We start from the raw sequence: 57,671 nt of genomic DNA on the forward strand, positions 1-57,671 counted from the left end.
CTGATTGATTCACTGTTAAATATACGAAAAATAAGTCTTAAAAACAAGAGTAAATAACTGTAAGTCAAAATGTTAAATCATTAACTTAATGACATTGGGCTAAAGCCCGTTCCTGTTGATGAAAAATGATTGTTGCCCGATAAATCACTGGATTCCTCTAGCAACCAGGATTACTATTTTGTAAATTTAATCAATCACAAAAACTAATATGGAAATCCAACTTTTACTCCTTCCAAAGTGGTTTCTGTTCCAACACATGTTGATAAACAGGACAGCTCTCAGCGTGGGCACCCTTCAGGTATCCGGTACTCATTAAAAACTCATTAACAATTTCCCCGCCTGTAAACTTAAATGTTTTTTTGAACAGCTTCATCCATTCCTGAAGGCTTTTCGGATGATGATGTTCCAGCCATTTTTCAAATGATCCGAATTCTTTTTGTAATTCTACGACGGTTTTAGCATTTTCAATGGCAGCATTCACTTTCAGCCGGTTCCGGATTATTCCGGGGTCATTCAGCAATCTTTCACGGTCTTCTTCGGTATAGGCAGCGATAGCCTGAATATCAAAATTGTTGTAAGCTTTTCTAAAGCTCTCTTCTTTCTTTAAAACGGTCTCCCAGCTCAGTCCTGCCTGATTGATCTCCAGGATCAGTCTTCCGAAAAGTTCGTTGTCATCATGGATCGGGAATCCATAATAATGGTCGTGGTAATTTTTATGCAGTTCTTTTCTGCTTTTGGGCTGCATTCCTTCTATGGCTAAACAATAACTCATTTAAATAAATTTTCTGTCTTGGTTAAAAATTGCTCTAAAGCTACTTTGATATCAATTCCCGTACGATCTGCCAACACGATCAGCCACCAGATATTTTCCCCTAATTTATGTTCCAGCTCTGCAGCAGAATCTTTTTTCAACCATCTTTTCTGATGAGACATAATATCTCTTCCTACCAATCCGGCGTCAGTAAGGTAAGCAAGCGCATCTTCTTCTAAGGTCCATTCTGTACCGTGGTGCTGACGTTCCAGCTCATGATACTTCTCCCTGATAGCCAAAGAACGTTTGATGATTTCGTCAAGATTATTTTGATCCATTGTTTTGTTTTCTTGAAATTGATGATTCTGAACAATTCAGGCAATAAAGATAAGGCAGGTTTGTGACAACTGTTTGTCAGTGGCATTTTAATTTTGAAATTAATGATATAAAATTTTCAATAAACATCATAAATTAGAGACTCCAAAAACAATCTATGAAATATCTTCTATCTCTGCTTTTTACCCTGCTTTTCATTTCCTTTAATGCCCAGAAAATCTATTCCAAGGCTTACGGCAATTCAAAAAACACACCCATTATTTTTATCCATGGCGGACCGAGTGGAAATGCCACTTTATTTGAAGGAACTACAGCTCAAAAGCTGGCAGAGAAAGGTTTTTATGTTATCGTATACGACAGACGCGGAGAAGGCAGATCTAAAGACGAGAATGCCTCTATGACTTTTAAAGAAAGTTTTGAAGATCTTAGTCAGATTTATAAAACCTATGGAATTAAAAAAGCAAACATCCTCGCCCACAGCTTCGGAGGAATCGTTGGAACACTCTTTACAAAACAGTTTCCTGAAAAGGTAAGCTCATTGACGTTAATCGGAGCTTTATTTTCCCAGCAGGAAACCTACGATCATATTTTAAAACAGGCTAAGGAAAAATTTAAAAACGATCCTTCTAAACTGAAAGAGATCTCTGAGATTGAACATTTGAGTAAAAACTCTGCAGATTACAGGAAAAGATGCTACAATCTAGCAAGTGATATGAATTTCTTCACCATGCTTTTCCCTACATCTGAAAGTCAGCAATTAAGGAAAGAGTATGAATCCGGTGAGTTTTATACCGTCAATTTCAGAAACCCGGAATCGCCTTTGAAGTTTTATAAAAATGAAGTTCAGAACAATCTCGACAATACTGCCGTTTTGAAAAAAATAAAAAAACAGGGAATCCCAATTTTCGCTATTTATGGAAAAGATGATGGCATATTTTCGGAGAAGCAGCTCAGCGATATAAAAGCGATTGCAGGAAAAAATCATTTTAAGGCTATCGACAACTGTTCGCATTACTTATTTGTAGACCAACAGAATGAATTCCTGCAATTCATAGGCTTACATCTAAAATAAAGTGTAGTTTTGTGAAAATGCCCATACCAGGAACCCATATGAAAAATCACAAAGCACTCATCATGATGCTTATTTTGGTGTTTTCATTATCACCGTGTTCCGTAAAAAGAGATTTTCTCGGTATTTTTGATATCCAGCATATCAGCGGCTTAAATAAAGTAAAGATAACAGCCGGTACTGTATCCATATGTGGCCTTTCTGCCGATACTTCATCTGTGCGGACCATCCTTTCAAAAGCTGATACAAAATTTAAAAGTAAACGTTTTCTTTTCAGTTTAAATGCAGCTTACAGTTTCGGAGAGGAAAAAATCGACTTCAACCAATATTCCGGACAGACTTCCGGAAACAGTCCCCCAAAATATATTCTATTTAAAAGACTGAAATTAGATCTGGCTTAGATTTTTAACCGGATCAATTTTTAATAAACAGTTTTTTAATACAATAAATTTCAATGAAACATACCTCATACAGCCGGTCTTATGACCTGGCCGGACTCTACACATTATCACTCCGTCTTGTTATCGGATGGACCTATTTTTCAGCTTTCTGGCGCAGACTTGTTCTCGAAAACAAACTCATTCCGGACGAAGCCGGATATATCGGGGAAAAATTCAATCATTTCCTTCCCAATGCTTTAGGAATAAAACCTCTTATAGAATATCTGGTCACCCATCCGGATGCCCTGCACATCTCCATGGTTACTTTTACCATCGTTGAAGCTGTTGTAGGACTATTTATTATTTTAGGATTATTTACAAGATTAATGAGCATCGGGATTTTTGGCCTTGCAATGGGAATTCTATTAGGTTCCGGCTGGATCGGAACAACCTGTCTTGATGAATGGCAGATCGGAGTTTTGGGAATTGCAGGCGGATTTGTTTTATTCCTTACCGGAAGCGGCTCTTTTTCCCTGGATCATTACTTCATCACGAACAATAAGAAATTTACCCACAAAAAATGGTTTCCCTGGCTGGGATCAGGTGTCCTTCCTTTATCAAAACCGAAAACACTTGTGCTCGCAGGTTCAGCATTCATTTTTGGGCTTACGCTGTATACCAACCAGTATTTTCATGGCGGGGTCTGGGGAACACTGCACAATAAATCTGTAAAACCTAAGATTGAAATTTCAAATATTTCTTTAGTCAACAGAAATCTATCATTTGAGATTTACAGAACAGAAGGTGTGGATGTTTACGGCTCTTTCCTGATTGGTATTCATATTCTGGATAAAAACGGGAATATTGTGAAAGCTTTAAACCATGCAGAACTTTCAAAATTCCCAAAAGAAAACATCAGGAATCATTATGTAACTAAAGTAAAGCCGGGAAAGCACAGCCTGGTCATTCCTCTTGGCTCAAAGGCTGATATTACCCTGAATCTCAATGGTATTTTAGTAAAAAAAGAAGAGCTCCATACGATAAAGCTGATCGATATTAGTGGTATAGAATGGACGGCAAGAGTTAATAATCTTTAAACCATTAAGTACTTTTAAGTTTTTAAGAATATTAAGTAAGATGCTTCGTGAACTACGTTCAGCATGACAATGTTAAAAAAGATCGTCAGAAACAGTTCGTATCAGAAATGTCGTGCTGAGCATAAACTGAAAGTTTACGAACGTAGTTCACGAAGCATCCTTAGCAAGAAGATTTATATTATTTTCACAAAAAACCTCCGGAAATTTCCAGAGGTTTTGTATTGAATTCAATTTAGTGCATGGCTTCACTTAAATCTATTTTTTCTTTGCTTTTTCTTTCTTTAATGAAAAGAATGAATGGTATACATACTAGGAAAATAACTCCTAAATAGAGGAAAACATCCATATATGAAAGTACCGTAGCCTGTTTTGTGACTGACATATCCAGCATTTTATAGGCTGCATTCATCGCTGCGTCGGGAGTCATTCCTTTTGCGACAAAACTGGCTTTTAACGCGTTCAGGCGTTGCTGTACATCAAAGCTGTTTTCATCCAGATGGGAAATCAGATTGAGCCTGTACTTCTGTCCTGCATTGGCAATAAACGTGGTAATCGCTGCAATCCCAAATGAACCTCCGAGCTGCCTCATCATTCCTGTAAATGCTGCTCCCTGACCAATCTCCTGTCCTTTCAGTGTACTCAACGACAGTGAAGTGATCGGGATAAACAGAAGTCCCAAGCCGGCTCCCCTTACGATCAGCATCCAGAAAAATGCATCTTTACTGGTGTCCGGTGTCAGTATTTTATACCCCCAGAAACTATAGACAAAGAAGATGAACAGTCCCAAAGAAACCAAAATCTGCTGTTTTGCCCCTTTTGAAAGGAGCCTTCCGATAATTGGCATCATAAAGGCTGTTGTCAGGGCCGCCGGAATCATCAACGCTCCCGACTGTAAAGCCGTCCATCCTAAAATACTCTGCGTATACAGCGGTACAATAAATGTAGAACCATACAATCCGAATCCCAAAACGAACGACATCACTGTTCCGATTCTTAAATTACCGTTTTTCAGTACCCTGAGCTCCACGATGGGATATTTGAAGGTAAGTTCCCTCCATAAGAAAAGGATGAACCCTAAGACGGCCGATATGGTAAATGTTACGATCATTCCGCTTTCAAACCAGTCTTCTTCATGTCCTCTTTCCAAAATAAACTGTAAAGACCCTACGGTAACTGCCAATAAGGCAATTCCGATCCAGTCTACATCTGAAACCTTTCGCTTTTCAGCATATTTAGGGCTTTTTACAAACTGTAAGGTCATCAGTGTCGCCGCAATCCCAATCGGAATATTGATATAAAAAATGTACGGCCAGCTGAAATTATCTACAATATATCCTCCCAATGGCGGACCTAAAGTTGGACCGATAATTACCCCCAGACCATAGATCGCCTGTGCCATACTCCTTTTTTCTATAGGATACGATTCCGTAATGATTGTTTGTGAAGTCACCAGAAGTGCTCCCCCGCCTATTCCCTGCATCAGCCTGAAAAATACTAATTCCCAGATATTGGTGGCATTTCCGCATAAAAACGAAAATATGGTGAAAATAATGATGGAGGCTGCAAAGTAATTTCTACGTCCGAACTGCTGTGACAGCCAGCTCGTCATCGGCACGATGATTACGTTACCAATTGCATAAGCTGTAATCACCCAGCCTACTTCAGAAAGTGTGGCTCCAAGGTTACCCTTCATCTCATTCAGGGCAACGTTCACAATCGTGGAATCCACAATTTCAAGCAGAGCACAAAGGATTGCTGTGATCGTGATGATCACTCTCCGGGCTCCATATTCTACTAATGAATCTTGCATAGTTTTTTACGATGTAAAAAGGTGAATTGTCAATGGTTAATCAACTTCGTTGTCAATTTTCAGCTTCATATTATCTTCATTCATTGACTTGCACCAGCAAAATTGACAATTCACTTATTTCACAGTTTTAATATTATTTAAGCGATACTTCTGCTTTCACATTCATTCCTGTTCTCAGTCTTTTTGCAATATTCTTATCAAGATTTACAAAATCGATCTTTACAGGAAGCCTCTGCACCACTTTCACGAAGTTACCGCTGGCATTATCCGGAGGCAGGATTGAAAAAGTAGCTCCTGTTGCAGGAGAGAATGAACTTACAACTCCATCAAATTCCTGATCGGGGAAAGCATCAATCTCTATTTTAACTTTCTGTCCTTCTACCATTTTATCTACCTGTGTTTCTTTAAAATTCGCTACAACCCATTTCTGATCGTTTTTAACCAAAGCAAAAAGCTGTGCTCCCGCCTGCAGATACTGACCTGCCTGAGTGGAAACCTTTCCTACATACCCGTCTTCCGGAGCCAGGATCACGGTGTATGATAAGTTTAATTTAGCATTTTCGACATCCACTTCTCTTTGCTTTGCTATTGAACCGGCAACACTGATCTGCTGGGAACTTGCTGCAGTCTGAGAAGACGCAATAGTAGTCTGTTGAGCTATTTGGTTTCTCTGATCCACCAAAACCTGAAGCTGTCTGTCCGCAGACTGTTTAGCCGCTAAAACCTGTTCGTATTGTTGTTCTGTAATAGAATGGTCTTTTACAAGATTGGCATATCTTTTCAGATCCTGTGATGTTTTCCAAACGTTTACTTTTGCTGCTTCTATCTGTGCATTGGCCGTAGTTACTGCTGCCTGGGAAGAACTAATATTTTTTGAAGTAGCCGTAGTCGTAGCTTCTGCATTTGAAATATTACTTCTGGCTGTTGACAGAGCGGCCTGAGCCTGCTCAAGAGCCATTTTCTGATCTCTGTTATCAAGAATAACCAAAGTATCTCCTTTTTTTACAAACTCATTATCTTTCACTTTTACTTCGGCTACATATCCGGAAATTTTAGAAATTACCGGTGCCATATTGGATGTAATTTGTGCATCGTCCGTTTCTTCGTGATACTGCCCGTAAGTAAAGGCTCTGTATCCGTAGATCCCTCCACCGATTACAACAGCGGCTAAAATGATAGGAAAAACGAAACTTTTTTTCTTTTTAGGTTCAAGTTCAACGGTTGGTTTATTATTATTTTCCATTTTGATTTCAGTCTGATTATTTAATTGTTAAAGTTCCTGTTGTCTGTAATAGTTTTCTGTACGCTAAAGCGGCATCTGCTTTTGCATTGATCACGCCTACGTTCGCGGATATCTGGGCAGCGTCCGCATCCAGAAGTTCTGTCATGGTTGCAAGGCCGTTGTCATATTTGTTTTTGGTAATCCTGTAGTTTTCATTGGCCTGTTCAGCAGCCTTCTCATAAACTGTGATTCTCTTTTTAGAATAATCTGTATTCTGATATTCTCTGTTAACATCCAGCTTAATGTTATCATTCAGCAATTCATCGTTTGCTGCCAACTGCTTTTCTCTTGCCTGAGACTGTCTTAGTGAAGAATTTTCTTTCCAGATATTGGATAAATTGTAAGAAATTCCAATTCCAACGTTTACAGCATTGTATATGGTAAGGAATTTTGGGATATCTGCTGCTACATATCCTCCGGTAAATGCTATGGAAGGAAGGTTTTCAGCTTTTGCGGATTTTGTCCCAAGTTCTGCAGCTTTTCTTTGCTGAGCCAAAGCCTGTAAGTCTTTACGGTTTTCTTTAGCTTCATTTACATAGTAATCAACTGTTTTTACTTCAGAACCTTCATCAATATAATTCTGGTCTACTTCAATTTCTGTAGTTTCCGGAATACCCAGCAGCAGATCCATATTGATGTTGGCAATATTGTAGTTGTTTTTAGCTTCCAATAGCCGCAGCTCAATATTTGAGGTCTGAAGATTTGCTTTTAAACGGTCATTTCTAGCAATAACCCCATTATTTTCAAGTTTAAGAAAGGTCTCATCCCTTTTTTGAGAAGCTGTAAGATTTTCTTCTAAAACTTTGATGGACTGGTTGGCTTTAAATAAATTATTATAAGCCTGGGCAACATTATAAGCAATCGCTATTTTATCATTTTCGGTGCTTAGTTTTGATGCTTCCACCAAATATTTCGCAGACTGGATACCGTATTTGATTCTTCCGCCACTGTAAACCGGAACGCTAAGGTTAACCGATCCATAAGCAACCTGATGCACTTCCGGACCTCCTGCTCCTGCTCCCGAAGCACTGGAAAGCTTTAGATCAACAGTGGGCTTAGTGGGTAGGTACATATAGCTCCCCGAAACTTTCAGCTCCGGAAGCTGTCTGTTTTTGGCTTCCAAAAGATCTGCTGTAGCTTCTTCGATCTTGGCGGCATCGATCTTAAGATTTTTACTGTTCTGGATTCCCAGCTGCACGGCTTCATCGAGGGTGAGCTGTTTTTTCTCCTGGGCACTTATGGCTGTAACTCCCATAAAAAGGGATAATGCCAACACCGAGTTATTTATTCTCTTCATAACCTAAAAGGTCTTTTAGTAAATATTTTATATGTTTATTAAGTTCTGTGTAATACTTTTCATCAAAAACTTCGTCGTCTTCCGTATCGTTCAGGAATTCTTTGTACATCTCTTTGGCATTGGATGCATAAAACAAAGTTCCGCTCACTGTGGCATGAAGCAGATAGATAGGAGGGTTTTTAGTGAAAATTCCTTTTTTCAGTCCGCTTTCAAGGACCTGCGAGTACATGGAGATAAAGCCCATCTTAGTCTGCTTCAGAAATTCCACGATCTGCGGGTTTTCCGTATGAAGCTGCTCACGTTGCATAATTCTGTAAAAACATTTATGATGTCGTACTCTTCCGGAAAACTGGTCTACGATCTTTTCTATTTTCTGCCATTCATTGATATCTGTTCTTTCGAGGATGTCTCTGGCAAAGAACTGACCTTCATTCATTCTGTATTCCACTAATTTTTCATATAGTTTTTCCTTAGATCCGAAATAATAAGAAATCATAGAGATATTTACATTAGCCGCCTTGGAAATCTCCCTTGTGGAGGTCCCTTCAAAGCCTTTTTCTGCAAAAAGCTTCTCCGCAGCAAATAATATATTTTCTTCTTTTGAAACCATAGCAATTCTATTTTTCAGGGCGCAAATTTACATAAGATTTTAAATAAATCAAACGATTGATTGATTTATTTAATTTATATTTAATATTTACCACTGTAAACAGCTGAAAATTAATTGCATTAAAAAAGAAAATTTAAAGAAATCCCAAGAACCGCCAGAATTCCTCACAATATGAAAAGTCCGGAACAAATCCGGACCATAATATGATCATAAATTTCAGCTGTATAAACTGACTGAACTATGAGTTTTTATGGATATAACGGGATAGTTTTATGCCAAGGTCTGTCCAGACTATTTTAGGATTCCCGTTTCTAGTCAGGTGTAGATCCGCAGTGCTGATCTCTTCCAGAATACTTTCAATGTTGGCACCGCTTATGAATTTTGAAAATCCGGTCCAGTTGAAACCATCTGCATCAATCTTTTTGTATATCAGATTCTCAGACTGGTAGTTCTGAAGCAAGGCAAGCCTAAAGATCTCAGAGCAGTAGTTCAGGAAGTTTTTCTGTTTTTCCCTGTTCCAGCCCGCAATTTCTCTCGCCCATAGGATAATATTTTTAAGGAACTGCGGTTTCTTTTTTACCATGAATGCATCCCTTACCCATTGGATAAAAAGTTTTTCAAATTCATCACTTTTATGTCCGGAATTTAAAATTTTCAGAGCTTCATTAAGATCTCCCTGTGCTTCGTGGGCAATCTCCCTAACCTTTTCTTCTGAGATTTGGAAATTTTTCTTAAAATAGTTTTCAAGATCTTCGTCACTGATCCTTGGAACTTCTACAATTTGTGTTCTTGAAAGAATAGTCGGAAGGATATCATTGGCAGTTTCAGCAGTAAGAAGAATGAGCGTTTTTGCCGGTGGCTCTTCTAAAAATTTCAGGAACTTATTCGCAGCAGCTATATTCATTTTATCAGCTCTCCATACGATCAGGATTTTAGTTCCCCCTTCAAAGCTTTTTAATGCGAACTTCTGGTTCTGGTCATCAATTTCATCTGCAGAGATAAAGAGCTGTTTATTTTCAGATTCAAGAAAAGCGGTCCAATCGTCATAGCTTGCATAGGGAGAAGCCATGATCATTTCCCTGAAATCTTCAAATTTATTTTTGCTTAAAGAATTCTTGTTATCGGTAAAAACAGGGAAACTAAAATGCAGATCAAGATGATTCAGATGTTCCACTTTCGAAGCAGCATGCTCATTTTCCCTGCTAAAGATCTCTTTGGCATAAGCCAGAACCATAGGAAATGTACCATATCCTTCTTTTCCTAAAAAAAGCTGGGCATGGCTTACCCTATTTTCAGCAATGCTTTCACGAAGAAGTTTTTTCAGATTTTCCTGTCCGGCGATGTTCTCCCAATTCATGGCTCAAAGATAAAGAATTTTTAGAATGGATGATTTCTGAAATGTGAATTTTGCTTCGCGAGTAAATGGCGAATTTTAGTATTATAATTCATATATAGAGCATAAAAATCATGAGTAAAGCATATTTACAATTTTACAATTCATCATAATTATGGCTATTCATCCCCCTTAACAAACTTTAACCACATATAATTTTTACAATTCATTAATATTTAAGATATTTGCGCATTGTTTTAAAAATAAAGAATGAAAAAAATCTTTGCCGTATCATTCATATCAGTTGGATATTTCCTAAATGCACAGAGTATAAGTAACTCTCCGTATGCAACTTATGGAATTGGAGATGTAAAATATGATAATACGATTGAAACTGCCTCTATGGGTGGTATATCTACTGCTTATATCAGTGATTTCACGAGCAGCTTCAATTTCGCAAACCCTGCGAATAACTCTAATTTCGAGCTTACAAGTATCAGACTGGAGGCTACCAACGAAAACAATTACTTCAAAACAAATTATAACGATACGAAGTCTACCAAACATTCTACGTATCTTTCTAATATTGCATTGGCATTTCCATTGTCTCCAAAGGTAAAGATGGGACTTTCTTATCAGCCTTACAGTTCTAAGAGCTATGACATTGTAAATACTACTAAAATCTACGAAACGGTAGATAATGTTCAAACATTAAGCGGATATTATACGAACCGTTTTAAAGGAAGCGGAACCTTGAATACAGCGCAGGCTGCTATTTCTTATAAAATAGACCAGAACTTTGCGGTAGGTTTGAGGGCTAACTTTTACTTTGGAAATCTTTATGATCTGAATGAACTTAGGTCTTATGACAAAGACGGATTTTCCAATGCTGAATTCGTTAACGGTTATGAAACCAAAAACAGTATCAAAAACTTTAATTTCACTCTTGGTGGTAGCTACCAGAGCCTGAATACCCGTACTGACAAAAAATTAACCATCGGGGCTACGGCTACATTTGGCAATACCAGTAATATGACTACTGATTACATCAACAGTACTTATGTGTATGCTGATGCTGCACAAACCGTTAAAGCTTTGGAAACCATTATAGATCAGAAAAGCACAAGTTCTAAAAATCTTCTTCCGCTACAGGCATCTTTAGGAGTTGGATACGGAAGTGAGAATGAATGGTTTGTTTCGGGACAGCTTGATTATAAAAAAGGAGAAGACATTTCTTATTTCGGAAGAACTTTTGATTTCCAGGATTCTTACAGAATTTCTGCCGGAGGATGGTATCTGCCGAATTATAACAACTTCAGAAACTATTTCTCAAGAGTAACCTACAGATACGGGGCTTTCTATGAAAGAGGAAATCTTAAGATAAACGGTACCAGCATCAATAAATTTGGGATCTCCGCAGGAGTATTGCTCCCATTCAAAACCAGCAGTATTACAAGAATGAGCGGTCTGGAACTTGGTCTGGAACTTGGAAAGAGAGGAACTCTTAATAATAACCTGATCAACCAGAATTTCATTAACTTAAAAGTCGGGTTTAACTTTGCTGACAGATGGTTCAGAAAGACTCTGTACAACTAAAATGAATTTTTCAAAAAAAATATCATATAAAAATATAGCATGCCTTTTTAGTTGTGCTATATTTTTTATATTGACGTCCTGTGAGGAAGATCTTACCAAAGCCAATGGAAACAAAAGCAAGAACTTCCCGTCAGAAATCATTAATAATGCCAATATTATACAACGGGACTCGGGGTTTATATCTTTAAAAGCCAAAGCACCGATAATTGAAAAGTATCAATTGATCGACAGTCCTTATATTGTGGCTAAAAGAGGTATTAACATTGAGTTTTTCGATAAAAAAAAACCTAAAGTACCTGGTAAGATCACCGCTAAATATGCCCGTATTTTTGAATATAAAAGATTTTACGAAGCCAAGGGTGATGTAAGGATTACCACCAATGAAGGACAGCGTTTCGCGATGCAGAGTATTTATTGGGATCAGAAAAAGAAAAGGATTTACACAAAAGATACCGTATATGTCACTATGGAAGACGGCTCTACCCTCGTTGGCGCCAATGGTATGACAGCCAAGGACGATTTCTCCGAATATACTTTCTTCAATAATTCAGGGGATTTCAGTACAAAAAGACTTGAAGAAAAAAAAACACCGCAGTAATATGAAAGTTCAGGCTATTGGACTCATGTCCGGAACCAGCCTGGATGGTCTGGATATCTGTTTTGCCGCTTTTGAAAAAAAAGAGAGCTGGAATTTTCAGATCTTAAAGGCTGAAACCCTTCCCTATTCTCAAAACTGGGAGAAAAAACTCAGAAGCTCTATTCATTTATCTTCGGAAGAGTTGCTGGAACTGCATTCGGAATATGGTTTTTATCTCGGCCGGAAGGTCAGAGAATTTATTGACCATAATCATCTTGAAAATATCGATCTGATCGCCTCTCATGGCCATACAGTTTTTCACCAGCCTAAAAAGAAATTTACTCTTCAGATTGGAGATGGCAGAGCTATCAAAATAGAGACTGGACTTCCAGTTATCTACGACTTTAGAAGCCAGGATGTATTGATGGGAGGAAACGGAGCCCCTTTAGTTCCTATTGGGGATGAACTGCTTTTTTCTGCGTATGATGCATGCCTGAATCTGGGAGGGTTTTCCAATATTTCTTTAAAACAGGATCAAAAAAGAATAGCATTTGATATTGTTCCTGTCAATATTGTCCTGAACAGACTTGCTAACAAATTCAATAAAAATTTTGACGAAAACGGAGATTTAGCCCGAAAAGGCAGTATTGATCAAGATCTGCTAAAGAGGCTTAATTCTCTGGACTTTTATTATCAGCCACATCCTAAATCTTTAGGAATCGAATGGTGCAATGAAACTATCTTCCCCCTTTTGGAAGGCATTAAAACAGAAGATGCCATAGCTACTTTCACTGAGCATGTAGCGCAGCAAATCTCAAATATTGTTAACTTATACTGTTTAAGAAATATCCTGTGCACGGGCGGGGGCAGCTATAATACCTGCCTTATTGAAAAAATCAGAGAAAAAACAGAATTTACGGTTATCATTCCGGAAAGGCAGATCATTGACTATAAGGAAGCACTTATTTTTGCATTTATGGGCGTTTTAAGGATAAAAAATGAGATCAATGTCCTTTCTTCTGCAACAGGCAGTACCGGAGATCACAGCTCAGGGATACTGGCATAAAAAAACCTCCATTGCTGAAGGTTTTTCTTATTATTATTTGTAAGCTTCGATCTTATCTGTCAGTGTATTGATAAAGTTCTGAAGCGGTTTTTCTACCATCATTTTGATAAAAGGATTGAATTTCCCTTCAAAAAGCATCTGAACTTCAGTTTGGCTTTCATTAATAGAGTTTAAAGCCGCTGTTAAAGTAAAATCCAGACTTGAACTTGCAGATTTCAAAACTGCTTTCTCCTCACTCACTTCATCTATCTTCAAAGCAATTTCAGGCATTCCCTGAAGACCGAATTTGAACCCGTTATCTCTGGTTTCAAATTTCTGAAGACCGTCCGGCATAAAATCTTTATAGTTTTCAGGCGATTTCAATATTTCAGACAAGTCTTTAGATGATTTATTGACAATAATCTTTCGTCCTTCTAAATTCATTTTTTATTTTTGTATTTAAATTCTTAATTCTTACAAATATATGTATAAAGTTTTTGTGAACGAAAAAAAATTATTAGTGTCTAAGCAACCCGAGCATCTTGAAAAAGAACTTAGGTACGAAAGTTTCACAACTTTAGAGATTGCATTGGATCTTTTGGAAAATACTTCAGTGAAAGAACTTAATGTTTTCGGTGAGAATATTGAAGAAATCTGGAGCGAATTCCGGAAGCTATTCAGAATCATAGAAGCTGCGGGCGGTCTTGTCAGCAATCAGGATGGAAAACTGCTTTTTATTAAAAGGTTAGGTAAATGGGATCTTCCAAAAGGTAAAATGGAAAAAGGTGAATCCCGCGAAGAATCGGCTGTAAGAGAAATTGAAGAGGAAACCGGGCTGAAAAATGTGGAGCTGATAAAATTCATCAATACCACCTACCATATTTATATCGAAAGAAATGGTGAAAAAATCCTTAAATGCACGCATTGGTTTGAAATGAACTTCAATGGTGAAGATACTTCAAAACCGCAAATAGAAGAAGGAATTACAGAAGTTGCCTGGAAAAACACCACCCAGATCGAAGATGAAGTTTTCCCAAGCACTTTTCAAAATATTAAACTGATCGTAAAAGAGTTCTGGAATTCTAAGCTTAAATAAATTCGATACATTTTTCAAGCGCAATTCCCCTTGAACCTTTTAACAGGATATTTTCTGTATGGATTTTATTCTGCTTGAGGTATTCTATCAATTCTGCCGTGTTTTCAAAAGACCCTGAAGAGGAATTGGCAGCTTTAAAATATTTCCCTACCGTAATGATTTGGTCGAAAGCTAATTCCTGAGCAAGCTTTAAGATATTTTGATGTTCTTTTTCACTCTCCTCACCCAATTCAAGCATATCACCAATAATAATGGTCTTACTGCCTTCAAAAGTTACAAAATTATGCAGTGAGGCAGTCATAGAGCTGGGATTGGCATTGTAAGTATCCAGTACCAATGTTGCGTTTTCTTTTTTCACGACCTGGGAGCGCATATTGGTCGGAGTATAGTTTTCAACAGCATGTTTTATTCTTTCAAAGCTGATCCCGAAATGAAGACCAAGACTGGCTGCTGCACATAAATTGGTAAAGTTATATTCTCCCGTAAGTTTAGAAACAGCTTTTATACCCTGATAGGCTAACCCTACAAAGTGTTCTTCAGAAAGCAGTCCAAACTGGTAATCGGAAGTATCTTTACCAAAAGTAATTTTAGGCGTATAATTTTCTGTTTTCTCTGCCTGTATCAGATCATTCTCATTGACAACTATAGTCAGATTATGCTTTTTCAAATAATCATACAGCTCGGATTTCCCTTTGACCACTCCTTCAAATCCACCAAAACCTTCCAGATGAGCTTTTCCAAAGTTGGTAATATATCCAAAATCAGGTTGTGCAATAGTACACAAAAGCTCAATCTCTTTCTGGTGATTGGCTCCCATTTCTACCACTGCCATTTCATGCTCAGGTTTGATAGAAAGAATCGTTAGCGGGACTCCTATATGATTATTTAAGTTTCCGGAGGTATACTGTACATTGAATTTCTCAGAAAGGACTGCATGAATAATTTCTTTGGTTGTTGTCTTTCCATTACTCCCCGTAAGCCCGATCACAGGGATTTTAAGCTGATTTCTATGGTGAACAGCAAGCCGCTGGAGAAATTCCAGTGTAGAAGGAACATAGAAGATATTTCTATCCTTATTTTCAAATTCCTGTTTCTCCACAATTACGGCCAGAGCTCCGTCATCAGCAGCTTTTTCTGCAAGGGTTGCAGCGTTGAAGCTTTCACCGGAAAAGGCGAAGAAAATATCATTTTTACCGACTTTTCTGCTGTCGATTGTCACTTTATCTGACTGTAAAAATAAAGGATAAAACTGTTCTATATTCATAGTTCAAAAATAAAAAAACCTTCCGGAAATCCGGAAGGTTTTTTATAAGTATTTTTTTGATAAATATTATCTTCTAGTTCTGCCTTTATCGTTAGCTCTAGCATCCTGTGCAACACGGAAGCCAATCCATCCGTAAGCTTTGCCTTCGTTTTTGTATCTTCTTTGTCCCGGATCCAACCAATATGCTGTATCCTGCCAAGAACCACCTTTTACAACTCTTACGTCATTAGATACTGCAGACGTTCTGTCTCTGGTATCTTTCTGAAGTTTTACTCTTCCACCTGCATCTACAATAAACCTTCTCTGAGGAGCATTGTACATATCAAATGAAGAAGCCGAGTCTGAAGCTCTGTAATATTCTAAAGAAGACTGTCTGTCACCATCTCTGTAGTTTCTGTGATCAGCAATGGTTTCTCTTTCAAACTGCCCCGGAAGACCTCTGTATACTAATCTGCCATCTGCTAAGGTATCATACTTGATTGTACCTTCGTCAATCATTTTATAAGTTCCGTCACCGTTTCTTACAATAGCCTGAGGCATATTTCCTCTATAGTAGTTGAAATCGTTGAAATCTTCATCAATGATTGGTCTGTATACGTCTGCCGTCCATTCAGAAACGTTTCCGTACATACCGTAGATTCCAAGATCGTTAGAAGGATATTGTCTTACGTCTGCTGTTTGTGCAGCTCCGTCGTTTTTCCATCCTGCAATACCGGAATAGTCACCTCTTCCCATTTTAAAGTTTTCAAGGAACATTCCTTTATCTCTTCCTTTGGTACCTCTTAATCTTTCGATTTCAGGCTTTTTACCTAAGTATTGGTTATATTCTCTGTTTTTAGCCATACCAAGAGCAGCATATTCCCATTCAACTTCCGTAGGAAGTCTGAATTTCTGAACCATTGAAGCATTTGGAGCTCTGTTTGCAGAAAGAAGTCTCTGGTTGGTTGTTTTCATACCAGATTTCTGTTGCATTCTTTTCTCGTTGATATATCCCTGCATTTCCGGATCATTCGCTTTGAATTTATCCATGTTAAATGCAGTTCCGCCTTGGTTATTGGATTCGTTGATGTACAAATCTTTAGCAATAACTCCGGCTTGCATTAAAGCTTTTTCATTCGCTCTGTCTGTAAGCCATTCACAGTATCTGTTCGCCTGAGTCCAGGAAACTCCTACTACCGGGTAGTAATCGAATTCCGGAGAACGAAGATACGTTTCATTATAATCGTTTCTAGCTAGTTTGTTGTCCCATAAAAGAGTATCTGGCAAAGCACCGTTATAGATCTCCTTGAAGCTAGGGTCACTTGGTGGAAATACATACTTCAACCATGTAAGGTATTCGCGGTATTCGTAGTTAGTAATTTCTGTTTCTCCGATGAAGAATGAACTTACCTGCATTCTGCGCGGTGTGTTATTCCAATCATGCATAACATCATCTTTCACTAATCCCATTGTAAAAGTTCCACCTTCTACATATACCATTCCTGGCCACCCCTTCTGTTTTTGTTGCTTTCCTGCAAAAAACCAACCTTGTTTTTCGTTTGGTTTCCAACCCGTCTTGCTGACAAATTTTTTAGTACCGCCTCCTTTGCTGGTCCCGGATCCGCCACAGCTGGTTAATGCAAGTGTAGAACTTAATGCTATTAATGAAAACAACTTTAGTTTTTTCATAGTCGATATAAATATTTTCAAAGTACAAAGAAAAAATAAATTATTCAATAAATCAAGTAAACATTTGATTTTTTTGAAAAACGTTAACAAATTAATTTTATTGTATCACAATTTAATTCTAAAATTTTCATTTTATTTGTAATTCAGAAATTTCAATAATAAACATGAAACAAAAAATCACCTTTTTATTACTATTCTCTTTTGTATCAACACTTTGGGCCCAGAGAAAAGCCATAGAATGGGAAGGCTCTAAAATCCAAGATTTTGGTGACACAAAATTAAATCTTCCAAATTTTAAAAATGAAGGTTTTTCGTTCAGCCAAAATAATGTTTTTATTATAACCAAACAAAAAATAGGAGAAAAGCAGCTGAAAGTTTCGGATCTGGCCTGGGAAAGTGTTTCCACTAAGGATTTATATGACCTTGACAAAGGCAGACTGCCGGATTATGACATTGCAGATGTTGCCTACTATACGTTGGAAGGAGAAAGATATGCGAGCATCAGCGTGTCCTTATTTAAGAATGTAAAGGGACGGATCCAGAGACTTTCTTCATTTAATATCTCTGAAACAGCAGCTCCCAACAATTTCAAATCCGGAAATACAAACAAAGTGGGAAGCACTGCAAACCCTCTTTCGAGCGGCGGCTTCTATAAGATTAAAGTAGACAGATCCGGGATATTTAAAATTACAACACAATTTTTAAAAGATAGCGGCATTAATCCGGCTTCTGTAAATCCTAAAAATTTCAGAATTTATGGAAACGGCGGTGTAATGCTTCCGGAATACAACCTGGACACCAAATACAGTGCTCTTCAGGAAAACGCTATTCAAGTGGTGGGTGAAGACGATGGTGTATGGAATGACGGCGATTACGCCTTGTTCTATGCTCAGGGACCAAACGGATACAATCTTTATGATACATCCAACGGAAATGGTTTCAAGAGAGTGGATACAAGGACGGACAGAACCAATAATGTAAAAAATATATATGAAGATTTTTCTTATTACTTCATTAATTTCGACAAGGGCCCAGGCAAAAGAGTTCAGCCTGTTGACGTTAATCTTCCGGCCGGTAATCTAATAACAAGATATGATAATTACCAGGTCATTAATAATGACCAGAAAAACCTCTTAAAAGTAGGACGAATTTGGGTAGAAGAAGCTCCATTTACTACGGATAAAACGGTTACCTTCACTACCAATTCGCCAATACAGGCTGGTGATCTCATCAGATACAGTACACAGGTGGTAGGTTATAGATCCCAGCAGAATACTGTTGAATTTAAAATCAATAACCAAAACCCAATTGTTAAGGCGGTTCCGGCTAATACCAATAATTATGCATTCGATTTTTACCAGTTAAAATATGATGGAACCATATCCAACCTGAACGGAAATCAGATTACCCTTAATTATGCTCCAAATATTTCTGTAAATCCTAACGGAACTTTCCATTTTGATTATGCGGAAGTACAGTATAAAGAAAATCTTGCTTTCAACGGATCCCAGATGAACTTCAGGGATTTCTCAATTGCCAGCGGAAGCAATACCAATTACGGCTTCGGGATTTCCAATGCTACAAACCTTGAACAGGTATGGGATGTAACTGATATTACGAATGCCAACAGAAGAGTAAATAAGGCGGGTGCGGGCAGTTTTAACTTTGGTTATTTTACTTCTGATCCAAATTTCAATAATGAATTTGTGGCTTTCCGAGCTGATGCAGCTTATAACCCTCAGTTTGTAGAAAGAGTTGCCAACCAGAATCTTTCCGGGCTGCAGAATGTGGATTACCTGATCATCACGGTTCCTGAAATGATGGGGCAGGCACAGAGACTGGCCAGCTACCACCAGACTAAAAACAATTATACGGTAGAAATCGTAGATGCTGCTAAAATTTACAATGAATTCGGAAGCGGAAGCCGGGATCTTACTGCAATAAGGGATTTTGTAACAAAACTTAATAACAGCGGAAGGCTTAAGTATGTATTCATTTTGGGAGACACTTCATATGACTATAAAAACAGAATTTCCGGCAATTCCAATATCGTTTCCGCCTATCATGGTGAAAATTCAGCAGACTTTGTCGGTTCTTTTGTGACGGATGACTACATTGTAATGACACAGCCGCAGACTGCATCTTCTATTGAAAACAACCTGCCTGACATTCCTGTCGGTAGAATTCCTGCAGCCAATGTAACTGAAGCAGGAAATATGATCAATAAAACTCTTGCCTATTATAATGCGCTTCCGGGACAGTCTTCCCCTTTCGGAGAATGGCGTATGAAGCTTGATTTTGTAGTAGATGATGATAAAGATGGAGGAAGCCCCTTCCATGAAGTTATGAATAATACATTGTCCAGCATCTTTGAAGTTCCCGGACAGCAGGATCTAAAGGAATATAACGTACGAAAATTATATCTGGATGCTTTCCCAGCCCAAAGTACTGCGGCCGGACAAAGATTTCCTCAGGTGAATCAGGCCATTTCAAATGACATAGGCAACAGTCTTTATCTGTTCTATTTCGGACATGGAGGTATCAACGGATGGGCCCAGGAAAGGGTACTTACGAGTACGGAAATTCAGAACTCCAATAACTTCTCCAATGTTTACAGCAGATTCCCTTTTGTCTCTACCATTACCTGTGAATTTACATTATGGGATGAGCCGGCAACTTCTTCTGCAGGGGAACAGTTCATTAAGCTTAAGCAAGGAGGTGTTGCAGCCATGATTACATCAAGCCGTGCCATTGGTGTAGATTACGGACGTAACTTTACGGATCTTTACACAAAGAATATTTTTAAACTGATTGGCGATGATTTTGAAACTTTAGGATATGCTCATTTAAATGCTAAAAAACAAAAAGGAGCCAATATTGACCATCTGAAAGTAAATTTACTTGGTGATCCGGCTATGAAACTGAGTAGACCTCAAAGACAACTTGTTATCGACAATATTGAGTCTCCGGTTCCGGGATTGATCAGAGGCCTGGATTTCATTAAAGTGAAAGGCCATATCAACAATCCTAACGGAACGGTGAACACCACCTTCAACGGAAGGGTTTCTATTAATATTTTTGATAAAAGGCTGAACAAAAAAACTTTGAATAATGACGGAGTATTATCGCCTGTCATGGAATACACAGAAGAAGGAAGTGCTATTGTTAAAGCATCAGGAACCGCAGTAAACGGAGTATTCACTGTAGAATTCTATGTACCGAAGGATATCAACTATGCTGTAGGACAAGGAAGAATACTGGGTTATGCAGACAATAAAGCAATGGATGTATTCAATAACCAGGCAGTACAGGTGGGAGATATCAACCCAAATGGAATCAATGATAATGAACCTCCAAAGGTAAAATTGTATATGAATAATACAAATTTTGCCGATGGCGGAATCACGAACCAGAATCCTATGCTTTTGGCTTGTGTTACTGATGACACGGGGATCAACTCCACAGGATCCGGTGTAGGTCATGATATTACTGTTTATCTTGACGGGCAGATCATCAACACCGTTGTTCTGAATGACTTCTTTTCATCAGGCGAAGGAAACGGATGTCTTAACCCGAGTCTTGCCGATTACCAGAAAGGAAATGTAACCTACCCTTTCAGGAATTTAGCGATTGGACAACACCAGTTAACATTTAAAGTTTGGGACATAAACAATAATTCGACAACTGCTACGTTAAACTTTGAAGTTAAGGATGAAACTGACCAGCATCTGATCATTAACAGACCGCTGAACTGGCCGAATCCGTTTACCAATAAAACATACATCCAGTTTGAACATAACTGCGATGATATTTTAGATGTAAATGTTCAGATCTATACGATAACAGGAAAATTAGTGAGAACATTATCTCAGCCTGTCGTTGCAGAACCTTTCCTACAGGGCTTTAGAACACCTCGCCAGGCAATAGAATGGGATGGAAGAGACGATTTTGGGTCAACTGTTGCAAAAGGTACGTATATTTTTAAGATATTTGCAAAAAGTCAAAATCAAGAAAAATGCAAAGGAAGTGCTACGGCTGTAGAAAAAATGGTACTTTTGAAATAAATAAATAATACATAGATAATAATTGTTATAAAAAACTGATAATATATAAAAGACAACATATGAATTTAACTACTAAACTGCTTTTGGGATTTGGTTTAAGTGCTGGTTTTTTAGGCTATTCGCAAGATTTAAGTAAAATAAATCCAGTATTAACCGGAGCTCCTTTTCTAAGAATTGCACCAGATGCAAGAGCTGGAGGTATGGGAGACCAGGGGGTGGTAACTTCACCGGATGCATTTTCACAATTCTGGAATGCGGCAAAATATCCTTTTAGCAGAACAAGTTCTTCCGTAGGTCTTAACTATACGCCTTATATGGGAAAACTTACCAATGATGTATTTTTACTATATGGTGCATTCCATAAATTTTTAGGCCAGGAAGAAAGATCCACTATTTCTGCAAGTATCTATTATTTCAACATGGGTGAGGTAGATCTTACCCAGCTGGTAGGCTCAGAAGTAACTTCTATGGGTACATCAAAACCTAATGAATTTTCCATTGACGTTGCTTACGGTCTGAAACTTTCTGATTCTTACTCAATGGCTGTTACCGGTAGATTCATCCGTTCAGATTTAGCCGGAGGCTTCAACACAGATACTACGCTTAAAGCTGCGAACTCATTTGCAGTAGACGTTTCAGGATACTATACATCTCCAAGATTTTCAAGTTTCGGAGGATACGACGGTAAAGTGAATGCAGGTTTCGCGGTTCAGAACTTAGGTCCGAAATTAGACTATACAGGAAATGAAGAATCCAGATCTTACCTGCCTACTATGGCAAGATTGGGACTTGGATATGATATGTATTTGGATGATATGAACAAGATAGGCATTAGTGTAGAAGGCTCTAAAATTTTGGTTCCGGGTTCAGAATATGTAGGAATAGATCCTAACACAAGACAGCCACGATATGAAGTTCCTAACGTAGGAGTAATGTCGGGGATCGGAAAATCTTTCAAAAATAAAAACTCTATCATGATGAGTGGTGCTTTGGAATATTCTTATGACAATGCATTTTCAGTAAGAACAGGTTACTTCCACGAAAGCGAGGAGCAGGGAGCAAGACAGTTTGCCACAGCAGGTATCGGATTGAAATACCGTTCTTTCGGACTTGATCTTTCTTATCTTATCAATATGTCAAAAATCAATACAGCTTTAGATAACACCCTTCGTTTCGGTCTTACCTGGAACATTGGTGACGAAACATCTAATGTAGATAATTAAGATATTTAATACCTAAATATAAAAAGTCTCATTTCTATGGGGCTTTTTTGTAAACAATTAGTTCGTCAATTGGCAATTAGCTACGCTGTCAATTGGCTTCGCCGTGAATTTTTCTCTCATTCTTACAGGCTCCCTCTTCACTTGCGAAGCACATTCACCATTCAAACTCTTCGGCAAATAGTACAATCTGTCATACCAAATTCGTCATAAGCACAGCCAGTCAAATTGCCAATTGACAAATTATTAAAGAAATATAATATATAAGTTTGTAAAAGTCTCATTTTTATAAGGTATTTCTTGTTTTCAATAATTAATTTTGTAGTATGAACTATTCAGCAGAACTCAAAAAATTCGTTACCAGCCAATATGTATATTCTGCGATCAGAATTACGCTGGCCACCGTTCTGCCCTGTTTAGTCCTCGCCCATTTCGGAATCCTGAAAGAATACTTTTTATTTCCCCTCGGGACCAGTTTTGTAGCACTCTGTGATCAGCCCGGGCCTTTTATCAGAAGGAGAAATGCGCTTACGTTTGCTATTTTTTGTTTTGTGTTCGTTGCATTTATTGCCAGCATGGTCATGAATTTTAAAGTTCTGGTTATCCTGGAAATCATTGTGTTCGGAATGTTCTTTTCTCTTATCGGAGTTTACGGACAGAGGCTTGCAGCCGTAGGTTCATTATCTCTTGTTGTACTGGCGATCTTTATTGACGGGCATCTTACAGGAAGTAATATTCTCAAAAGCCTGCTGATTTTTGCATCCGGCTGTATTTGGTTTTTGCTTATTTTCCTTATAGTCACCACTATCCAGCCTTACAAACTGGCAGGACAAATGATCGGGGAAAATTATCTGCAGCTTGCAGAATTTTTAAAGATCAAAGCCAACTATTATCAGAAAAATCCTGATTTTGATAAGCTTACCACTCAGGTCATTGCCAAGCAGATCGGGATCAAAAACCTTCAGGAAGAAACCAGGGAAACTGTTTTCAAGACAAGAACCATCGTTAATGAATCAACAACAACCAGCCGTCTGCTGATGCTGATGTTTTTGAATTCCATGGACCTTCATGAAAAGCTAATGACTTCTGAAAGCGATTATCAGAAACTGCAGCAGAGTTTCGAGGACAGCATGATCCTGGTCAATATCCACGACTACCTTAATCTGCTTGCCGAAGAAATTACCAATATAGGAATCTCGCTTCAGATTGGAACAAGAGCAAAACCCATCTTCGATCTGGAACATGAACTTAAAAACCTTAACGTTCATTATTTTGAGTTGCGTAATAAGCAGCTGACTCCTGATAATCTGGAAAATTTCATGATCCTCCGCCAGATCCTGATGCGCATCAATGAGATAACAAAAGAAATCAATGAGATCTATAAAGTGTTTTCCCAAGATGTAAAACTGGCCAAAAGCCTTTCTACAGGGCTAGATTTGAAAAAATTCATGCCTAATGAAGAGAAGCTCAACTTCAAAGTTTTAAGGAATAATATATCGCTTTCATCCTCCCACTTCAGACATGCGATAAGAATTACGACAGCTCTGCTTGTAGGTTATCTTTTCTCTATGTTCGATTTTCTGGGTCTGGGTCATACCTACTGGATTCTTATTACGATTACAGCAATATTGAAACCTGCCTACTCCATTACAAAAAAAAGGAATCTTCTGCGTTTATACGGAACCATTGCAGGTGCAGTTATTGCCTATACGATTCTGCATTTTGTACACTTCAATGGTCTTTTATTTACCATTCTGCTCTTGAGCATGATCATGTGTTTCAGCTTTCTGAAAGGCCGCTATTTCTGGGCTGTCCTGTTTATGACGATCTATGTATTTCTGAGCTTTAACTTTTTAAATCCAGGAAATGTAAATGTGATCTTTAAAGACAGAATTCTGGATACCATTATTGCCGGAGTCATTGCTTTTGCCGTGTCATATATTGTTCTTCCTGTATGGGAACATACTCAAAACCTTGATCTGATGAAAAAATCTGCTGCAGATAATCTGATCTATTTTGAAAGTGTCATTTCCAAATTCTTACAGGGAGATTTTGATATTGAAGATTATAAAGTAAAGCGGAAAAATGCCATTATTTCGCTGGCCAACCTTTCCGACAACTTCCAGAGAATGATCTCTGAACCGAAGAATCAACAGAAAAAACTTGAAGTTGTCCACCAGTTTGTAGCAACATCACACCTGATCACAGCTTATACCGCTTCCCTTTCCCAATACTCTAAAAACAATGAAAAGTATCCTGAAATAGATGCTGAAAGCTGGAGCAGAAAGATTGAAGCCGAGATGCAGCAGACCTCAGTTTTACTACATGGAAACGAGATCAATGAAGCTTTAAAAATGGAAAGCCGCCTGGAGCCGGAAGATTCTTCCATTGAAAATATGCTAGTAAAAAGAAAAACAGAAATTGAGGAAAATGATCTGGTTGACAGAAGGGATCCTGATAAAATTTCACATTTAACGGAGCTTAAAAACATTCATGATATCCTGGAGCTGATCTACGATGTAGCAAAGGAGCAGAGAAAAGTGATTGAAAAATACAGAAGCGAAGCAGATTCTACTCCTCCACAATCGTAAAGCAGTAGTCATCAAAAAATTCCACTCTCGCCTTGAACTCGTCTGAAAACTGTTCGTCATAAACCCTGCAGCTTATTTTATGAAGATGCTTGAGCTCAAACGGCTTTACTTCGTAGTTCTTCTTCAGAGACCAGTATTTGGAATGATGAATCTTATACATGCTTTCCTTTACACTCCATATAATAGTATAGAAAGCTGGGGCATTATTTTCAGGGATGAACCCTCTTTCATTTTCATAGGTGAATTTATCGATAACCCTTAGAATCTTTGGATTGAATTTTTCAATATCAATGCCTATCTTGTTTTTAGAAATCGCTATAGCTGCAAAAGGAAATGAATGGGTGATGGAAATTTCCGCATCTTTAGGTGACAGGAAAGGTTCCCTTTCTTTATATAATATTTTAGCGTGAGGTTTTAAGCCTTTCAGAAGTTTACGGACCATCAGTACCTCCTGGAGTTTTTTCGGATGGTAGTCCTTTACTTTTTCCGCATTTTCAGGTTCCAGAAGTTCATTGATATCAAGCTCTTCGCTTTCATCATATTTCCATACAAGAATCGTTGCATTGTCGTCTGAAAAATCTCGGTAAAGGGGCATCGTTTTTTTATTCGATAAAAGTAGTGAAAAGATGTGGAAGTTGAAAGGGATGGAAGAAGGGAGCCGGAAGATGGAAGTGATTATTCGTTTGTAAAATAATTTTTAAAAGTGTAATTCAAAAAAAAATCTTATTCAATAAAAAAACATTTTCTTTACTCAAACTTTATAAACTTCCTTCTCCCCTCTTCCATCTTTTTCTTATTTATTTCGACTGATGATTTACATCATTTCTATGCTCGAGAATTTCAAGATTCTCATCTACAAAATAAGCACTTCCAAATCCGTTTACATAAGAACCTTTTACAGGCTGCAGAGCAATAAGAATAAAGTCTCCCATTTCAGAAATAACATCAACCACTTTTCCGTGAGTTTCTTTAAGCTTAGTGACAACGGTGTCCCAGGTTGCAGAATCTCTTTCTATCTGGGAAGTTGACGCCTCGATGGTGAGGCGTTCACGGGCATAAATCTGTTTGGTTGCAGATTCGTCTTCAATAAACATCACTGAGGTTTTTCTGCCGTCCGCAAGATTTTTCGTGTGTCTTGCCATAAAAGATACCAGAACATATAACGTATTGCCTATCTGGACATAAGGAGCATAGCTGGAATTAGGAGTTCCTTCTGCATCTACTGTAGCTAAAATTACACTTTTAGTACGTTCTATCAGTTCCTTTACTTTTGGAGCAACCGGCTTTGCCTTTCTATTGGCCTCTTCCTGAGCATTTGTATGATTCATAGTATAAAATTTATCTGAACAAAAGTAGTTATTTATATTAAGACTAAATAATATTAAATCATGTATAATCTCATAAAATCTAACTCAGTCTGTCGTTTTTTTATCTTAATTATTAATTGTAATTTTGCATTTCATTATCAACTGAATTTAAACTTATTCATTACATATGAGTACTACAACACAATACGTTCCTTACAAAGTGAAGGACATATCCCTAGCAGAATGGGGAAGAAAAGAAATTACCCTTGCCGAAGCAGAAATGCCAGGCTTAATGTCTATCCGTGAAGAATACGGACCATCTCAACCTTTAAAAGGTGCAAGAATTGCCGGATGTCTTCACATGACCATCCAAACAGCTGTGCTTATCGAGACATTGGTGGCTTTAGGAGCTGAAGTTACCTGGTCTTCTTGTAATATTTTCTCTACCCAGGATCATGCTGCTGCTGCTATTGCTGCTGCAGGAATTCCCGTTTATGCCTGGAAAGGTCTGAACGAAGAGGAATTTGATTGGTGTATTGAGCAGACTTTATTCTTCGGTGAAGACAGAAAACCATTGAACATGATTTTGGATGATGGTGGAGATTTAACGAACATGGTTTTCGATAAATATCCTGAATTTACAAAAGATATTAAGGGACTTTCTGAAGAAACTACTACAGGTGTACACAGGCTTTATGAAAGAATGAAGAACGGAACTTTAGTAATGCCTGCTATCAACGTAAACGATTCGGTAACTAAGTCGAAGTTCGACAACAAATACGGATGTAAGGAATCTGCAGTAGATGCCGTAAGAAGAGCTACAGACGTTATGCTTGCTGGTAAAAGAGTTGTAGTTTGCGGTTACGGAGACGTAGGTAAAGGTACTGCTGCATCTTTCAGAGGAGCTGGTTCTATCGTTACGGTTACTGAAATTGACCCAATTTGTGCGCTTCAGGCTGCTATGGACGGTTATGAAGTAAAAAGACTGGACACAGTTGTAGACAACGCTGATATCATCATCACTACTACAGGTAACTTCAACATTGTAAGAGGAGAGCATTTCCTTAAAATGAAAGATAAAGCGATCGTTTGTAACATCGGTCACTTCGATAATGAAATCGATATGGCCTGGTTAAACAAAAACTATGGTCAGACAAAATCTGAAGTTAAACCTCAGGTAGACATCTACACATTAGAAGGTGGTAAAGAAGTTATCATCCTTGCTGAAGGTAGATTGGTAAACCTTGGTTGCGCAACAGGTCATCCAAGTTTTGTAATGTCTAATTCTTTCTCTAACCAGACTCTAGCTCAGATTGAACTGTGGAATAATTCTGCTGCTTATAAAAATGAAGTCTATATGCTTCCGAAGCATTTGGATGAAAAAGTAGCGGCTTTACACCTTAAAAAATTAAGCGTTGAGCTGGAAACTCTTTCTCCGGAACAAGCTGAATATATCGGTGTAGATGTAAAAGGTCCATTCAAGCCTGAGTACTACAGATACTAAGATTTTATTTTAATCTATATACAATCCCATTATTCAATATAGTGGGATTTTTTTATTGCTATATTTTCAAACCTAACAAGTATTCCTTATTTTTGAAAAATAAAAAAGAGAATGAAAAAATATTTATTTCTGGGGCTAATGGGCTCAGCGACAATTTTTACAAGCTGCAGCAGTGATGACAACGAAATTATAAATGAATCTTCAGAAAAAAAGTTATTATTAAGTAAAGTCACTACCATTTACTATGACAATCCTTCCAATCCTGAAACCACCGTATCCACATTCGAATACAACAGCCAGGGAGAACTCATAAAAATGCTATCCGGAGGAAGATCTTCCGTTTTCGAGTATAGCAACGGAAAACCGACAAAGGTAAATTACTACACACCCACTCAGACTTTAGAATATTATGCTGTATTTAATTATAATGGCAATCAATTAGTTGATATCAAAGCTATCTACACGAACCCGGGTTTCAACAGGAAAAGCACTTATACATATAATTCAAACGGTAAACTCGTATCTTCCACCCATTGTCAGTCAGAAGACTGCTCGAATCCAGGTACTTCCACCTACACTTATGGCGGAGACAACATTTCCGTGGAAACTTCCACCCTCGGAGGAACAATAAGCTCTACTTATAAAAGAGAATTTTCGTATGATGATAAACTAAGTCCGTTTACCAATACAAACAAGTATATGAGAATTATGATAGAAGGAGCCTATTCTTTAAGCAAAAACAATTATACAGCAGAAAAAATAAGCTACAGAAACAGTGACGGAAGCTGGACCCAAAATCAAAGTAATACTTATACCATACAGTACAATAGTGCTCAGCTACCCATTCAGGTGGTCGGAAAACAAGCTAATGGAAACAATTACGTGCAATACAATTACGAATATATTACACAGTAACGGTTACAGAAAACTTTCCATTTAGGAGAGTTTTTCTTTTTTGAAGCTATTCCCGCTATCCGCTCGTACTCCTCGCATCCAAGCCAAGGGCATAGCACGCTGTGGGGTAAACGCTACTATCGGGGCTAATGAAGCCCAATCACTCCATATCCGTATTTTACCCATATTTTTACAGCATTATCACTAAGTTTAGAAAAAATGAATATATTTAGCCTCTTAAACAAAAACATTTAATTAATGAAAAAACAAAGAGTATCAAATGCGTTCGTAGCCGCATCTTGGGTAGCATTGGGAGCAGGAATGACAGGCTTCATCGTAGGTCTTGCCAGAGCAGAAATGCTGCTGAATGAAAAAGGATATTATTTTACCATTCTTCTTTATGGGCTGTTTGCCGTAGTGTCACTGCAAAAAGCCGTCCGTGACCGATTGGAAAATATCCCGGTAACCGACATCTATTATGGGATCTGCTGGTTTGCAACGCTTTCTTCCATTGTCTTATTGGCGATAGGACTTTGGAATGCCACTATACTTCCGAGTGAAAAAGGGTTTTATGCATTTGCATTTCTCCTCGCTCTTTTTGGCGCCATTTCCGTTCAGAAAAATACACGTGACAATATGGCTCAGGAATAAACAAAAAACGCTCCCAATACAGGAGCGTTTTTGTTTATAAATATTTTTAGTTTATGAAAAGAAAGTAATTCACTAAATACAGCAAATCACAACTCACTATTTACAATTGACTATTCACAATTATGCTACTTGTCATATTGATTCGGATGCTGAGCTTTAATATCATCGACTGTTCCCAACACTTTATCTTTCAAAGAATCCTGATATTTCTGAAGATTTCCAGCGATTGCTTCATCTGCGCTTCCCAGGATCTTTACAGCTAAAATCCCTGCATTCAGAGCCCCGTTTAAAGCTACCGTCGCTACAGGAATTCCGCCCGGCATCTGAAGAATAGACAGTACAGAATCCCAGCCATCAATAGAGTTGCTGGATAAGATAGGAACCCCAATCACAGGCAATGTGGTACAGCTGGCTACCATTCCCGGAAGGTGTGCAGCTCCTCCTGCTCCTGCAATGATCACTTTAAGCCCTCTTTCTTTAGCGGTTTTCGCATAGTCAAACATTCTTTCTGGTGTTCTGTGTGCCGAAACTACCGTCAGTTCGTATGGAATATCTAGGCTTTTCAAAAAATTTGCAGCCTGTTCCATGATTGGCAGATCGCTCTGGCTGCCCATTATAATTCCTACCATCTTCAATTTTTATTAGATTGTCAAAGATAAAAAATTAAAACCTGCCTTTACAATATCTTATCTCATAAAAAATGAGGAACGTACTAATTTTGGCCCAAATTTTCCATCTGTATCACTATAAATCATAGCATCTGTATCCATCAGGTAGGACTTATTTAGGATATATTTGCCTTTTTACCTATAAATTTGAAAGACTATAAGCTTACTTTTGCAGTACTGACTGTTGCCATTGTCTGGGGAACTACATTTTTATCGATCAGGGTAGCAGTGGAGACCATTCCTGCATGGTTTGTAGCCGGGATCCGTCAGTTTCTGGCCGCTATTATTATGCTTCTTATTCTCCTGTACAGGAAAGAATTTAAATGGATCGGCTGGAAAAACCTGAAATACCAGCTTATTTTTTCGTCATTAATGCTCATTATTGCAAATGGAATGACAACGGTAGCGGAAGAAGAAGTTACCAGCAGCCTGACATCCCTAATCAGTGCCTGCTCACCTATTCTTGTTTTTGTGGGAAGTCTGGCATTAGGGCTCCAGAAGTTCCATCCAAGAGCTTTTATCGGGGTCATCATGTCTTTCAGTGGGATTATTTTCATATTTTGGGATGGTATTCATGATCTTAAAAATCCGGATTATGCCTTAGGTATTCTGTTTCTGTTTATTGCCATTGCAGGATGGGCTTCAGGAACAATCTTTACAAAAAAAATGAATATCCAGAGTGGCAATATTTTTCTTAACCTGTTTTACCAGTTTCTGTTTGCCGGTATCGTACAGATAATTTTTGCATTTCTGCTTTCAGAAAATTATAATTTTGGGAACTGGAGTTTCAAAAGCATATCTGCAATGCTGTATTTGGCTGTATTTGGCTCTGTAGCAGCATTTTTTGCCTTTCATTATGCATTAACCAAAGTGTCGCCGGTGCAGATATCTATACTTGCCTATATCAATACCCTCATCTCAATATTTTTAAGTTGGCTGATTCTTAATGAGAAAATCAGCGTTAAATTCATCGTTGCTGCCGTACTGATCATTCTGGGCGTATTTATCATTAATTATAATCCGCAAATGTTTAAAAGGCAGAAGATAGAATAATAAAGAACTACGCCTTCCGATTTAAAATGCAGACATCCCGATTAATTGGAATTAAAAACTCTAGCATTATCAAAAATAAAAATTGAAACAAATTGCTGCCATAAAAAATTGGTTATACTGTGTAATTTTTTCCCGCATTTAAGCTGATATGAATCGGAAGATTTTATATTTTCCTTATTTTTTCCTATATTGTTTAGACCAACACTGACAATATGCTTAAAAACACATTTTTTATTCTTCTAGCCGGCTCATTCCTTCTGATCAGCTGTGATTATAAGGAAAAAGAAAAAAAAATTACAGAAAGAGAAAAACAGCTTCTCGAAAAAGAAAAAATATTCGCCCAAAAAGAATATGAATATCAATCTCTTTTAAAAATGAGAGATAGTATTTTTGCAAAAAAAGACTCCTTTAAGATCGCTTTATGGCCGGAAGAAATTTCCGGTACATGGAACGGAAAAGTTATCTGTACGGAATCTAACTGTAATGATTATGTAGTGGGTGACCAGCGTACTGATACTTGGGAATTCGACAGTGATTCTATCCACCTGTCAGCAAAAATCATCAATAACAATAACCTGATAAGAACTTATTCCGGGAAATTTGAGAACAATGAAATCAAACTGAATTTCAGAACAGATTCTACTTCACAAAAGAAAGTAGAGATGAATGTTCTTATTAACGATATTTCGGATACCAAACTGAAAGGAACAAGAACTATTACTGCCGACAACGGCTGTACAGCCAAATTTTCTGTTGAGTTAGTACGTTCCACAAAATAAAAACACCTATGATTTTACTGAGTATACACAATCTGAGTTTTCCTATAGAAGATCCGGTCCTAAAATTCCTGTTGGTACTGGTCATTATCCTTGTCGCTCCCCTGCTTCTGAATAAAATTAAAGTTCCGCATCTGCTAGGCCTTATCATTGCCGGGGCAGTAATAGGTCCTAATGGCTTTAATGTGCTGGCAAGAGACAGCAGCATTGTTGTGACGGGAACCACTGGCCTTCTTTATATCATGTTTCTTGCAGGATTAGAGATAGACATGGGAGATTTTAAAAAGAATAAATGGAAAAGCCTTACGTTTGGGCTCTACACATTTATTGTCCCTTTCGTTTTAGGTTATCTGGGCAGCTATTATCTGCTGCATTTCTCCATATTGACTTCTATCCTATTTGCCAGTCTTTTTTCATCGCACACACTGATTGCCTATCCGTTAGTCAGTAAACTGGGAATTACCAAAAATAAAGCGGTAAATATTACTGTCGGAGGAACCATGATTACTGATATTCTGGCGCTTTTGGTGCTTGCTGTGATTGTAGGAATGTCGCAGGGCGAAGTGGGTACGGAATTTTGGGTTAAACTCTCTGCTTCTTTTATCGTTTTTGCCCTGATTGTCCTTATTGTATTTCCTATCATAGGTCGTTGGTTTTTCAAAAGGGTAGATGATAAGATTTCACAGTATATTTTTGTGCTGGTGATGATTTATCTTGCGGCAATGCTTGCTGAGCTTGCCGGAGTAGAAGCTATTATCGGCGCTTTCTTTGCAGGGCTTGCTCTAAACAGGCTGATTCCGCATACCTCATCTCTAATGAACAGAGTAGAATTTGTAGGAAATGCCATCTTTATTCCGTTTTTCCTGATCAGTGTAGGAATGCTGATCGACTTTAAAGCTTTCTTTAAAAGCTGGGAAACACTGCAAGTAGCAGGAATCATGCTCGTTGCATCCATCGGAGGAAAGTATATCTCAGCGGTAATGACCCAAAAGTCGTTCAGGCTGTCCAAGGAAGAAGGGAAGCTTATTTTCGGACTGAGTTCTGCTTCTGCAGCGGCAACTTTAGCCTCAGTAATGGTAGGTTACAATATTATTCTTTCTGAAACGGAGACCGGTGAACCGGTAAGATTGCTGAATGAGCATGTACTGAACGGAAGTATTCTTCTGATTCTTATTTCCTGTACAATCTCTTCATTTATTTCCATGGCCAGTGCACAAAAGATTGCACAAAGCGACAATGAAGATACGGTTTCCGGCAACAGCCACGAAGAGGAAAATATCCTTCTGGCCATTAACCATGAGGAAACTGTGGAAAGGATGGTGAATCTGGGGATTTTGATCAAAGCCCATTCTAATACAGAAAACCTGTTCGCTCTGAATGTCATTAATGAAGATAAAAATGAATCTTCAGTGAAAAATGCTGAAAAACTTCTCCATCAGGCCGCCGATGCCGCAGCCGCAGTTGACGTTAAAATGCAGACACTTAAAAGGTATGACAATGATGTGATCAATGGGGTTAAAAATGTCATTAAAGAACAGAACATTACAGATCTTATCATTGGTTTGGAAGATGAGAAAGGCTTCTCTCCTTCTTTTGTTTATAACCTTTACAGTGGATACCTTCAGAACGTTGATGTGAATGTACTGGTGTACCATGCAGCACAGCCACTCTCTACTATTAAGAAATATGCCGTGATGATCCCGGAAAATGCCCATAAGGAAGCCGGATTCTTTCATGCGCTTCTTAGGGTATGGAATATCGCCAGAAACTCCGGTGCCAATGTAGTTTTTTATGCTCCTGAAAACATATTGGATATTCTTCAGAAGATCGTTAAGAAAGCCAATATAGAAGCTGAATTTATCATTATGAGTACGTGGCAGGACGGTGAAAAAACGGCAGCAAAATTGAAAGAAGATGAAGCATTGATTATCCTGATGGCCAAACGCGGTATGAAATCCTATATTCCACGAATGAGGCTTATCCCGGAATTACTGAACAGATATTTAAATGATAATAATTATCTGTTGATATTCCCGTTCTCAGAATTTGACAAAAACAGTCCTGAAATACGATCTGTAGGCAACCATGGGGATTTTGTGGAAATCGGAAATGTGATTCAGAAAATTTTTAAATAAGAATTAATTTAAATTTATAAAGAAATCATTGAGATTGAAAACCTGTTTTAGTCTTAATAATAAATCTGTCACATATCATTTTGATCCGAAAAATAAAACTTTGTACATCAATATGGCCAATTCCGATGGGAGCCTACGGATGTGTCCTCCTTTTCAAAATTGAAAAAAGCAAATATGAAGGTAAGACGCTAATTGTCATTAAAAAACAATAAATGAGAATGAAAACAATATTAATTCTGCTGATAGCTTCTGCCATATTTTCATGCAAAGAAAAAAAAGACAAAGTCGAAAATAAAATTTCGCAGCCTACTGCAATTGAAACCGTTATAGCAGAAACTCCCAGAGAAATAAAAACCGATACAACTATCTTCCATGAACCAGAACCTATAAACCCCGAAAAAACAGAACCGGATGCTGTTTCTTCGGTTTTTGCTTTCAATAAATTTCCGTCAGCCGATTATAAATTCGTCAAAAAAGCAAAGCTTAATTTCTCCAGCGATGAAGGAGCTTATAACTTCCGGACAAGAATTAAGGAAGCTTATGCATCTGGTACTCCTGATTTTGCCAGCTATTATATCACGGTTATTTTTGGATGTGGTGCAAGCTGTATTATGGGATTAATGATGGATGTCCGGGACGGTAAAATCTACGGGCTTCCGCTGGGAGAAGAAACGTCCTGCATGTTTGCTGAAGACCGGGCAATATTCGGCCTGGGCAGCAAACTGTTTATTGCCAGTATCTGTAAAGAATCTCCTGAAGACGAAAATGTTTATTACCATGCCTTTGTCTGGAATGAAGAAAAGAAGGTTTTTGAAAAGGTGGAGGAGAAAGATATTAAGTAATAAAGTTTAATGTTATGAGAAAAGCTGCGATAGTAATAATTTCCATCCTTCTTACGATCATTGTATCCTTTACAATCTACTGGAATCTTCCGATAGACATAACAAGGAGTGCCGATATAAAATACGGAAACAGTCTCATACAAAATATTGAGATTTATAAAAATACTTATCATCATCTTCCGGAAAATAATGATTGGGAAACACTCGAAAAATTAGGTTTCAAAAAAGAAGATCTTGGAGCACAACCTGACTATAGGCAAAACGGCAATGGCTCTTATGAGTTAGTTTATTTTGATGAATTTGATGGCCCTTTTTTGATCTGGAATTCCAATGAAAAGAAATGGAGCATTGATTTTCCTAAAATTCAAAAGTAGAACGTGGATAGAATAGAGTGAATTCAAGCTTCACAACATTCACAAAAATATGCTCAATCCATCTAATCTGCGGGATAATTTTTCATGCAAAGATTTAAGATCATACTATAGATTTAAGGAAAGCTAAGAACAGAATCAACAAGTTGATTCGATGAAGCGGATGGATAGATAGCATTGACAAAATCACATAAAAAAGAGCTGCAATCCATATATTACAGCTCTTTATCTTTATTTTAAGCCTACTCCTTATTCAGCGATCACTCTTATCATTGCTTTCACCTTCACCAGTTTTTCCATCAGCTCTTCTCTGGAATCAGCCAGTACATTAATGTGCCCCATTTTTCGTCCGGGTTTGGTTTCAGTTTTTCCGTAGAGATGAATGTAGGTTTTCGGTAATTTGAGAACATCATCCATTCCTTCGTAGATCACCTTTCCGGCATATCCTTCTGCTCCAACAAGGTTCAGCATTCCGCTATAGGTAAAAGCATCTGTGTCTGCCAGCGGTAGATTTTTCACAACACGGTACATCTGCTCAAACTGGGAATTAGCATTTCCTTCCTGGCTTTGATGACCTGAATTATGCAGTCTTGGAGCGGTTTCGTTCACCCATACTTTTCCACTTTTGTCAAGGAATAATTCGATGGCAAAAAGACCGGGCGAGTTTACAGCACCCAGAAATTTCTCAGTAATGGAATTGATCTGTTTCTGGATATCATCGCTCAAAAACACAGGACAGATATTGAAATCCAACAGGTTCAGCTTTGGATCAGCTACCATTTCCGTTACAGGAAAAGTTTTGGTTTCACCGTTTTCATTTCTGGCAACAATGACAGAAAGTTCCTTGTCAATATCTACCAGACTTTCGATCACGGAAGCCTCTTTCCATAAATGCTGGTAATCATCTTTTGTTTTGATCACCTGAACTCCTTTCCCGTCATACCCTCCGGTGTTCATTTTCTGTACAAACGGCAACGGCATCATGATTTTTTCTTCGCTGTCCCAAACGACCTGAAATTCAGGACTTGGAATATCATATATTTTGTAGAATTCTTTCTGGAGAATTTTCTGCTGAATAGTTTTAATAATGGCAGCATTAGGAACTACTTTTACACCCTGCTTTTCAAGTTCTGCCAAAGCATCGGCATTAACATGCTCTATTTCGATGGTGATTACATCTTTATCTTTCCCGAAGTTCAGTACCGTATCATAATCATTGAAATTCCCTTGGGTAAAATGGGAGATGCTGCTGCACGGTGCATCGGAGGCAGGGTCCAGTGTATAAAATTGGTCGTCGTATTTCAGTGCGCTTTGTATCAGCATTCTTCCGAGCTGTCCGCCTCCTAAAATTCCTATTTTCATTCTTACTTTTATTTTTCTATTAGATTTTAATGGAAAGCTTTTATTGAATTTTATCAATCTTTAAATATCCAAGCCCTATTGGATTTTCCTGACTCTCCGCCTCAGATTTTGTCAGGATGATTGAGTATTTTTCTTTCATTTTTTCCGGCAGAATATCATTGACATTGAAGATATCATCAATATCAACACCGTGCTTATCATCAATATGACTTACAGCTCCTTCAAAGCCCATTGTCGCATAAAATTCTGTTGCCTTTGCCCTTTTAATGATTTCTCCCATTGATTTCCCCACCATCAGGTGTTGTTCGTGAAATTCTTCAAAAAAGCCTTTTTTGTACCCTCCTAAATTAAGGAAATACAGCTGGTCTTCGGATGGCAGATCTGTTTTTTCAACAATCTTCACCTCATATCCGTCTGCAAATCTCACTTCCTGATAACAATCCACATGAATCTTTCCTTCCGCTTCTTTCCAGAAGTCTTTCATATCCGGAACGAGATCTTTAAGGTTTTCTGCGATCCCGAAAAAAACGTCATGCTGCTCGATATTCCTGCCTTTGGGCGTTGCACCGAGAATGATATAAAACAATTTCATTTCAGTTTTCATAGCTGCAAAAATACGTTAAATTTATCTTTTTTAAACGTTTGGCAGAGTACTACAATAGTTTTATATTTGTAGCATGTCAGAAATCATCATTCTGTTTCTCGGCGCAGTTTCCGCCGGTCTTTTGGGTTCACTTACGGGTTTGGGAGGAGGAGTTATTATTATTCCTTTATTGACGCTGGGTTTTGGCGTTCCGATGCATTATGCCATTGGTGCTTCTTTAATTTCTGTGATCGGTACTTCTTCGGGTGCTGCCGTAGCTTTTGTGAAGGAAGGTTTCACCAATATGCGTATAGGCATGTTTCTGGAAATCGGTACTACTGCCGGAGCTATTATCGGGGCATTAGTTTCCGGAATGCTTAATCCCAATACCATCGGAATTATCTTTGCAAGTATTCTTTTATTAACAGTTATTATCAATCTTAAGGGAAAACCTGATCACCAAAAACCTTTGATAAAAGGAAGCCTTGAAGAAAAACTGAAATTGTACGGAACTTTCCCCGATAAAGGGGTTTTGAAAAGCTATTCTGCAAGAAATACAGTTCCGGGATTTCTGATGATGCTGTTTGCCGGTGCCATGTCCGGTCTTTTGGGAATCGGGTCTGGCGCACTGAAGGTTCTGGCAATGGATAATATGATGAAGCTGCCATTTAAGGTTTCTACTACTACAAGTAACTTTATGATTGGTGTAACAGCTGTGGCCAGTGCTCTGATCTACTTCCAGAGAGGCGAGATCATTCCTGTAATTGTAGCACCGGTGCTGATTGGTGTGGTGGTAGGAAGTTTCATAGGCTCAAAAACCCTGATGGTATCCAAAACAAAGAAATTAAAAGTATTCTTTGCGATTGTGATCACCATTTTATCAATATATATGATGTATAACGGTATCAATAAAAGTTTCAGATAATGAGAAAGAATTTTACAGATGTGGATCTGAACCGTTCGGTAGGGAATCTGCTGAGACTGGGCGTTATTTTGTCTGTGGCAACATCATTGGTCGGCTTTATCAAACTTTTTATGGAAGGCTTTAAAATGCCTAAAAAATATACTTCCCTGGACATGGGCTCCTCTTCTGAAAAAGTATGGGGTATGTTTTGGAATTCTTTATGCAAAGGAGAAGGTATGGCTATTATCCAGCTGGGAATCCTGCTTTTGATTTTCACTCCTCTGGTGAGGATTATTTTTGCACTGATAGGTTATTTAAAAGAAAAAGACTATGTTTATGTAGTCATTTCTTCAATAGTACTGGCTATTATGGCCATTAGTTTCTTTACAGGTTACGCTCACTAATTTTTTACATTTCATAAAATTCCAGCGGAAGCTGATCCGGATCCTGGGTAAAGAAAAATTCTTTTCCGGTGTATTCATCTATACGAATGTCTTCACAGGTTAGCCCTTTGGTTATGAGCTCTTCTCTTTTGCGTTCTACATTCTCCACGGAAAAAGCCAGATGCCTTAAGCCGCATGACTCCGGGCGGGAAGGCCTTGGCGGCGGATCAGGAAATGAAAACAGTTCAATAACGTAATGATCACCTATAGCTAGGTCAAGCTTATATGACTGTCTTTTTTCACGGTAAACTTCGCGGATCATAGTAAGGCCTAAAACTTCAGTGTAGAATTTCTTTGAAACTCTATAATCTGAGCATATAATGGCAATGTGATGGATCTTCATTTTAAATTTTTAATTCTTATGCCAGATTCTATAGATTTGAAACGCAATCAGGTTTCAGCTCTTCATTATTTTATTTCTTTGCAGTTTTCTTTTCTTCTGGTATCGATGATGTACTGAATTTTCCAGTCATTCTGCTGCCTGATCAATTGAAAGCTGTTCGCCCCGCAATGTGAAAATTTACCTTTGAAGAAGAAAGAATACGGTGTGAACACACTTGCAAGCCCACCATCTGTATGGATTGCATCAATGATAATTCTTTCATCCAGATCATCTTTTGAAAATTTTGAAACGGAAGCGATAAATTCCTGTACGTTTTCGTTTTTTACTGTTCCATCTTTAGTGATGCTCTGAAGAATGGCTCCTTCTGCAAAAACGGATTTCATCATCTCAGGATCTGCATTCTTAATTCCTAAAAACAGATTACGGATTGGTTTTTCTATTTCCTGGTTCTGCTGTCCGAAACAAAAAGTACCGAAAAACAGAGCAGCTGCAATAAGTTTATTCATATGGGGATTAATTATCTGACAGAATAAAAGTAGGAAAATTATGGTAAACTATTAAATTAACAAAGCTTAAAAAGCGAATTGATTTGAATTGTATAAAAAATAAACTATTTTTATCCGTTGATTAAATTTTATGTGGGGTATTTATTTGTCGTTAACCGGATTGCTTGTGCTCTTGACACTGCTGCCTAAAATTCAGAATTCCCATTGGATATTCAGGGTTTCGGAGTTTGGTAAGATTCAGATTACTTATGTTGTTTTGATCACTTTTATTTTGGGGTTTTTACTTGATCAGCCTCAGCATATCTGGTATTCACAGAGTCTTCTGCTGTTATTGTTTATTCATCACGGGGTAACCCTTGTGAAATATACACCGCTTTATCCTGTCAAAAGACATAAGCGGCAGCATGAATCTTCACAAAAACTGCATTTCATTTCTGCCAATGTTTATCAGTTTAATAAGGAATACGAAAGATTTATTCAACTTATTAAAAAATACAAACCTGAAGTCTTTATGACTATGGAAAGTAATGGAGACTGGGAACAGGCCTTAAAAGTTCTCGAAAAAGATTATCCGTTCCAGCATAAAGTAACTCTCGAAAATACCTACGGAATGCATTTCTACTCTAAACTTGAGATTGAGAGTGCACAAACTCACTATTTCGTGGCTGATGATATTCCGAGCATTGAAATACACCTAAAGACTGAAGATGGCTTTTCATTTGTATTTTTCGGAGTGCATCCGCCTCCGCCAAGCCCTACTGAAGAGGAAACCTCCAAAGAAAGAGACGGAGATCTTTTAAGCGCAGCAAAACGGGTAAAAGAGATCCATGAACCAGTTATTGTTGTGGGAGACTTTAACAATGTGGCATGGTCAAAATCATCCATACTATTTAGAAAAACAAGCCATTTGATTGATCCCAGAATAGGACTTTCCTTTGTGTCTACATTTCACGCTAAATACCGTCTGCTGAGATTCCCTATCGATCTGATGTTCCACAGTGAAGACATTTTTATTAATGAGCTTAAAACCCTTGAAAATTTCGGTTCAGACCATCTTCCCGTCTACTGTGAGTTTTTTATAGACCATCATAATGATGAACAGGAAGAACGGGTTCAGGAAGCCACTCAGGAAGAGAAAGCAGAAGTAGAAGAAATGATACAGGAAGGAAAAGAAGAGGATGGCAACCGCGATGAAGTGGTAACTGAAGGATAAATACTTCTGACAAAAACTGATAATTTACCTAAAAAAAGAGACTGCCACATGACAGTCTCTTTCTTATTTATCTTGTATCCTAATAATGTTAGAATAATTCTTTCCTGATAATGTTCTGGCTTCTTTCAGGACCTACAGAAACCAAGTATACGTTGATTCCCAGGTACTCCTCAATAAACTCGATATATTTCTGAGCGTTATCAGGAAGTTCGTCGTAGCTTCTTACTTTGGTAAGATCTTCATTCCACCCCGGTAAATCGTGATAGATTGGTTCGTAGTTGTATAGTTTCTCTGTTGAAGAAGTGAAATAATCAATGATTTTATCGTCTTCAGTCTTATAATGGGTAACGATTTTCAGGTTTTCAATTCCTGTAAGTACGTCCAGTTTTGTAATAACAAGATTATTGATTCCGTTGATCATACAAGCGTGCTTTAAAGAAACAAGGTCTAACCAGCCTGTTCTTCTCGGTCTACCTGTTGTAGCTCCAAATTCACCACCAATCTGTCTGATTTTTTCTCCTAGTTCGTTATCCAGTTCGGAAGGAAAAGGCCCGTTTCCTACTCTTGTGCAATAGGCTTTGGCAACCCCGATAAGATTTTGAAGTGAAGTCGGCGGTACACCGGCTCCCGTACAAACTCCCCCTGTAGAAGGTGAAGATGAAGTTACGTATGGATACGTCCCGAAGTCGATATCCAGCATCAATGCCTGGGCTCCTTCGAATAAAACATTTTTACCGTCTCTGATCGCTTCATTCAATTCAACTTCAGTATCTACGATTCTATCCTGAAGCTGTTTTCCGATGGCTAAAAATTCGTTATAAATTTCTTCTACGTCCAGTGTTGGCTTTCCGTAATATTTTTCAAAAAGAGAATTTTTAACTTTTAAGTTCTTCTCAATTTTATCTCTTAAGATTTCAGGATTTAAAAGGTCTACCATTCTGATCCCGATTCTTGCGATCTTATCTTCATAGCATGGCCCGATTCCTTTTTTAGTAGTCCCGATCTGAGTCCCTCCATGTTCCTCTTCACGGTATGTATCCAAAAGAATGTGGTAAGGCATGATTACATGCGCTCTTCTGCTGATAAAAATGTGGTCAGTTCTCAAGCCTTTGCTCTCGATCTGGCCAACCTCTTTAATGAAAGATTTTGGGTTTACCACTACTCCATTAGCAATGATACACTTCCCTTTGCACTGCAGCACACCAGAAGGAAGAAGGTGAAGTACAAATTTTTCTTCACCTACATAAACCGTGTGACCAGCGTTGTCCCCCCCTTGGAAACGAACAACATAATCCGATTTAGCCGATAAAACATCTGTGATTTTTCCTTTACCTTCATCTCCATACTGAAGACCTACAACTACGTAAGTTGACATATTTTACTTTTATTTTAGATTCATGCAAAATTACTTTTTAAAAATAGGGTGGGCAAATTATGAGAGAAATTTATTTTATGGGTGAGGTGGAAATCATGGAATTATATTACAATATTCCTTTGGTATCTGACTATATTAAATAATGTAAATTATACTGAAGATTCAAATTATAATTTACATCTAAATGCAATTTATTATTATTTTGAATAAATACCAAAAATTGGTATATTTGAAATAAATTAAAATGAAATGGCAAAAAACACATCCATATTATTAGGAGATTATTTTGATAATTTCATCAGTGAACAAATAAAATCAGGAAAATACTCTTCTGCAAGCGAAGTGATAAGAAATGCTCTAAGGTTATTTGAGTATGAAGAATCTAAGAAGACAGAACTAATCAATGAATTAAAAAAAGGGGAAAAATCTGGTTTTGCAGAGGATTTTGATCGCAAAGAATTTCTAAAGAGTCTTCATCAAAAACATTCTGCTGATTCATGAATTATAGAATAAGCAAAGAAGCATTAAATGACTTAGAAAAAATCTGGCTATACACTTTCGAAACCTGGTCATTAAAACAGGCAGATTATTATTTTGATCTGCTAATGAATGAAATTGAATATTTATCTGCAAATCCAAATTCAGGAAGAGATTACAACAAAATAAGAAAAGGATATTTCCGTTCAAGAGTAAAATCTCATTTTATATTTTACAGAATCAACCTGAAACATGGAGAAATTGAAATTATCAGAATTCTCCATCAGCAAATGGATATTTCAACGAGATTAGATGAATAGATTAGAAATTAAAAATCATCAGAAAAGCGTTTGATAATCTTAAATAAACTTTAATTAATTCCGTATATTTGATTGTCTACTGAAATAATAAGACAATCCATATGGCATCACAAAAATCATCCTATTTCTCTCCCAGACCCAACGAAACAAAACTTTTCCACACCCTCTTCTCTCCTGTTGAAGTTCCCGTAAAAGCCACCTTACTGATCATCCACGGCATGCAGGAACACAGCGGAAGATATACTGAAATTGCAGAATATTTTGCAGACCGGGGACTTGCCGTACTCATCTACGATCACTTAGGACATGGCAAATCCGTAAAAGATAAAAAAGACATCGGATTTTTCCAGCTGGATCAACCCGATGAAAAACTGATTTCGGATGCTGAAGCGATGGGTGAATATCTTCACCAACACTATCCGGATGTGCCTCATTTTGTTCTTGGACATTCCATGGGGTCGTTTGTTACCCGCTGCCTTCTTCAAAAATCCGGTGGAAAATTTACCGGAGCGGTGATTGTTGGAACCGGAGGTCCGTTAGCAGGTATTAGTTTGATAAAAGGGTATCTTTCGTTAGCCAACAAAATAGCGCCTTATCATCCTACTTATCTCAATACGCTTTTTAATATTGTCAATAATAAGCGTTTCAAAAAAGACAAAGATTTCAGTGATACAAGTTGGCTCAGTATAAATCCGGCTAACAGGAAAGCATTTACTGAAGATGAGCTTTGTGGTATTCCGTTTACCAATAATGCTTTTTATGCATTGTTCAGTATTTACAAAAAAGCAACGGCAAGAAGCTGGGCTGCTTCTATTCCAAAATCCTTCCCTTTCCTTTTCATCAGTGGACAGAATGATCCTATCGGAGATTTCAGTAAAGGCGTCATACAAACTGTTAATCTTTTGAAGCAGGATGGATTTAATGATGTAAATACGAAAATCTATCCCGAAATGCGCCATGAAATATTAAATGAGGAAATCGGGAAAGACGTCTTCAACGATATATACCAGTGGATTTTAACCGTCATTGCGAACCGTAGGTGAAGCAATCTAATCCTATTCCATAAAATTAGAAGAGATTGCTTCGTCGCTGCACTCCTCGCAATGACAAATACAATAAAAGCATCTGCTCAATCAGCAAAATCTGCGAGAGCATAAAACATCAGGTCATAATGCTTCTATTTAAGCCAAAACAATCTCCCTCTCCACCCCAATCTCTTCCAGAAACAGCTCATCATGTGAAATTACCAACAATGTTCCCTTATAATCTTTAATAGATGCTGTTAAGATTTCTACGTTCCGGAGATCCAAATTATTCGTCGGTTCATCAAGGATAATCATATCAGGAGCTTTACTGCTTATAGAAAGCCCACAGAGAAGCAGTCTTAAGCGCTCTCCTCCACTCAGTACTCCACATTTCTTATCCCAGGTTTCTTTTCCAAATAAAAATCTGGCCAACAGAGTTTTCACTTCAGATTCCTGCATTGCTCCGTCATTAAACTGCTTCACAAAATCATACACACTTATTTCGTGCCCGATCAGGGAATATTCCTGATCAATGTAAATCATATTAAATTCTGATCTCGAAATATCTCCAACAGTTGGTTGCAAACCTCCCAACAACAGTTTTATCAAAGTTGTTTTCCCCGACCCGTTTGAGCCTTTGATAGAAATTCTGTCACCACTCCTGATCTCAAGACTGAGATTTTCCTTCCAGAGATTTTCATGTCCATATTTGAAATTAATGTCTTCCACACCGATCAGAATTTTTCCGGAATGCAGATTGGAATCATTGAAATTCACTTTCATCTGATCAGAATTTTTCAGTGAAGAACGAAGATCGCGAAGATCACCGGAAATACCGCTGATTTTCTCAGCATGAACACCTTTTAACTTGGAAGTATTTTTTTCAGCACTATTCCGTAAGGTATTCATCATAATTCTCGCTACGCCGGATTTTTCCTGCTTCTGTTTTCCTCTTGCATCCAGTTTCTGTTTGCGATCTATAGTTTCCCGTTCCTTTTCTTTTGCTTTTTTCAAGGCCCTTTCCTTAGCATGAATATCATTCTGGAGTGCTTCCTGCTCTATTTCCTTCTGTTCAGCATAAAAGTCATAATTTCCACCATAGGTAGAAATTCCCTGATTACTTAATTCAAAAATGGTATCGACCAAATTCAGCAAAGTACGGTCATGACTCACAATCATAACAGTCGAATTTGTTTTTTCAATAAAATCATACAACAGATTTCGTCCTTCCAGATCGAGATGATTCGTAGGTTCATCCAGGATAATAATGTCCGGCTGACTGATCTGAATACCAGCCAGAAAAACTTTTGTTTTTTGTCCTCCGCTTAAGCTTTTCAGCTTTTGACTTAATTCCAGTTCTTCAAGTTTCCAGTAACTCAGTGCATTCCGGCAGCGTTCCTCAATATCCCAGTCTTCATTTAAAATTTCAAAATATTCTTCATCTACTTCGCCACTTGTGATCTTTTGAAGAGCATTCAGTTTTTTGTCAATTTTAAGACATTCTGCAACAGACAGATGATCAAAATTACCAAACATCTGTGGAACACAGTATACATCGCCCTTCACCGTTACACTTCCTTCTAAAGGCTGAATTTCCCGGGCAATGATCTTCAGAAGCATAGACTTTCCAATACCGTTGCTTCCAGCCAATGCCGATATGGTGTTAGGTTGTATGGTTAAATTGATTGAATTAAAAAGGAGATCTCCTCCCGGAAACCCGTAAGATATATTTTGCAGTAAAATCATTATTCCTTTCTTAATAATAGTTAAACATCAGCAGCACTTTGGCTACTGTTTGGTAAAATCGGAAAGAAATTGAATCCTACATGCTATGATTGGGTTTTGGAAATACAAAGATAGCAAATTATTAATTATTCATTTTTTTTAGTTAAAAAACACAAAATCTTCATATAAAAAACAAAGGTAAAAGCACAAAAAAAGCAATATTTTTATAATGATTAAATTCATTGGATCGGAATTTCTTTTACGTAATGGACTTGTAAAAACGAAGATTTTTCCGGATAGATTATGATAATTGAAGTTGTAAAAGGTGAATTATTTCAAGATATTCGTTTTAAATGATATGTTTATTAAATCCGGAATAAAAGTAGAAAAGATTTTAATCAAAAATCCGTAACTTTGCCGACTACTAAAATTTTTTATGGAAAGCATTAAAGTTCACGACAAAACTTTCGTTCCTTATCTGGAGGACGCCGAAATTCAGGAAATTGTAAAAGAAACAGCGTTAAGGATTTATGAAGATTACAAAGACGAGGTTCCTGTTTTCATCGGGGTTCTGAATGGGGTGATCATGTTCTTCTCAGATCTTTTAAAATACTATCCGGGCGAATGCGAAATTGCTTTCATCCAAATGAGTTCGTATTCAGGAACGGAATCTACGGGGATTGTTTACCAGAAGATGGAGCTTACTAAAGACGTGAAGGACCGTCACATTATTCTTGTAGAAGATATTGTAGATACTGGAAACACAGTTGAAAGTCTGTTCAAATATTTTACGGAAACACAGCGTCCGAAATCTGTAAAGCTGGCTTCATTCTTATTAAAGCCTGATGTTTACAAAAAAGATTTCAAGCTGGATTATATCGGAAAAGAGATTCCAAATAAATTCGTCCTTGGTTATGGTCTTGATTATGATGAGTTAGGAAGAAACCTTTCGAATCTGTATCAACTGGAAGAGGGACAGATCAACCATTAATTATTGCTACTAGCTTTTGGCTATTAGCCATTAGCTTTAAATATTAAAATCGAAATAAAGTAAATATTAACTAAAAAAGCTAAAGGCTGAAAGCTTAGTGCCGGAAGCTGCAAGCGAATCAACATTATGATAAACATTGTTCTGTTCGGCCCTCCAGGAAGTGGAAAAGGAACACAAGCTCAAAACCTGATCGAAAAATTCAATTTAAAACAGATTTCAACAGGCGACCTTTTCAGATATAACATGAAAAATGATACTGAGCTTGGAAAACTGGCTAAGTCTTATATTGATAAGGGAGAACTGGTTCCGGATCAGGTAACAACGGATATGCTGATCGATGAGCTCAGAAAACCTACTGATACCAACGGATTTATCTTTGACGGCTATCCAAGAACAACTGCCCAGACGGAAGCTTTGGAAAAAATTGTAGCACAGGAACTGAACGATAAAATTGATATCTGTCTTTCGTTAGTGGTAGAGGACAAAATTTTAGTGGAAAGACTTCTGAAAAGAGGGGAAACCAGCGGAAGATCTGACGACAGCAATGTGGAAATCATTGAAAACAGGATTAAAGAATATTATACTAAAACAGCAGAAGTTGCCGAACTTTACAAGCAACAGGGAAAATATGTTGAAGTAAACGGCGTAGGAGAAATTGACGAGATTTCCCAAAAGCTTTTCGCTGAAGTCGAAAAAATTAAATAATCGGGATAGGGTGTACGGGATTGGAAAAATTCGGATCCCGTAAGCCACAACCCGCAACACAAACTATATGTCTAACTTTGTAGATTACGTAAAGATCCATTGTAAAAGCGGACACGGAGGTGCTGGTTCTGCCCACCTTCGCCGTGAAAAATATATTCCTAAAGGTGGTCCGGATGGAGGCGACGGAGGCCGTGGCGGACACGTCATCATGAGAGGAAATGCTCAGGAATGGACTTTACTTCCACTTCGATACACCCGTCACATAAAAGCTGACCGTGGTGAAAACGGAGCGAAAAATCAGCTGACCGGTGCTGACGGTGATGATATTTATATTGATGTTCCGATTGGGACTATCGCTAAAAATGAAGAGGGAGAAATTATCGGCGAAATTCTTGAAGATAAGCAGGAAATTATCTTGATGCAGGGAGGAAAAGGGGGAAAAGGAAACGAACATTTCAAATCTTCCACCAACCAGACTCCAAGATATGCACAGCCAGGAATGGATGGTGAGGAAGGCTTTGTAGTTTTCGAGCTTAAAATTTTGGCAGATGTAGGTTTAGTCGGTTTTCCAAATGCCGGAAAGTCTACCCTTCTTGCATCCGTATCTGCTGCAAAACCTAAGATCGCAAATTATGCATTTACAACTTTAACACCCAATCTTGGTATTGTGGACTACAGAAATTACAAATCATTTGTAATGGCTGATATTCCAGGTATTATTGAAGGTGCTGCTGAAGGAAAAGGTTTGGGACACAGATTCTTAAGACATATTGAAAGAAACTCCATCTTGTTATTCTTAATTCCGGCAGATTCTGAAAGCCATTTCCAGGAGTTTAAAATTCTGGAAAACGAATTAAAGGAATACAATCCTGAGCTTTTGGATAAAGATTTTATCATTTCTATTTCAAAATCCGACCTTCTGGATGATGAGCTTAAAAAAGAAATTTCTGCTGAATTCCCTGAAAACAGGAAGCCGTTATTTTTCTCCGGTGTTACGGGAGAAGGCCTTTTAGAACTGAAAGACGCTGTCTGGAAAAAACTTCACGGATAAAAGATGATACACTCATTGAAAAAAATAACAGCACCCGCTGTTATTTTTGTTTCATTTCTGCTGCCTGCCCTGGCTTATGCCCAGGACAGCTTTTCATTCATGCAAACATCCAAACAGGATGAGCCGGCACCATTAAATCATAAGGCGTTTTTTAAGTATGAATTCAACAAAAGGTTAAAATATAAACTTACTCATAATAAAGTAGCAGGTAATGGTAGAAATAATGAGGTGAGTGATATTATTGAATATTACACAAATGAAACGGATCTTTCTGTCCTGTATTTTAACAACAGCAGAAATGGGATTATTTATAATTTAAGTAAAGATACCAATCCGGTCCTTCCTGTTTCGATCAAGGATGAGAGTAAAGAGATCAAACCCGGAAATTTTGATTATTTTACTGGTGACATTCCTTTGGAGTCGGAAATTGCTGAGATCAAGAAAAGAAGAAAAGCTAAAACCGACCGGATATTAGAATTGGTTGAAAAGAAAGCAGAAAATAACCTGACTCATTATAAGTATAATCTTATCCGTAATAATAAAACAAAAACGAATCTGGGAATCATTGAGCTGGATGTGACCACCAGTGATCAGAATTTCAACAACAATATTCTTTATGACATGGAACCTTTATTCTTCAAAAATAAGATCATTTTTGACAAAGGGGAAATAAAAAGCTACTCTTATTATAACACTGCTAAGAAGAGAACAAAATACTATGAATCAATGAATAATGATTCTGTACTGCTAAGATTATCATTCACCAAAGGATGTTGTGTTTCATCTCTGGAATAGCTTCTATACTGAGACCGTTCTGCATTTGGAATAATTATTGAAACAAACCAGGGAAACCATCCGCTATGAAATATATACTAAGTTTTTGTGCATTTATATTTTTATTTTCCTGCACGACCCAGAAAGCCAATTCAAAATATGCTAAAATTGAATATGAAGCAGGAGCATGTTTCGGATCCTGCCCTATCTTCACGATGACCATCAATCCGGACAGGACGGCCATGCTGGAAGCTGAGCATTTTAATTTTTCCAAAGATTTTTCTAAAGGTGAATTTTCAAAACCACGCGAAGGAACTTTTCAAGGAGTGATCAAAGAAGCAGATTATAATAAATTGATTAGTCTACTGAATGATCTTGATGTAAAAAACCTGAAAGACAAATACGGAACAAAAAATATTACGGATCTTTCAACATCATATCTGAGAATTAATTTTACGGACGGAACTTCCAAAAACGTAGAAGACTACGGCAAAAGAGGAAGTGAAAAACTAAGAGAAGTTTATATGTTTATTGAAGAGCTGAGACACAATCAGCAATGGACAAAAGTAAAATAATCCGTTTAAAAATATTTAGACTACCTTTGCATCGTATCATTCCTTCACATTGAGGGAATTTTATTTTAAATTAAAAAAACAGTTCATTTGAATTTTACAGACCTAAACTTAATAGAACCTATTGCAAAAGCAATTCAGGAACAGGGATATACTAATCCCACGCCCATTCAGGAGAGATCTATCCCTGAAATCTTAAAAGGCAGCGACTTTTTAGGATGTGCACAGACAGGAACAGGAAAGACAGCGGCGTTCGCCATTCCTATTCTTCAGAATTTATCAAAAAGTAAGACCAAAAATAATCATATCAAAGCCCTGATCTTAACGCCGACAAGAGAACTTGCTATACAGATCGAGGAAAATATTAATGCATACGGAAAGTACCTTCCGCTAAAACAGCTCGTAATTTTCGGAGGTGTAAAGCAGGGGAATCAGGAGGCCGCCTTAAGAAAGGGTATCGACATTCTGGTAGCAACCCCCGGCAGGCTTCTGGATTTTATCGCACAGGGTATCATCAGCCTAAAGAACATCGAAATCTTTGTTCTGGATGAGGCAGACAGAATGCTTGATATGGGTTTTGTACATGATGTAAAAAGAGTGATCAAGCTTCTTCCACAAAGAAGACAGACTTTATTCTTTTCAGCGACAATGCCTTCAGAAATTCAGAAACTGGCAGACTCTATCCTGAATAATCCTGTGAAAGTTGAAGTTACTCCGGTTTCTTCCACTGCAGAAACGATCAAACAGTCGGTTTATTTTGTTGAAAAAGACAATAAACTGAACCTTCTTTCCCATATTTTAGAGAATGATATTGCAGATTCTGTACTGGTATTTTCGAGAACAAAACATGGTGCCGACAAAATTGCAAGAAAACTGCAGAAAGACAATATTTCAGCAGAAGCTATTCATGGGAATAAATCTCAAAATGCAAGGCAGAATGCCCTGAATAATTTTAAGTCCGGAAAAACAAGGATTCTGGTCGCTACAGACATCGCCGCAAGAGGTATTGATATCGATGAGCTTAAATATGTGATCAACTTCGAGCTTTCAGATGTTTCTGAAACGTATGTTCACAGAATCGGAAGAACGGGAAGAGCGGGAGCTGAAGGATCTTCAATTTCTTTTGTAGACAGTCTCGATCTTTTAAATTTAAGAAATACGGAGAAACTGATCGGGAAGAAAATTCCTGTAGTAAAGGATCATCCTTTCCATACTGATAATCTGGTAGCACAGAAAAGGGATTCTAATAATAAGCCTATGGCAGCCGGTGGTGACAGAAGATCCCCGAGGTCTCCAAAACCGCAGAATAACAACAATAAGCCTGCGGGTAACACTCCAACGAGTTTCAAGAAGCCTAAGAATAAAAATTTCACCAGAAAAAAATAATACGAAAGCCCTTTCCAACGAAAGGGCTTTTTTATTTAGAATTTTCAGATTTAAAAACGGTTGTTCTACTCTCGATTCTAATATTTTCAAATATAAAGGAGCTTGGGTATTAAAGAAATTTAGATTATAGGACTGGAATTACTAATCTGATTCTTTACCCTTGTCAAGGTTTAAAAACCTTGACAAGGGTAACCGAGACTGTTTGGGTAAGGGTGATATAAGAATTTATCTTCGGCAAAATAAGCAGAGCTATTCATCTTTAAACTCAATGATCCGAATACTTATACTTTCTCGTCTATTTTTATTTCTTTCTGAACTGAAAAGCAGTAAGCAATAATACTGAAAGGCAGGCAGGCCGCAAGATAAGTGGTTGAGAAAAGGTTATGCTGGAAATCCAGTCCGAAAAGCAAATATTTTTCCAGTACAAAGCTGAGCATCACCAGAAAAACAATATATGCCGAAAAATAGAATACATCATTTATTGTTCTTACATAAAACGACATAAACAGAGCTGCTCCAAGAAAACACAGCATGACAAATGTATTGCTCTGTCCCTGAAGAGTCAGTGGATTATGCTGTATAATGTAATCAAGATTTTTAGCAGAAAAAAAAACACTCAATAATAGTATAGCTACAGTCAGCACAAATGCTGCAGCTGTTTTTATTTTATGGTTTATACCTGTTACCAAAAAAGGCTTCAGGAAAAAAATAATCAGTGGAATGACTGCCACACTTCTTGTCAGAAACAAAACACCAAGGCACACACCCAACAGCACCGGTTTTTGAAAATAATTTCCTTTAAACTTACTGTGCCAGAAAAGGATAAATGCGGCTACGAAAATAAAAGAGGAAATAAAATCACTCTTGCAGACCGCTTCGTAAATGTAAGACAGGGATATTCCAAGCATCAGTATAGCTGTGAACCTGATCAGATTGTTTTTAAATTCCAGAAGAACAGCATAGGAAAACAGCAAAAAAGCAGCTACCTGAAGATAGCCCACATTTCCCAGAAGATAAGCAGGTAAAGCCAGCAAAAGCTGCCCGGGAAGGTATGAGGATAAATTCCCCATAAAATTCCGTGTACTATAAATATATTTTCCGTGAATCCAATAATCTAAAGAAAAATCCAGTGTCTGCTAACGGTCTATATTCATTTGGTAAGGATCTTTTAAGATGTGGCATAAACCAATATACCCTACTCCTAAAATCACCGTCAAAAGATAGACGAGCTTTACATTAATCTTTTTTGTCAACAATTCATTCTTTCTCAGATAAAATAAGAAAATATGTACGGCAGTAAAGATGACAATCGGGATACTAATAGGTACAAATGACAGTCGGATACCGTACTTGGTCAGGAATAAAAAATTAATCACAAAATAAACTGCAAACAATATTAAACTGTTTAGCTTACTGTTTTGTGTATAAGTTAAAATTTTATTCATCTGAATAAATTAAATCCTAAAAATTCTCTTAGCATTTTCAGTAGTCATTTCATCAATCTCAGAAAAATCCTTCCCATAGATATTCACCAGCTTTCCGGCTACGAGGTCCAGGTAAGAACTTTCATTTCTCTTCCCTCTGTGCGGAACCGGAGCAAGATAAGGTGAATCTGTTTCCAGAACGATCTTGTTCAGAGGAATTTCATTCAGAAACTGGTCGATCTTTCCATTTTTAAAGGTCACAACTCCGCCTATTCCCAATATAAAATTCAGATCAATGGCATGTTTCGCCTGTTCGAGATCTCCCGAAAAGCAGTGGAAAATCCCACGAAGCTTCGGATGCTTTTTTCTTTCCAGGACCTCGAATGTTTCATCGAAACTTTCTCTTGTATGGATCACAATAGGAAGATCCTTTTCTATAGCCCAGTCGATTTGCTGTTCAAAAGCTTTAATCTGGATATCCAGCGTAGTTTTATCCCAGTAAAGGTCGATCCCGATCTCTCCTATTGCCGGAAAATCTTTCTCTTCCAGATAATTTTTAACGACATCAAGCTCTTTTTCCCAGGATTCAGGCTTTACATAGCACGGATGAAGCCCCATCATGGCAATAACCTGTCCGGGATATTCAGTTTCCAGCCGAAGCATCTTTTCATGAGATTCCGAGTCAATGGCAGGAAGATAAAATTTTGTGATTCCTTTATCTAGAGCTCTCTGTATAGCCTCTTTTCTGTCTTCATCAAATTCTTCAGCGTATAAATGGGTATGTGTATCAATCATTGTCTTAAAATTTTAACAGATCTTCATAGGGGTTTTTCAACCCCATTAATAAACCGAAAGCTGGTTCAGTCTTGACTCCCTGTTTCTTAAGTTCTATTATTTTATATTTAAAATCTTCTCCTTTTTCTTTTAATATATTGTATTCAGCAAGCATATGCCGATAGGCATTCTGTTCGATTGAGGGTTTGTTCTGTGCGAAAATCTCTATTGAAAATTCTTCCAGCATAAAGTTCAGAACGATACTTTTTTCTCCGTTAATAATGATATTTTCAATTTTTACATCAGTATCTCCCGGCATTAATCTGCTCATGGCGATATCATCTAAAAAGTCTTCTTCAAATTTAAGGTCTACTTCGCAAATGATATCCAGATCGCTGTTTTCAATATCAATTTCAATTGGGATTGTTCCGGCAAGAATTGGAGAATAGGGCTTTAATTTCTCAAAGATCTGATATTTTTTAAGAACTTCATAAGCCCTTTTTTGCCTTTCGTTTCCGGATTTCAAATAACTGAGGTTCGTGAAATCAATCATTTATAAAAATTTTATGCCTTACTTTTTCCCTCTGAGCTTCAATTCTCTGATTTAATTTTTCTCTAAATTCAATATACTTCGGATCCTTTTCATCATCAGTTCTATGCTCCAATGCTTTACTGATTTTAAAATTTTCTTTGATAAAACTTTTTGTCTCATCTGAAAAATAGGCTTCTCCAAATTTATCAAAAATGTAACTGACAGCCTGCAATGTCGGATGAATCATATCTTCCTTATAAAAACGGTAATCACGCAGATCATCCATCAGTATTTCATAAATGGGCAGGTAATGGCAGTTTTCCAGCTGCAAAAGTGCTTCATGAACAGCGGTGATCAGTTTGGATTTGCTGAGCTGATTCTCAATCATTCCATCCTTGGTATGACGTACAGGTGACACGGTAAACAGGATCTGTACATCATCCCTACAGATATCTTTAAGGTTTAAAACGGTATTATAAATGGAATCTGTAAGTTCCTGATGGGAAAGCAATCGTTTTTCAAAAAACTTCTGTGGAATCTTGTGACAGTTGGCGGCCAGTTTTTTCTTTGGGATAAATTCATAAATAAATGAAGTTCCATACGTAATGATCACCCAACCTGCATCCTGCAAGAAACTGTTTCCTAATTCTATTCCCATATTGATCCTGTCCAGCGTTTGATGAACATATCTTCTGTCGAAGCTGCTGTGATGGTCCAGGGAGATAAATTCGTCGTTAAAAGTGATCAGCTCATCTTCTGTATAAAACTCTGAATCATGGAGCCTTTTAATGGCATTACTGATTGAAAAAGGATTAAAAATAGTTCCGAACGGATTATTGACCGTCTGAAGCTGTCCCCGGCCCAACAAATCTGCCATTTCTGAAGCAAAACAGGATCCTATTGAAAATATTTTATCTTCAACATCAATCTTTTTTTCTGACTCCGGAATGTCAACTTCAGTTCTGAATTTCATTAATAAGGGATTAGGGTTTAGAAATCAGGGCTTAGGAATCTGCTATGAACAAACTAATACCTAAGCCCTAATTCCTATTACCTTTATTTAGCTCTCTCTTCTCAACAGATAATTAGCGAGTTCTATAAAAGGTTTTTTCTTTTCTTCCGGAATGTTAATCTTCTCCAGGTAGCTCTGTCCTATTTCATTGTGCTTTTCAATCAGGCGTAATGCTTTCTCATCCACTTTGGTTCTTCTGAAAATCTTTTCAACACCGTATACTTTATCAATGTTATCAGTTTTCTTACCATACCAATGGTCCAGCTCTCTTCTTTCTTCCTCTGTAGCATGTTCTCTGGCTAAAAGATACAGCACCGTTTTTTTATTTTCATAAATATCCCCGGCATGCTTCTTTCCAAACTGAGCCTGGTCTCCAAATACATCAAGATAATCATCCATAATCTGGAAAGCAATACCTATGTGTTTTCCGAAATTGAAAATCGCTTTGGCATCTTTGAAGTTGGCTCTTGCAATAAGCGCTCCTATTTCAAAAGAAGAAGCACTCAGCACTCCCGTTTTATAAGTAATCATTCGAATGTAATCATCATAGGTTACATTTTCCTGAGTTTCAAAATTAATATCATATTGCTGGCCTTCACACAGAAGAAGTCCGGTATGGGTAAAGATCCTGATGCATGCTTTGAAAATTTCAGGCTCAAGGTCTTCAAAAAACTTATAAGCTTTCAGCATCAGTCCGTCACCGGAAAGGATTCCGACATTGATTCCATGAAGGGTATGGATAGTGGGTTTATTTCTTCTTAAAGGAGCCTCATCCATAATATCGTCATGGATAAGGGTGAAGTTATGGAAAAATTCAATGGCCAGTGCAGGTTTTATTGCCTGTTTAAGATCTCCACCAAAGAGGTCGCAGGCCATCAGTACCATAATAGGACGAAGACGCTTTCCGCCATGGGAAATGATGTAGTTCATCGGATCATAAAGTTCTGCGGGTTTGTCTTTAAAAGTGTACTTGGTGATGGCTTCAGCAACAATCTGCTGGTATCTGTCTAAAAATTCCATAAAATTTTTTTTAGTTTAAACAAAAATACAATTTTTCGAGGCTTAATAAAACAAAAAACTTTGCCCGAAGGGACAAAGTTTATATTATTTGTTGAACTTTTAAATTAAGTCAGAAATGTTACTATAAGGTAAGTAATTCCTGCAACAATTGCTGAAATCGGGATTGTAAGTACCCAAGCCCAAAGAAGGCTTACCGTAATTCCCCACCTTACAGCAGAAACTCTTTTTGTCAATCCAACACCAATGATTGAACCTGTAATAGTGTGTGTGGTAGATACAGGAATACCAAAGTGATCTGTGATGAATAATGTGATTGCTCCTGCAGTTTCAGCACTTACCCCTTCAAGAGAAGTTACTTTTGTAATTTTAGTTCCCATTGTCTTAATGATTTTCCATCCTCCGCTCATGGTTCCTAAACCAATTGCAAGGAAAGAAACTAAAGGAACCCAAAGGTAATGTTCTGCAAAGTAATCGAAACGTCCTGCTGAAGGAATGCTCAGGTATACCGGATCCTGTAGCATCTCAACATGATAGTAGATCAGGGCCGCCCCGATGATTCCCATTACTTTCTGGGCATCATTCAATCCGTGTCCTAAGCTGAATAAAGCTGAAGAAGCCAGCTGTAATCTTTTGAAAGACTGATCTGCTTTATGCGGATTTGACTTTTTGTATAGATGAACAATAATTAATGTAATAATAATTGAAATAATCATCCCTATTACCGGTGCCATAAAAATGAACAGGAAGATAGGAATTACTTTCTCAAATTTCACAACATTCTGTGTAGTTACTTGATAAAGAGCATGCTTGCATGTCTCAAAAAAGCCTAAATTTGGTTGTGCTGCTACTACATCATGATAGTCCAGCATGAAGGCATTCATCAGTGCTGCTCCCAAAAAACCACCAATTAAGGTATGTGATGATGAGGAAGGGATTCCAAACCACCACGTTAAAAGGTTCCATGCAATAGCTGCTATAAGACCTGAAAATATAACTTCAAGGTTGATAAAATTCTCATTAACGGTTTTGGCAATGGTATTACCAATTTTAAATTCGCCAATAATATAGGCTGCAATAAAAAATGCTGCGAAGTTCCAGAGTGCTGCCCAAAGTACAGCCTGAAAAGGAGTTAAAACCTTTGTAGAAACAATGGTTGCAATTGAGTTGGCTGCATCATGAAAACCATTAATATAGTCGAAAATTAAAGCCAAAGCAATAATAACCGTAAGTAAAATCGGAAATTCCATTTCTGTAAGTTAAAATTGTTTAAGCGTATTTAATCATGATGTTCTCAATCGTGTTGGCAACATCTTCTGCTTTGTCAGTTACTATTTCAAGATAATTAAGTACAGATGAAACTTTGATAATGTTAATGGCATCATTAGTTTCAAAAAGATCTACCATTGAGTTGGAAAGCAGATCATCTGCAATGTTTTCAATAGAGTTTACTTTGATACACGCTTCTTTTACCTGGTCCATATTTTTGAATCCTTTAAGGTTTTTCATTGCATTCTGGATCTCAAGACAAGCTTTGTGAATCAGTAATGAAAAATCCGAATAAGCCTTCATTTCAGGCGACTTGTAAAGGAAGATATATTTTGTGGAAGCGTAGATGTAATCAGCGATATCATCAAGGCCGGTTGCCAGTGTGTGAATATCTTCACGGTCGAACGGCGTAATGAAGTTTTTTCCTAATTCAACAAAGATCTCATGGGTAAGCTCATCGTTTTTATGCTCGTAGTCACTCATTCTTTTCAACATGGTATCATCGTTAAGATCGAAATCTTTGATACCGTGATTAAAGTCTTCAGACATTGCAACTAGGTTCTCCGTTACTTTTTCAAAAAGCACAAAGAAAATTTTATCT

The 57,671-nt window shown here is 37.6% G+C and carries 57 protein-coding genes (1 of these 57 running past the window's edge); 30 read left to right on the top strand and 27 right to left on the bottom strand.

Annotated features, from left to right (window positions below; all coding sequences use genetic code 11):
- Positions 1 to 223 precede the first annotated feature (223 nt).
- Positions 224 to 772 carry a DNA-3-methyladenine glycosylase I gene (locus DRF60_RS17090; RefSeq protein WP_116013504.1) on the bottom strand — a complete coding sequence of 183 codons (549 nt, stop codon included), beginning with the start codon at positions 770 to 772 and terminating at the stop codon, positions 224 to 226.
- Positions 769 to 1,089 carry a nucleoside triphosphate pyrophosphohydrolase family protein gene (locus DRF60_RS17095; protein WP_116013507.1) on the bottom strand — a complete coding sequence of 107 codons (321 nt, stop codon included), beginning with the start codon at positions 1,087 to 1,089 and terminating at the stop codon, positions 769 to 771. Before DRF60_RS17095 ends, DRF60_RS17090 begins: the two co-directional genes overlap by 4 nt.
- A gap of 155 nt (positions 1,090 to 1,244) precedes the next feature.
- Here DRF60_RS17095 and DRF60_RS17100 point away from each other — a divergent pair, with 155 nt between their 5' ends.
- Genes DRF60_RS17100 through DRF60_RS17110 form a run of 3 tightly spaced genes read left to right on the top strand, consistent with a single transcriptional unit; the run spans position 1,245 to position 3,633 of the window.
- Positions 1,245 to 2,159, top strand: coding sequence for an alpha/beta hydrolase (locus DRF60_RS17100; RefSeq protein WP_116013510.1), 915 nt, complete (start codon positions 1,245 to 1,247; stop codon positions 2,157 to 2,159).
- Positions 2,160 to 2,197: 38 nt separating this feature from the next.
- Positions 2,198 to 2,557, top strand: coding sequence for a hypothetical protein (locus tag DRF60_RS17105; protein ID WP_123902698.1), 360 nt, complete (start codon positions 2,198 to 2,200; stop codon positions 2,555 to 2,557).
- A 53-nt stretch (positions 2,558 to 2,610) separates the two neighbouring features.
- Complete coding sequence (locus DRF60_RS17110) at positions 2,611 to 3,633, top strand: TQO small subunit DoxD (RefSeq protein ID WP_116013515.1); 1,023 nt, start codon at positions 2,611 to 2,613, stop codon at positions 3,631 to 3,633.
- 232 nt (positions 3,634 to 3,865) lie between these two features.
- On the opposite strand, the gene DRF60_RS17115 is transcribed toward DRF60_RS17110, so the two are convergent.
- From DRF60_RS17115 to DRF60_RS17135, 5 genes are all read right to left on the bottom strand, one after another.
- A complete protein-coding gene (locus DRF60_RS17115) occupies positions 3,866 to 5,443 on the bottom strand; it encodes a DHA2 family efflux MFS transporter permease subunit (protein WP_116013518.1) in 1,578 nt (525 codons plus the stop codon).
- Positions 5,444 to 5,576: 133 nt separating this feature from the next.
- Complete coding sequence (locus tag DRF60_RS17120) at positions 5,577 to 6,686, bottom strand: HlyD family secretion protein (protein ID WP_116013520.1); 1,110 nt, start codon at positions 6,684 to 6,686, stop codon at positions 5,577 to 5,579.
- A 16-nt stretch (positions 6,687 to 6,702) separates the two neighbouring features.
- Entirely contained in the window at positions 6,703 to 8,022 is a 1,320-nt protein-coding gene (locus DRF60_RS17125) for a TolC family protein (RefSeq protein WP_116013523.1), read from the bottom strand.
- Complete coding sequence (locus tag DRF60_RS17130) at positions 8,006 to 8,632, bottom strand: TetR/AcrR family transcriptional regulator (RefSeq protein ID WP_116013526.1); 627 nt, start codon at positions 8,630 to 8,632, stop codon at positions 8,006 to 8,008. Before DRF60_RS17130 ends, DRF60_RS17125 begins: the two co-directional genes overlap by 17 nt.
- Positions 8,633 to 8,870: 238 nt before the next feature.
- Positions 8,871 to 9,989 (bottom strand): DNA polymerase III subunit, encoded by a 1,119-nt coding sequence (locus tag DRF60_RS17135; protein ID WP_116013528.1) that lies wholly within the window; start codon positions 9,987 to 9,989, stop codon positions 8,871 to 8,873.
- A gap of 246 nt (positions 9,990 to 10,235) precedes the next feature.
- On the opposite strand from DRF60_RS17135, the gene DRF60_RS17140 reads away from it, so the two are divergent.
- The 3 genes from DRF60_RS17140 to DRF60_RS17150 are packed head-to-tail and all read left to right on the top strand — an operon-like array spanning position 10,236 to position 13,204.
- A complete protein-coding gene (locus DRF60_RS17140) occupies positions 10,236 to 11,561 on the top strand; it encodes a hypothetical protein (protein WP_116013531.1) in 1,326 nt (441 codons plus the stop codon).
- Position 11,562: 1 nt separating this feature from the next.
- Positions 11,563 to 12,159 (top strand): LPS export ABC transporter periplasmic protein LptC, encoded by a 597-nt coding sequence (gene lptC, locus DRF60_RS17145; RefSeq protein WP_116013533.1) that lies wholly within the window; start codon positions 11,563 to 11,565, stop codon positions 12,157 to 12,159.
- A gap of 1 nt (position 12,160) precedes the next feature.
- Positions 12,161 to 13,204: an anhydro-N-acetylmuramic acid kinase gene (locus tag DRF60_RS17150; protein WP_116013536.1), complete on the top strand. Its 1,044-nt coding sequence runs from the start codon at positions 12,161 to 12,163 to the stop codon at positions 13,202 to 13,204.
- 33 nt (positions 13,205 to 13,237) lie between these two features.
- On the opposite strand, the gene DRF60_RS17155 is transcribed toward DRF60_RS17150, so the two are convergent.
- A complete protein-coding gene (locus DRF60_RS17155) occupies positions 13,238 to 13,627 on the bottom strand; it encodes an SRPBCC family protein (RefSeq protein WP_116013539.1) in 390 nt (129 codons plus the stop codon).
- Between the two features lie 40 nt (positions 13,628 to 13,667).
- Here DRF60_RS17155 and DRF60_RS17160 point away from each other — a divergent pair, with 40 nt between their 5' ends.
- Entirely contained in the window at positions 13,668 to 14,279 is a 612-nt protein-coding gene (locus DRF60_RS17160; RefSeq protein WP_116013542.1) for an NUDIX hydrolase, read from the top strand.
- Here DRF60_RS17160 and DRF60_RS17165 read toward each other — a convergent pair.
- Together DRF60_RS17165 and gldJ are read right to left on the bottom strand one after the other, a co-directional pair.
- On the bottom strand, positions 14,272 to 15,543 hold the full coding sequence (locus DRF60_RS17165; RefSeq protein ID WP_116013544.1) for a UDP-N-acetylmuramoyl-tripeptide--D-alanyl-D-alanine ligase: 1,272 nt from the start codon (positions 15,541 to 15,543) through the stop codon (positions 14,272 to 14,274). The two genes, DRF60_RS17160 and DRF60_RS17165, sit on opposite strands and share 8 nt — an antisense overlap.
- 66 nt (positions 15,544 to 15,609) lie before the next feature.
- Positions 15,610 to 17,211, bottom strand: coding sequence for a gliding motility lipoprotein GldJ (gene gldJ / locus DRF60_RS17170; RefSeq protein WP_116013547.1), 1,602 nt, complete (start codon positions 17,209 to 17,211; stop codon positions 15,610 to 15,612).
- Positions 17,212 to 17,375: 164 nt separating this feature from the next.
- Here gldJ and porU point away from each other — a divergent pair, with 164 nt between their 5' ends.
- From porU to DRF60_RS17185, 3 genes are all read left to right on the top strand, one after another.
- On the top strand, positions 17,376 to 21,275 hold the full coding sequence (porU, locus tag DRF60_RS17175) for a type IX secretion system sortase PorU (RefSeq protein WP_116013550.1): 3,900 nt from the start codon (positions 17,376 to 17,378) through the stop codon (positions 21,273 to 21,275).
- A gap of 59 nt (positions 21,276 to 21,334) precedes the next feature.
- Positions 21,335 to 22,498, top strand: a complete 1,164-nt coding sequence (gene porV / locus DRF60_RS17180) for a type IX secretion system outer membrane channel protein PorV (RefSeq protein ID WP_116013553.1) — start codon at positions 21,335 to 21,337, stop codon at positions 22,496 to 22,498.
- Between the two features lie 323 nt (positions 22,499 to 22,821).
- Complete coding sequence (locus tag DRF60_RS17185; protein ID WP_116013555.1) at positions 22,822 to 25,086, top strand: FUSC family protein; 2,265 nt, start codon at positions 22,822 to 22,824, stop codon at positions 25,084 to 25,086.
- On the opposite strand, the gene DRF60_RS17190 is transcribed toward DRF60_RS17185, so the two are convergent.
- Together DRF60_RS17190 and DRF60_RS17195 are read right to left on the bottom strand one after the other, a co-directional pair.
- Positions 25,067 to 25,681, bottom strand: a complete 615-nt coding sequence (locus DRF60_RS17190; RefSeq protein WP_116013558.1) for a 4'-phosphopantetheinyl transferase family protein — start codon at positions 25,679 to 25,681, stop codon at positions 25,067 to 25,069. The genes DRF60_RS17185 and DRF60_RS17190 overlap by 20 nt on opposite strands.
- Positions 25,682 to 25,883: 202 nt before the next feature.
- Complete coding sequence (locus DRF60_RS17195) at positions 25,884 to 26,414, bottom strand: HugZ family pyridoxamine 5'-phosphate oxidase (RefSeq protein ID WP_116013561.1); 531 nt, start codon at positions 26,412 to 26,414, stop codon at positions 25,884 to 25,886.
- A 166-nt stretch (positions 26,415 to 26,580) separates the two neighbouring features.
- Between DRF60_RS17195 and ahcY the strand changes: the two genes are divergently transcribed.
- From ahcY to yiaA, 3 genes are all read left to right on the top strand, one after another.
- The gene (gene ahcY / locus DRF60_RS17200; protein WP_116013564.1) at positions 26,581 to 27,897 is read left to right on the top strand and encodes an adenosylhomocysteinase; all 1,317 of its coding nucleotides are present in this window, start codon (positions 26,581 to 26,583) and stop codon (positions 27,895 to 27,897) included.
- Positions 27,898 to 28,008: 111 nt separating this feature from the next.
- Positions 28,009 to 28,812, top strand: a complete 804-nt coding sequence (locus tag DRF60_RS17205; protein WP_116013566.1) for a hypothetical protein — start codon at positions 28,009 to 28,011, stop codon at positions 28,810 to 28,812.
- Between the two features lie 237 nt (positions 28,813 to 29,049).
- On the top strand, positions 29,050 to 29,442 hold the full coding sequence (yiaA, locus tag DRF60_RS17210) for an inner membrane protein YiaA (RefSeq protein ID WP_116013569.1): 393 nt from the start codon (positions 29,050 to 29,052) through the stop codon (positions 29,440 to 29,442).
- 125 nt (positions 29,443 to 29,567) lie between these two features.
- Here the strand turns inward: yiaA and purE are convergent, their stop codons facing one another.
- Positions 29,568 to 30,071, bottom strand: a complete 504-nt coding sequence (purE, locus tag DRF60_RS17215) for a 5-(carboxyamino)imidazole ribonucleotide mutase (protein WP_116013571.1) — start codon at positions 30,069 to 30,071, stop codon at positions 29,568 to 29,570.
- 186 nt (positions 30,072 to 30,257) lie between these two features.
- Here purE and DRF60_RS17220 point away from each other — a divergent pair, with 186 nt between their 5' ends.
- The 5 genes from DRF60_RS17220 (at position 30,258) to DRF60_RS17240 (ending at position 35,290) form a co-directional block, all read left to right on the top strand.
- Entirely contained in the window at positions 30,258 to 31,163 is a 906-nt protein-coding gene (locus tag DRF60_RS17220; RefSeq protein ID WP_116013574.1) for a DMT family transporter, read from the top strand.
- 212 nt (positions 31,164 to 31,375) lie between these two features.
- Positions 31,376 to 31,942, top strand: a complete 567-nt coding sequence (locus DRF60_RS17225; protein ID WP_116013576.1) for a hypothetical protein — start codon at positions 31,376 to 31,378, stop codon at positions 31,940 to 31,942.
- Positions 31,943 to 31,950: 8 nt separating this feature from the next.
- Positions 31,951 to 34,074: a cation:proton antiporter gene (locus DRF60_RS17230; RefSeq protein ID WP_116013579.1), complete on the top strand. Its 2,124-nt coding sequence runs from the start codon at positions 31,951 to 31,953 to the stop codon at positions 34,072 to 34,074.
- Between the two features lie 218 nt (positions 34,075 to 34,292).
- A complete protein-coding gene (locus tag DRF60_RS17235) occupies positions 34,293 to 34,916 on the top strand; it encodes a hypothetical protein (RefSeq protein ID WP_123902699.1) in 624 nt (207 codons plus the stop codon).
- Positions 34,917 to 34,930: 14 nt separating this feature from the next.
- Positions 34,931 to 35,290, top strand: coding sequence for a hypothetical protein (locus DRF60_RS17240; protein WP_116013585.1), 360 nt, complete (start codon positions 34,931 to 34,933; stop codon positions 35,288 to 35,290).
- A gap of 246 nt (positions 35,291 to 35,536) precedes the next feature.
- On the opposite strand, the gene DRF60_RS17245 is transcribed toward DRF60_RS17240, so the two are convergent.
- Both DRF60_RS17245 and DRF60_RS17250 read right to left on the bottom strand, forming a co-directional pair.
- Entirely contained in the window at positions 35,537 to 36,649 is a 1,113-nt protein-coding gene (locus tag DRF60_RS17245; protein ID WP_116013719.1) for a 5-(carboxyamino)imidazole ribonucleotide synthase, read from the bottom strand.
- A gap of 40 nt (positions 36,650 to 36,689) precedes the next feature.
- Positions 36,690 to 37,241, bottom strand: a complete 552-nt coding sequence (locus DRF60_RS17250) for a DUF1543 domain-containing protein (protein ID WP_116013722.1) — start codon at positions 37,239 to 37,241, stop codon at positions 36,690 to 36,692.
- Between the two features lie 85 nt (positions 37,242 to 37,326).
- Here DRF60_RS17250 and DRF60_RS17255 point away from each other — a divergent pair, with 85 nt between their 5' ends.
- Entirely contained in the window at positions 37,327 to 38,157 is an 831-nt protein-coding gene (locus DRF60_RS17255) for a sulfite exporter TauE/SafE family protein (protein ID WP_116013587.1), read from the top strand.
- The gene (locus DRF60_RS17260) at positions 38,157 to 38,540 is read left to right on the top strand and encodes a DUF1634 domain-containing protein (RefSeq protein ID WP_116013590.1); all 384 of its coding nucleotides are present in this window, start codon (positions 38,157 to 38,159) and stop codon (positions 38,538 to 38,540) included. The genes DRF60_RS17255 and DRF60_RS17260 overlap by 1 nt, the downstream gene beginning before the upstream one ends.
- 4 nt (positions 38,541 to 38,544) lie before the next feature.
- Here the strand turns inward: DRF60_RS17260 and gloA2 are convergent, their stop codons facing one another.
- Together gloA2 and DRF60_RS17270 are read right to left on the bottom strand one after the other, a co-directional pair.
- The gene (gene gloA2 / locus DRF60_RS17265) at positions 38,545 to 38,922 is read right to left on the bottom strand and encodes an SMU1112c/YaeR family gloxylase I-like metalloprotein (protein ID WP_116013593.1); all 378 of its coding nucleotides are present in this window, start codon (positions 38,920 to 38,922) and stop codon (positions 38,545 to 38,547) included.
- A gap of 65 nt (positions 38,923 to 38,987) precedes the next feature.
- Positions 38,988 to 39,428 (bottom strand): nuclear transport factor 2 family protein, encoded by a 441-nt coding sequence (locus DRF60_RS17270; RefSeq protein WP_116013596.1) that lies wholly within the window; start codon positions 39,426 to 39,428, stop codon positions 38,988 to 38,990.
- A gap of 166 nt (positions 39,429 to 39,594) precedes the next feature.
- Between DRF60_RS17270 and DRF60_RS17275 the strand changes: the two genes are divergently transcribed.
- Positions 39,595 to 40,641 carry an endonuclease/exonuclease/phosphatase family protein gene (locus DRF60_RS17275; protein ID WP_238640232.1) on the top strand — a complete coding sequence of 349 codons (1,047 nt, stop codon included), beginning with the start codon at positions 39,595 to 39,597 and terminating at the stop codon, positions 40,639 to 40,641.
- Between the two features lie 88 nt (positions 40,642 to 40,729).
- Here the strand turns inward: DRF60_RS17275 and DRF60_RS17280 are convergent, their stop codons facing one another.
- Positions 40,730 to 42,016 carry an adenylosuccinate synthase gene (locus tag DRF60_RS17280; protein ID WP_111960966.1) on the bottom strand — a complete coding sequence of 429 codons (1,287 nt, stop codon included), beginning with the start codon at positions 42,014 to 42,016 and terminating at the stop codon, positions 40,730 to 40,732.
- Between the two features lie 249 nt (positions 42,017 to 42,265).
- On the opposite strand from DRF60_RS17280, the gene DRF60_RS17285 reads away from it, so the two are divergent.
- The 3 genes from DRF60_RS17285 (at position 42,266) to DRF60_RS17295 (ending at position 43,856) form a co-directional block, all read left to right on the top strand.
- Positions 42,266 to 42,517, top strand: a complete 252-nt coding sequence (locus DRF60_RS17285; protein ID WP_116013602.1) for a type II toxin-antitoxin system ParD family antitoxin — start codon at positions 42,266 to 42,268, stop codon at positions 42,515 to 42,517.
- Positions 42,514 to 42,813 (top strand): type II toxin-antitoxin system RelE/ParE family toxin, encoded by a 300-nt coding sequence (locus DRF60_RS17290; protein ID WP_116013604.1) that lies wholly within the window; start codon positions 42,514 to 42,516, stop codon positions 42,811 to 42,813. Before DRF60_RS17285 ends, DRF60_RS17290 begins: the two co-directional genes overlap by 4 nt.
- 101 nt (positions 42,814 to 42,914) lie before the next feature.
- A complete protein-coding gene (locus DRF60_RS17295) occupies positions 42,915 to 43,856 on the top strand; it encodes an alpha/beta fold hydrolase (RefSeq protein ID WP_116013607.1) in 942 nt (313 codons plus the stop codon).
- Between the two features lie 138 nt (positions 43,857 to 43,994).
- On the opposite strand, the gene DRF60_RS17300 is transcribed toward DRF60_RS17295, so the two are convergent.
- Positions 43,995 to 45,584, bottom strand: coding sequence for an ABC-F family ATP-binding cassette domain-containing protein (locus DRF60_RS17300; RefSeq protein ID WP_116013609.1), 1,590 nt, complete (start codon positions 45,582 to 45,584; stop codon positions 43,995 to 43,997).
- Between the two features lie 415 nt (positions 45,585 to 45,999).
- On the opposite strand from DRF60_RS17300, the gene DRF60_RS17305 reads away from it, so the two are divergent.
- From DRF60_RS17305 to DRF60_RS17330, 6 genes are all read left to right on the top strand, one after another.
- Positions 46,000 to 46,554, top strand: a complete 555-nt coding sequence (locus DRF60_RS17305) for a phosphoribosyltransferase (protein WP_116013611.1) — start codon at positions 46,000 to 46,002, stop codon at positions 46,552 to 46,554.
- A gap of 126 nt (positions 46,555 to 46,680) precedes the next feature.
- Complete coding sequence (locus tag DRF60_RS17310) at positions 46,681 to 47,259, top strand: adenylate kinase (RefSeq protein ID WP_116013614.1); 579 nt, start codon at positions 46,681 to 46,683, stop codon at positions 47,257 to 47,259.
- 67 nt (positions 47,260 to 47,326) lie between these two features.
- Entirely contained in the window at positions 47,327 to 48,310 is a 984-nt protein-coding gene (obgE, locus tag DRF60_RS17315) for a GTPase ObgE (protein WP_116013617.1), read from the top strand.
- 15 nt (positions 48,311 to 48,325) lie between these two features.
- Positions 48,326 to 49,105, top strand: coding sequence for a hypothetical protein (locus DRF60_RS17320; RefSeq protein WP_123902700.1), 780 nt, complete (start codon positions 48,326 to 48,328; stop codon positions 49,103 to 49,105).
- 65 nt (positions 49,106 to 49,170) lie between these two features.
- Positions 49,171 to 49,659: a DUF6438 domain-containing protein gene (locus tag DRF60_RS17325; RefSeq protein ID WP_116013622.1), complete on the top strand. Its 489-nt coding sequence runs from the start codon at positions 49,171 to 49,173 to the stop codon at positions 49,657 to 49,659.
- A gap of 87 nt (positions 49,660 to 49,746) precedes the next feature.
- Positions 49,747 to 51,042 carry a DEAD/DEAH box helicase gene (locus DRF60_RS17330; protein ID WP_116013625.1) on the top strand — a complete coding sequence of 432 codons (1,296 nt, stop codon included), beginning with the start codon at positions 49,747 to 49,749 and terminating at the stop codon, positions 51,040 to 51,042.
- Positions 51,043 to 51,323: 281 nt separating this feature from the next.
- Here DRF60_RS17330 and DRF60_RS17335 read toward each other — a convergent pair whose 3' ends face one another.
- From DRF60_RS17335 to DRF60_RS17370, 8 genes are all read right to left on the bottom strand, one after another.
- Positions 51,324 to 52,112 carry a hypothetical protein gene (locus DRF60_RS17335; RefSeq protein WP_116013628.1) on the bottom strand — a complete coding sequence of 263 codons (789 nt, stop codon included), beginning with the start codon at positions 52,110 to 52,112 and terminating at the stop codon, positions 51,324 to 51,326.
- A 66-nt stretch (positions 52,113 to 52,178) separates the two neighbouring features.
- Positions 52,179 to 52,487, bottom strand: coding sequence for a hypothetical protein (locus DRF60_RS17340; protein WP_116013631.1), 309 nt, complete (start codon positions 52,485 to 52,487; stop codon positions 52,179 to 52,181).
- Positions 52,488 to 52,496: 9 nt separating this feature from the next.
- Positions 52,497 to 53,261, bottom strand: a complete 765-nt coding sequence (locus DRF60_RS17345; protein ID WP_116013633.1) for a TatD family hydrolase — start codon at positions 53,259 to 53,261, stop codon at positions 52,497 to 52,499.
- 4 nt (positions 53,262 to 53,265) lie between these two features.
- The gene (locus DRF60_RS17350) at positions 53,266 to 53,793 is read right to left on the bottom strand and encodes a DUF4269 domain-containing protein (RefSeq protein WP_116013636.1); all 528 of its coding nucleotides are present in this window, start codon (positions 53,791 to 53,793) and stop codon (positions 53,266 to 53,268) included.
- Positions 53,786 to 54,745, bottom strand: a complete 960-nt coding sequence (locus DRF60_RS17355) for a GSCFA domain-containing protein (RefSeq protein ID WP_116013638.1) — start codon at positions 54,743 to 54,745, stop codon at positions 53,786 to 53,788. The genes DRF60_RS17350 and DRF60_RS17355 overlap by 8 nt, the downstream gene beginning before the upstream one ends.
- 87 nt (positions 54,746 to 54,832) lie before the next feature.
- Positions 54,833 to 55,804: a polyprenyl synthetase family protein gene (locus tag DRF60_RS17360; protein WP_116013641.1), complete on the bottom strand. Its 972-nt coding sequence runs from the start codon at positions 55,802 to 55,804 to the stop codon at positions 54,833 to 54,835.
- A gap of 104 nt (positions 55,805 to 55,908) precedes the next feature.
- Positions 55,909 to 57,051, bottom strand: a complete 1,143-nt coding sequence (locus DRF60_RS17365) for an inorganic phosphate transporter (RefSeq protein ID WP_116013643.1) — start codon at positions 57,049 to 57,051, stop codon at positions 55,909 to 55,911.
- A 19-nt stretch (positions 57,052 to 57,070) separates the two neighbouring features.
- Positions 57,071 to 57,671, bottom strand: partial view of a DUF47 domain-containing protein gene (locus DRF60_RS17370; protein WP_116013646.1) — the 3' portion only. The gene runs 38 nt beyond the window's last position; only the last 601 of its 639 coding nucleotides appear in the window; its start codon lies off the right edge, out of view — the gene reads right to left on this strand; its stop codon occupies positions 57,071 to 57,073.

This window comes from Chryseobacterium elymi (assembly GCF_003385495.1).
In the GTDB taxonomy this organism is placed as follows: Bacteria; Bacteroidota; Bacteroidia; order Flavobacteriales; family Weeksellaceae; genus Chryseobacterium; species Chryseobacterium elymi.

Coding starts and splice junctions, on each gene's coding strand:
- DRF60_RS17185 (WP_116013555.1), top strand. CDS start 22,822: ATGAACTATTCAGCAGAACTCAAAAAATTCGTTACCAGCCAATATGTA.
- DRF60_RS17235 (WP_123902699.1), top strand. CDS start 34,293: ATGAAAACAATATTAATTCTGCTGATAGCTTCTGCCATATTTTCATGC.
- DRF60_RS17130 (WP_116013526.1), bottom strand. CDS start 8,632: ATGGTTTCAAAAGAAGAAAATATATTATTTGCTGCGGAGAAGCTTTTT.
- DRF60_RS17325 (WP_116013622.1), top strand. CDS start 49,171: ATGAAATATATACTAAGTTTTTGTGCATTTATATTTTTATTTTCCTGC.
- DRF60_RS17310 (WP_116013614.1), top strand. CDS start 46,681: ATGATAAACATTGTTCTGTTCGGCCCTCCAGGAAGTGGAAAAGGAACA.
- gldJ (WP_116013547.1), bottom strand. CDS start 17,211: ATGAAAAAACTAAAGTTGTTTTCATTAATAGCATTAAGTTCTACACTT.
- DRF60_RS17230 (WP_116013579.1), top strand. CDS start 31,951: ATGATTTTACTGAGTATACACAATCTGAGTTTTCCTATAGAAGATCCG.
- DRF60_RS17125 (WP_116013523.1), bottom strand. CDS start 8,022: ATGAAGAGAATAAATAACTCGGTGTTGGCATTATCCCTTTTTATGGGA.
- DRF60_RS17300 (WP_116013609.1), bottom strand. CDS start 45,584: ATGATTTTACTGCAAAATATATCTTACGGGTTTCCGGGAGGAGATCTC.
- porU (WP_116013550.1), top strand. CDS start 17,376: ATGAAACAAAAAATCACCTTTTTATTACTATTCTCTTTTGTATCAACA.
- DRF60_RS17205 (WP_116013566.1), top strand. CDS start 28,009: ATGAAAAAATATTTATTTCTGGGGCTAATGGGCTCAGCGACAATTTTT.
- DRF60_RS17345 (WP_116013633.1), bottom strand. CDS start 53,261: ATGATTGATACACATACCCATTTATACGCTGAAGAATTTGATGAAGAC.
- DRF60_RS17270 (WP_116013596.1), bottom strand. CDS start 39,428: ATGAATAAACTTATTGCAGCTGCTCTGTTTTTCGGTACTTTTTGTTTC.
- DRF60_RS17165 (WP_116013544.1), bottom strand. CDS start 15,543: ATGAATATAGAACAGTTTTATCCTTTATTTTTACAGTCAGATAAAGTG.
- DRF60_RS17110 (WP_116013515.1), top strand. CDS start 2,611: ATGAAACATACCTCATACAGCCGGTCTTATGACCTGGCCGGACTCTAC.
- DRF60_RS17340 (WP_116013631.1), bottom strand. CDS start 52,487: ATGAATAAAATTTTAACTTATACACAAAACAGTAAGCTAAACAGTTTA.
- obgE (WP_116013617.1), top strand. CDS start 47,327: ATGTCTAACTTTGTAGATTACGTAAAGATCCATTGTAAAAGCGGACAC.
- DRF60_RS17245 (WP_116013719.1), bottom strand. CDS start 36,649: ATGAAAATAGGAATTTTAGGAGGCGGACAGCTCGGAAGAATGCTGATA.
- DRF60_RS17115 (WP_116013518.1), bottom strand. CDS start 5,443: ATGCAAGATTCATTAGTAGAATATGGAGCCCGGAGAGTGATCATCACG.
- DRF60_RS17280 (WP_111960966.1), bottom strand. CDS start 42,016: ATGTCAACTTACGTAGTTGTAGGTCTTCAGTATGGAGATGAAGGTAAA.
- DRF60_RS17355 (WP_116013638.1), bottom strand. CDS start 54,745: ATGAAATTCAGAACTGAAGTTGACATTCCGGAGTCAGAAAAAAAGATT.
- DRF60_RS17365 (WP_116013643.1), bottom strand. CDS start 57,051: ATGGAATTTCCGATTTTACTTACGGTTATTATTGCTTTGGCTTTAATT.
- DRF60_RS17155 (WP_116013539.1), bottom strand. CDS start 13,627: ATGAATTTAGAAGGACGAAAGATTATTGTCAATAAATCATCTAAAGAC.
- DRF60_RS17160 (WP_116013542.1), top strand. CDS start 13,668: ATGTATAAAGTTTTTGTGAACGAAAAAAAATTATTAGTGTCTAAGCAA.
- DRF60_RS17225 (WP_116013576.1), top strand. CDS start 31,376: ATGCTTAAAAACACATTTTTTATTCTTCTAGCCGGCTCATTCCTTCTG.
- DRF60_RS17140 (WP_116013531.1), top strand. CDS start 10,236: ATGAAAAAAATCTTTGCCGTATCATTCATATCAGTTGGATATTTCCTA.
- DRF60_RS17135 (WP_116013528.1), bottom strand. CDS start 9,989: ATGAATTGGGAGAACATCGCCGGACAGGAAAATCTGAAAAAACTTCTT.
- DRF60_RS17250 (WP_116013722.1), bottom strand. CDS start 37,241: ATGAAATTGTTTTATATCATTCTCGGTGCAACGCCCAAAGGCAGGAAT.
- DRF60_RS17120 (WP_116013520.1), bottom strand. CDS start 6,686: ATGGAAAATAATAATAAACCAACCGTTGAACTTGAACCTAAAAAGAAA.
- DRF60_RS17305 (WP_116013611.1), top strand. CDS start 46,000: ATGGAAAGCATTAAAGTTCACGACAAAACTTTCGTTCCTTATCTGGAG.
- DRF60_RS17195 (WP_116013561.1), bottom strand. CDS start 26,414: ATGAATCATACAAATGCTCAGGAAGAGGCCAATAGAAAGGCAAAGCCG.
- DRF60_RS17095 (WP_116013507.1), bottom strand. CDS start 1,089: ATGGATCAAAATAATCTTGACGAAATCATCAAACGTTCTTTGGCTATC.
- purE (WP_116013571.1), bottom strand. CDS start 30,071: ATGGTAGGAATTATAATGGGCAGCCAGAGCGATCTGCCAATCATGGAA.
- DRF60_RS17100 (WP_116013510.1), top strand. CDS start 1,245: ATGAAATATCTTCTATCTCTGCTTTTTACCCTGCTTTTCATTTCCTTT.
- DRF60_RS17285 (WP_116013602.1), top strand. CDS start 42,266: ATGGCAAAAAACACATCCATATTATTAGGAGATTATTTTGATAATTTC.
- DRF60_RS17290 (WP_116013604.1), top strand. CDS start 42,514: ATGAATTATAGAATAAGCAAAGAAGCATTAAATGACTTAGAAAAAATC.
- DRF60_RS17260 (WP_116013590.1), top strand. CDS start 38,157: ATGAGAAAGAATTTTACAGATGTGGATCTGAACCGTTCGGTAGGGAAT.
- lptC (WP_116013533.1), top strand. CDS start 11,563: ATGAATTTTTCAAAAAAAATATCATATAAAAATATAGCATGCCTTTTT.
- porV (WP_116013553.1), top strand. CDS start 21,335: ATGAATTTAACTACTAAACTGCTTTTGGGATTTGGTTTAAGTGCTGGT.
- DRF60_RS17190 (WP_116013558.1), bottom strand. CDS start 25,681: ATGCCCCTTTACCGAGATTTTTCAGACGACAATGCAACGATTCTTGTA.
- DRF60_RS17255 (WP_116013587.1), top strand. CDS start 37,327: ATGTCAGAAATCATCATTCTGTTTCTCGGCGCAGTTTCCGCCGGTCTT.
- yiaA (WP_116013569.1), top strand. CDS start 29,050: ATGAAAAAACAAAGAGTATCAAATGCGTTCGTAGCCGCATCTTGGGTA.
- DRF60_RS17335 (WP_116013628.1), bottom strand. CDS start 52,112: ATGGGGAATTTATCCTCATACCTTCCCGGGCAGCTTTTGCTGGCTTTA.
- DRF60_RS17105 (WP_123902698.1), top strand. CDS start 2,198: ATGAAAAATCACAAAGCACTCATCATGATGCTTATTTTGGTGTTTTCA.
- DRF60_RS17150 (WP_116013536.1), top strand. CDS start 12,161: ATGAAAGTTCAGGCTATTGGACTCATGTCCGGAACCAGCCTGGATGGT.
- DRF60_RS17240 (WP_116013585.1), top strand. CDS start 34,931: ATGAGAAAAGCTGCGATAGTAATAATTTCCATCCTTCTTACGATCATT.
- ahcY (WP_116013564.1), top strand. CDS start 26,581: ATGAGTACTACAACACAATACGTTCCTTACAAAGTGAAGGACATATCC.
- DRF60_RS17295 (WP_116013607.1), top strand. CDS start 42,915: ATGGCATCACAAAAATCATCCTATTTCTCTCCCAGACCCAACGAAACA.
- DRF60_RS17350 (WP_116013636.1), bottom strand. CDS start 53,793: ATGATTGATTTCACGAACCTCAGTTATTTGAAATCCGGAAACGAAAGG.
- DRF60_RS17360 (WP_116013641.1), bottom strand. CDS start 55,804: ATGGAATTTTTAGACAGATACCAGCAGATTGTTGCTGAAGCCATCACC.
- gloA2 (WP_116013593.1), bottom strand. CDS start 38,922: ATGAAGATCCATCACATTGCCATTATATGCTCAGATTATAGAGTTTCA.
- DRF60_RS17090 (WP_116013504.1), bottom strand. CDS start 772: ATGAGTTATTGTTTAGCCATAGAAGGAATGCAGCCCAAAAGCAGAAAA.